51 protein-coding genes, 1 rRNA gene and 1 pseudogene are annotated in these 53,689 nt (G+C 47.9%); 35 read left to right on the top strand and 18 right to left on the bottom strand.

Annotation, left to right across the window (positions count from 1 at the left end):
* A pseudogene (locus BR04_RS14720) lies at positions 1-263 on the bottom strand (hypothetical protein); the annotation flags it as partial.
* Positions 264-467: 204 nt separating this feature from the next.
* On the opposite strand from BR04_RS14720, the gene BR04_RS14715 reads away from it, so the two are divergent.
* The gene (locus BR04_RS14715; RefSeq protein WP_496356785.1) at positions 468-911 is read left to right on the top strand and encodes an Hsp20/alpha crystallin family protein; all 444 of its coding nucleotides are present in this window, start codon (positions 468-470) and stop codon (positions 909-911) included.
* 56 nt (positions 912-967) lie between these two features.
* The gene (gene lon / locus BR04_RS14710) at positions 968-3,388 is read left to right on the top strand and encodes an endopeptidase La (protein ID WP_496356784.1); all 2,421 of its coding nucleotides are present in this window, start codon (positions 968-970) and stop codon (positions 3,386-3,388) included.
* Between the two features lie 58 nt (positions 3,389-3,446).
* On the opposite strand, the gene gyrB is transcribed toward lon, so the two are convergent.
* The 4 genes from gyrB to rdgC all read right to left on the bottom strand — a co-directional run bounded on the left by gyrB (position 3,447) and on the right by rdgC (position 8,534).
* On the bottom strand, positions 3,447-5,873 hold the full coding sequence (gene gyrB / locus BR04_RS14705) for a DNA topoisomerase (ATP-hydrolyzing) subunit B (RefSeq protein WP_496356783.1): 2,427 nt from the start codon (positions 5,871-5,873) through the stop codon (positions 3,447-3,449).
* A 21-nt stretch (positions 5,874-5,894) separates the two neighbouring features.
* Complete coding sequence (dnaN, locus tag BR04_RS14700; RefSeq protein WP_496356782.1) at positions 5,895-7,022, bottom strand: DNA polymerase III subunit beta; 1,128 nt, start codon at positions 7,020-7,022, stop codon at positions 5,895-5,897.
* A gap of 342 nt (positions 7,023-7,364) precedes the next feature.
* On the bottom strand, positions 7,365-7,916 hold the full coding sequence (locus BR04_RS14695) for a hypothetical protein (protein WP_496356781.1): 552 nt from the start codon (positions 7,914-7,916) through the stop codon (positions 7,365-7,367).
* Positions 7,917-7,919: 3 nt separating this feature from the next.
* The gene (rdgC, locus tag BR04_RS14690) at positions 7,920-8,534 is read right to left on the bottom strand and encodes a recombination-associated protein RdgC (RefSeq protein WP_496356780.1); all 615 of its coding nucleotides are present in this window, start codon (positions 8,532-8,534) and stop codon (positions 7,920-7,922) included.
* Positions 8,535-8,677: 143 nt separating this feature from the next.
* Between rdgC and BR04_RS14685 the strand changes: the two genes are divergently transcribed.
* Genes BR04_RS14685 through BR04_RS14675 form a run of 3 tightly spaced genes read left to right on the top strand, consistent with a single transcriptional unit; the run spans position 8,678 to position 13,094 of the window.
* Positions 8,678-9,142, top strand: a complete 465-nt coding sequence (locus BR04_RS14685; RefSeq protein ID WP_496356779.1) for a hypothetical protein — start codon at positions 8,678-8,680, stop codon at positions 9,140-9,142.
* 1 nt (position 9,143) lies between these two features.
* Positions 9,144-12,476, top strand: coding sequence for a UvrD-helicase domain-containing protein (locus tag BR04_RS14680; RefSeq protein WP_496356778.1), 3,333 nt, complete (start codon positions 9,144-9,146; stop codon positions 12,474-12,476).
* Between the two features lie 48 nt (positions 12,477-12,524).
* Entirely contained in the window at positions 12,525-13,094 is a 570-nt protein-coding gene (locus BR04_RS14675; protein WP_496356777.1) for a transglycosylase SLT domain-containing protein, read from the top strand.
* A gap of 45 nt (positions 13,095-13,139) precedes the next feature.
* Here BR04_RS14675 and BR04_RS14670 read toward each other — a convergent pair whose 3' ends face one another.
* Entirely contained in the window at positions 13,140-14,201 is a 1,062-nt protein-coding gene (locus tag BR04_RS14670) for a branched-chain amino acid aminotransferase (protein ID WP_496356776.1), read from the bottom strand.
* A gap of 371 nt (positions 14,202-14,572) precedes the next feature.
* Between BR04_RS14670 and BR04_RS14665 the strand changes: the two genes are divergently transcribed.
* The gene (locus BR04_RS14665; RefSeq protein WP_496356775.1) at positions 14,573-15,382 is read left to right on the top strand and encodes a YkgJ family cysteine cluster protein; all 810 of its coding nucleotides are present in this window, start codon (positions 14,573-14,575) and stop codon (positions 15,380-15,382) included.
* A gap of 87 nt (positions 15,383-15,469) precedes the next feature.
* Here the strand turns inward: BR04_RS14665 and dapA are convergent, their stop codons facing one another.
* Positions 15,470-16,516, bottom strand: coding sequence for a 4-hydroxy-tetrahydrodipicolinate synthase (dapA, locus tag BR04_RS14660; protein WP_496356774.1), 1,047 nt, complete (start codon positions 16,514-16,516; stop codon positions 15,470-15,472).
* Positions 16,517-17,097: 581 nt separating this feature from the next.
* Here dapA and BR04_RS14655 point away from each other — a divergent pair.
* The 6 genes from BR04_RS14655 to BR04_RS14630 all read left to right on the top strand — a co-directional run bounded on the left by BR04_RS14655 (position 17,098) and on the right by BR04_RS14630 (position 23,527).
* Entirely contained in the window at positions 17,098-17,733 is a 636-nt protein-coding gene (locus tag BR04_RS14655) for a tetratricopeptide repeat protein (RefSeq protein WP_496356773.1), read from the top strand.
* 118 nt (positions 17,734-17,851) lie between these two features.
* Entirely contained in the window at positions 17,852-18,979 is a 1,128-nt protein-coding gene (locus BR04_RS14650; RefSeq protein ID WP_496356772.1) for a hypothetical protein, read from the top strand.
* Between the two features lie 281 nt (positions 18,980-19,260).
* Positions 19,261-20,580 (top strand): dissimilatory-type sulfite reductase subunit alpha, encoded by a 1,320-nt coding sequence (gene dsrA / locus BR04_RS14645; RefSeq protein ID WP_496356771.1) that lies wholly within the window; start codon positions 19,261-19,263, stop codon positions 20,578-20,580.
* A gap of 18 nt (positions 20,581-20,598) precedes the next feature.
* Entirely contained in the window at positions 20,599-21,747 is a 1,149-nt protein-coding gene (gene dsrB / locus BR04_RS14640) for a dissimilatory-type sulfite reductase subunit beta (RefSeq protein WP_496356770.1), read from the top strand.
* 77 nt (positions 21,748-21,824) lie between these two features.
* Positions 21,825-22,067, top strand: a complete 243-nt coding sequence (locus BR04_RS14635) for a dissimilatory sulfite reductase D family protein (protein ID WP_496356769.1) — start codon at positions 21,825-21,827, stop codon at positions 22,065-22,067.
* A 41-nt stretch (positions 22,068-22,108) separates the two neighbouring features.
* A complete protein-coding gene (locus BR04_RS14630) occupies positions 22,109-23,527 on the top strand; it encodes a cobyrinic acid a,c-diamide synthase CobB (RefSeq protein ID WP_496356768.1) in 1,419 nt (472 codons plus the stop codon).
* Between the two features lie 130 nt (positions 23,528-23,657).
* On the opposite strand, the gene BR04_RS14625 is transcribed toward BR04_RS14630, so the two are convergent.
* The 4 genes from BR04_RS14625 to sfsA form a co-directional block, all read right to left on the bottom strand.
* The gene (locus BR04_RS14625) at positions 23,658-24,140 is read right to left on the bottom strand and encodes a cytochrome c3 family protein (RefSeq protein WP_496356767.1); all 483 of its coding nucleotides are present in this window, start codon (positions 24,138-24,140) and stop codon (positions 23,658-23,660) included.
* Between the two features lie 62 nt (positions 24,141-24,202).
* Positions 24,203-24,952, bottom strand: coding sequence for a twin-arginine translocase subunit TatC (gene tatC / locus BR04_RS14620; RefSeq protein ID WP_496356766.1), 750 nt, complete (start codon positions 24,950-24,952; stop codon positions 24,203-24,205).
* The gene (locus BR04_RS14615; RefSeq protein ID WP_496356765.1) at positions 24,942-25,178 is read right to left on the bottom strand and encodes a twin-arginine translocase TatA/TatE family subunit; all 237 of its coding nucleotides are present in this window, start codon (positions 25,176-25,178) and stop codon (positions 24,942-24,944) included. Before BR04_RS14615 ends, tatC begins: the two co-directional genes overlap by 11 nt.
* A 120-nt stretch (positions 25,179-25,298) precedes the next feature.
* A complete protein-coding gene (gene sfsA, locus BR04_RS14610) occupies positions 25,299-26,027 on the bottom strand; it encodes a DNA/RNA nuclease SfsA (protein ID WP_496356764.1) in 729 nt (242 codons plus the stop codon).
* An 89-nt stretch (positions 26,028-26,116) separates the two neighbouring features.
* Here sfsA and BR04_RS14605 point away from each other — a divergent pair, with 89 nt between their 5' ends.
* The 4 genes from BR04_RS14605 to BR04_RS14590 all read left to right on the top strand — a co-directional run bounded on the left by BR04_RS14605 (position 26,117) and on the right by BR04_RS14590 (position 28,868).
* On the top strand, positions 26,117-26,572 hold the full coding sequence (locus tag BR04_RS14605) for an NfeD family protein (RefSeq protein WP_496356763.1): 456 nt from the start codon (positions 26,117-26,119) through the stop codon (positions 26,570-26,572).
* 13 nt (positions 26,573-26,585) lie between these two features.
* Positions 26,586-27,569 (top strand): SPFH domain-containing protein, encoded by a 984-nt coding sequence (locus tag BR04_RS14600; protein ID WP_496356762.1) that lies wholly within the window; start codon positions 26,586-26,588, stop codon positions 27,567-27,569.
* A gap of 10 nt (positions 27,570-27,579) precedes the next feature.
* Positions 27,580-28,395 carry a sugar phosphate isomerase/epimerase family protein gene (locus BR04_RS14595; RefSeq protein WP_496356761.1) on the top strand — a complete coding sequence of 272 codons (816 nt, stop codon included), beginning with the start codon at positions 27,580-27,582 and terminating at the stop codon, positions 28,393-28,395.
* 149 nt (positions 28,396-28,544) lie between these two features.
* Positions 28,545-28,868 carry a hypothetical protein gene (locus tag BR04_RS14590; RefSeq protein WP_496356760.1) on the top strand — a complete coding sequence of 108 codons (324 nt, stop codon included), beginning with the start codon at positions 28,545-28,547 and terminating at the stop codon, positions 28,866-28,868.
* 441 nt (positions 28,869-29,309) lie between these two features.
* Here the strand turns inward: BR04_RS14590 and BR04_RS14585 are convergent, their stop codons facing one another.
* Complete coding sequence (locus BR04_RS14585) at positions 29,310-30,944, bottom strand: YcaO-like family protein (RefSeq protein ID WP_496356759.1); 1,635 nt, start codon at positions 30,942-30,944, stop codon at positions 29,310-29,312.
* 66 nt (positions 30,945-31,010) lie between these two features.
* Between BR04_RS14585 and BR04_RS14580 the strand changes: the two genes are divergently transcribed.
* From BR04_RS14580 to BR04_RS14540, 9 genes are all read left to right on the top strand, one after another.
* On the top strand, positions 31,011-31,271 hold the full coding sequence (locus BR04_RS14580; protein ID WP_496356758.1) for a hypothetical protein: 261 nt from the start codon (positions 31,011-31,013) through the stop codon (positions 31,269-31,271).
* A gap of 149 nt (positions 31,272-31,420) precedes the next feature.
* Positions 31,421-32,017 carry an RsbRD N-terminal domain-containing protein gene (locus BR04_RS14575; RefSeq protein WP_496356757.1) on the top strand — a complete coding sequence of 199 codons (597 nt, stop codon included), beginning with the start codon at positions 31,421-31,423 and terminating at the stop codon, positions 32,015-32,017.
* 255 nt (positions 32,018-32,272) lie between these two features.
* Positions 32,273-33,265 (top strand): sulfate reduction electron transfer complex DsrMKJOP subunit DsrM, encoded by a 993-nt coding sequence (gene dsrM, locus BR04_RS14570; RefSeq protein ID WP_496356756.1) that lies wholly within the window; start codon positions 32,273-32,275, stop codon positions 33,263-33,265.
* A gap of 3 nt (positions 33,266-33,268) precedes the next feature.
* Positions 33,269-34,873 carry a sulfate reduction electron transfer complex DsrMKJOP subunit DsrK gene (gene dsrK, locus BR04_RS14565; RefSeq protein ID WP_496356755.1) on the top strand — a complete coding sequence of 535 codons (1,605 nt, stop codon included), beginning with the start codon at positions 33,269-33,271 and terminating at the stop codon, positions 34,871-34,873.
* Between the two features lie 3 nt (positions 34,874-34,876).
* Positions 34,877-35,281 carry a sulfate reduction electron transfer complex DsrMKJOP subunit DsrJ gene (gene dsrJ, locus BR04_RS14560; RefSeq protein WP_496356754.1) on the top strand — a complete coding sequence of 135 codons (405 nt, stop codon included), beginning with the start codon at positions 34,877-34,879 and terminating at the stop codon, positions 35,279-35,281.
* Positions 35,281-36,105: a sulfate reduction electron transfer complex DsrMKJOP subunit DsrO gene (gene dsrO / locus BR04_RS14555; RefSeq protein WP_496356753.1), complete on the top strand. Its 825-nt coding sequence runs from the start codon at positions 35,281-35,283 to the stop codon at positions 36,103-36,105. Before dsrJ ends, dsrO begins: the two co-directional genes overlap by 1 nt.
* Positions 36,106-36,112: 7 nt before the next feature.
* On the top strand, positions 36,113-37,261 hold the full coding sequence (dsrP, locus tag BR04_RS14550; RefSeq protein WP_496356752.1) for a sulfate reduction electron transfer complex DsrMKJOP subunit DsrP: 1,149 nt from the start codon (positions 36,113-36,115) through the stop codon (positions 37,259-37,261).
* Between the two features lie 169 nt (positions 37,262-37,430).
* Complete coding sequence (locus tag BR04_RS14545; RefSeq protein WP_496356751.1) at positions 37,431-37,586, top strand: rubredoxin; 156 nt, start codon at positions 37,431-37,433, stop codon at positions 37,584-37,586.
* Between the two features lie 107 nt (positions 37,587-37,693).
* Positions 37,694-38,122, top strand: coding sequence for an FKBP-type peptidyl-prolyl cis-trans isomerase (locus BR04_RS14540; RefSeq protein WP_496356750.1), 429 nt, complete (start codon positions 37,694-37,696; stop codon positions 38,120-38,122).
* A 79-nt stretch (positions 38,123-38,201) separates the two neighbouring features.
* On the opposite strand, the gene lpxC is transcribed toward BR04_RS14540, so the two are convergent.
* Positions 38,202-39,065, bottom strand: coding sequence for a UDP-3-O-acyl-N-acetylglucosamine deacetylase (gene lpxC / locus BR04_RS14535; protein ID WP_496356749.1), 864 nt, complete (start codon positions 39,063-39,065; stop codon positions 38,202-38,204).
* Between the two features lie 123 nt (positions 39,066-39,188).
* Between lpxC and BR04_RS14530 the strand changes: the two genes are divergently transcribed.
* The 3 genes from BR04_RS14530 to BR04_RS14520 all read left to right on the top strand — a co-directional run bounded on the left by BR04_RS14530 (position 39,189) and on the right by BR04_RS14520 (position 41,658).
* Complete coding sequence (locus BR04_RS14530) at positions 39,189-40,742, top strand: YifB family Mg chelatase-like AAA ATPase (protein WP_496356748.1); 1,554 nt, start codon at positions 39,189-39,191, stop codon at positions 40,740-40,742.
* A gap of 417 nt (positions 40,743-41,159) precedes the next feature.
* Positions 41,160-41,306: a hypothetical protein gene (locus BR04_RS14525; protein WP_496356747.1), complete on the top strand. Its 147-nt coding sequence runs from the start codon at positions 41,160-41,162 to the stop codon at positions 41,304-41,306.
* A gap of 76 nt (positions 41,307-41,382) precedes the next feature.
* On the top strand, positions 41,383-41,658 hold the full coding sequence (locus BR04_RS14520) for a hypothetical protein (RefSeq protein WP_496356746.1): 276 nt from the start codon (positions 41,383-41,385) through the stop codon (positions 41,656-41,658).
* 117 nt (positions 41,659-41,775) lie between these two features.
* On the opposite strand, the gene BR04_RS14515 is transcribed toward BR04_RS14520, so the two are convergent.
* On the bottom strand, positions 41,776-42,723 hold the full coding sequence (locus tag BR04_RS14515) for a universal stress protein (RefSeq protein ID WP_496356745.1): 948 nt from the start codon (positions 42,721-42,723) through the stop codon (positions 41,776-41,778).
* 697 nt (positions 42,724-43,420) lie between these two features.
* On the opposite strand from BR04_RS14515, the gene BR04_RS14510 reads away from it, so the two are divergent.
* Together BR04_RS14510 and feoB are read left to right on the top strand one after the other, a co-directional pair.
* Positions 43,421-43,657 (top strand): FeoA family protein, encoded by a 237-nt coding sequence (locus BR04_RS14510; RefSeq protein WP_496356744.1) that lies wholly within the window; start codon positions 43,421-43,423, stop codon positions 43,655-43,657.
* Positions 43,654-45,801, top strand: a complete 2,148-nt coding sequence (gene feoB / locus BR04_RS14505) for a ferrous iron transport protein B (RefSeq protein WP_496356743.1) — start codon at positions 43,654-43,656, stop codon at positions 45,799-45,801. Before BR04_RS14510 ends, feoB begins: the two co-directional genes overlap by 4 nt.
* 93 nt (positions 45,802-45,894) lie before the next feature.
* On the opposite strand, the gene BR04_RS14500 is transcribed toward feoB, so the two are convergent.
* On the bottom strand, positions 45,895-46,719 hold the full coding sequence (locus BR04_RS14500) for a mechanosensitive ion channel family protein (RefSeq protein WP_496356742.1): 825 nt from the start codon (positions 46,717-46,719) through the stop codon (positions 45,895-45,897).
* A gap of 346 nt (positions 46,720-47,065) precedes the next feature.
* On the opposite strand from BR04_RS14500, the gene BR04_RS14495 reads away from it, so the two are divergent.
* Genes BR04_RS14495 through BR04_RS14480 form a run of 4 tightly spaced genes read left to right on the top strand, consistent with a single transcriptional unit; the run spans position 47,066 to position 50,952 of the window.
* The gene (locus tag BR04_RS14495) at positions 47,066-48,079 is read left to right on the top strand and encodes an ABC transporter substrate-binding protein (protein WP_496356741.1); all 1,014 of its coding nucleotides are present in this window, start codon (positions 47,066-47,068) and stop codon (positions 48,077-48,079) included.
* 54 nt (positions 48,080-48,133) lie between these two features.
* Positions 48,134-48,919, top strand: coding sequence for an ABC transporter permease (locus tag BR04_RS14490; RefSeq protein WP_496356740.1), 786 nt, complete (start codon positions 48,134-48,136; stop codon positions 48,917-48,919).
* Between the two features lie 10 nt (positions 48,920-48,929).
* Positions 48,930-49,736 carry an ABC transporter ATP-binding protein gene (locus BR04_RS14485; protein WP_496356739.1) on the top strand — a complete coding sequence of 269 codons (807 nt, stop codon included), beginning with the start codon at positions 48,930-48,932 and terminating at the stop codon, positions 49,734-49,736.
* Positions 49,737-49,791: 55 nt separating this feature from the next.
* On the top strand, positions 49,792-50,952 hold the full coding sequence (locus tag BR04_RS14480; RefSeq protein WP_496356738.1) for an iron-containing alcohol dehydrogenase: 1,161 nt from the start codon (positions 49,792-49,794) through the stop codon (positions 50,950-50,952).
* Between the two features lie 7 nt (positions 50,953-50,959).
* Here BR04_RS14480 and BR04_RS14475 read toward each other — a convergent pair whose 3' ends face one another.
* From BR04_RS14475 to BR04_RS14465, 3 genes are all read right to left on the bottom strand, one after another.
* Positions 50,960-51,493, bottom strand: coding sequence for a GNAT family N-acetyltransferase (locus BR04_RS14475; RefSeq protein WP_496356737.1), 534 nt, complete (start codon positions 51,491-51,493; stop codon positions 50,960-50,962).
* Positions 51,490-52,092, bottom strand: a complete 603-nt coding sequence (locus tag BR04_RS14470; protein ID WP_496356736.1) for a DsbA family oxidoreductase — start codon at positions 52,090-52,092, stop codon at positions 51,490-51,492. The genes BR04_RS14475 and BR04_RS14470 overlap by 4 nt, the downstream gene beginning before the upstream one ends.
* A 129-nt stretch (positions 52,093-52,221) precedes the next feature.
* Positions 52,222-52,674, bottom strand: coding sequence for a hypothetical protein (locus BR04_RS14465; RefSeq protein ID WP_496356735.1), 453 nt, complete (start codon positions 52,672-52,674; stop codon positions 52,222-52,224).
* A gap of 821 nt (positions 52,675-53,495) precedes the next feature.
* Between BR04_RS14465 and BR04_RS14460 the strand changes: the two genes are divergently transcribed.
* Positions 53,496-53,689 (top strand): 16S ribosomal RNA (locus BR04_RS14460); the annotation flags it as partial.

The following is a 53,689-nucleotide window of genomic DNA, read 5'->3' as shown; positions in this document are numbered from 1 at the left end:
CCCGGGAGTTGCCGCCTGGAGACAGATCGTTTTTTCTTTCGCGATTTGGATGGGGTCTGTCCCGGTTTTCCGGATTGATTTCCTTCGAGGATCGACGGACGGAGCTTCGGCCTCGGGGGCTGCCCCTTCAGTCGGGCAATTTCATCTTTGAGCCGGGAGATTTCTTCCTGCTGATTGTAAATGATCTCGATCAAAAGCATGATCGTGGGGTTTTCGAGATCAGAGGCCGATAGTGATTTGATTATGGCGTCGTGTGTTAACATGCTTCTTGCTTTATCAGATCAGGCTGAGAATGTTTAGCTTCTTTTACCAATGCCCGGACTTTTGGAGTAGTTACCAAACCTTGTAAAAAAATCAAACATTCCTATATTTTTTTAAACTTCCTGGGTGATTTTTAAATAAAGAACCATTTTATCCATCCAGGAAGCTCCTTTCACACGGCTTCAGACTTCATGAAGGAGATTTCCATGAGCTATATTAAAATTCGTTTTGGATCGGAATTTGACCAATCTCACACCTGCGGCAAACCCATTTCCGAACTCTTTGGTGCCATCAATCCTATGTTTTCCATTGGTCAGAGAAGATGGAATCCCCCCATGGATATCTACGAAACCGAAGAAGAAATTATTATTCTTGCTGAAATTTCAGGTGTTGAAAAAGAAAATCTTGAAGTGGAAATCAACAACAAAGCCGTCCGTATTCACGGTATCCGAAACTGCAATATTCCTATAAAAAATGCAACTTATCGACTTGCAGAAATTTTTTACGGCTGTTTTGAGCGTATTCTTTTTTTACCAACACTTATTGATACAGAAAAAGTATCTGCTTCCTATACCAATGGTTTCCTTGAAATTCATCTCATTAAACAATCTCTGGGTCAGGTCTATAAGGTTGAAATAAAAACAGAATAATAATTCAATTATAATGAAAACCCTATTCATCATTTCAATATAGCTGGAGGTGAGCAATGAAAGAGCAGCAGCCATCCCTGGAGTTAAGCCAGGAAATATTACCTGAAAATCTGCCCATTCTACCTCTTCATGATGTTGTCCTTTTTCCAAAAATGGTATTACCCCTTGTGGTTCGTCAAGAACAGTCCATTCGTCTTATTGACGAAGTAATGGGGAAAAATCGTATCGTAGGTTTTATTGCTGTAAAAAAAAATAAGGAGAAAGGACAGCCCTTTACTACACCGGAAGAGCTGTATGATATGGGATGCGGGGCTATCATTCTGAAGATGGCCAAGGGAGAAGACAACCGTGCCCAGCTCCTGGTGCAGGGAATCAGCCGTTTTTCTGTGAACGACTACAGTGATCTGAGTCCCTATCTGATCGCCAATATTTCCCAGATTCAGGAGCCTGATGTAAAATCAAAGGAAATTGATGCGCTGACAAACAATCTGCTGGATCTTTACATTCAGGTTGTTGAACTCTCTCCCGGTCTTCCCCAGGAGATGGGGCAGATGGCAAAAAATATTGAAGAACCGGGTATCCTTGCAGATATGGTAACATCCACCATCAATACCTCCCATGAAGAAAAACAGAAAATTCTGGAAATTGTGGATTTGAAAAAACGACTGCGGGAGGTTACAAAACTTGTCAATTACCAACTGGAAATCCTCAAGATCGGTTCAAAAATCCAGAGCCAGGTCAAGGAGGATATGGGGCAGAAACAAAAAGAATTTTATTTACGTCAACAGCTTAAAGCCATCAGGGACGAGCTGGGAGAAACAGATGAAACCAGTGTAGAAGTAGACGATTACCGTGCCAAAATTGCAGAAAAAGATCTTCCGGACGAAGCCAGAAAAGAAGCTGATCGGGAACTGAAAAGGCTTTCCCGGATGCATCCATCTTCCGCTGAATACAATGTAGTCACTACCTATCTTGACTGGATGGTATCCCTTCCATGGAATAACTCCAGTAAGGATATCATTGATATTAAAAAAGCCCGTAAAATTCTCGATGATGATCACTATGGCCTGGAAAAAGCCAAAAAGAGAATTCTTGAATATCTTGCCGTCCGTAAGTTAAAACCCGACTCCAAAGGCCCCATTCTTTGCCTCTCCGGCCCTCCGGGCACGGGAAAAACCTCCCTGGGACGTTCCATTGCCAGAGCCCTTGGCCGTGAATTTGTTCGTATGGCCCTTGGAGGTGTTCGGGATGAGGCGGAAATACGGGGACACAGACGCACCTATGTAGGTGCTCTTCCGGGAAGAATCGTACAGGCTCTGCGAAGATGTGGTACGGACAACCCCGTCTTTATCCTGGATGAAGTTGACAAGCTTGGAAATGACTTCCGTGGTGATCCTTCCTCAGCACTTCTGGAGGTTCTGGATCCAGAGCAGAATAACAACTTTGTGGATCATTATCTGGATGTCCCCTTCGATCTTTCCAAGATCATGTTTATAACTACAGCAAATGTCCTTCATACCATCCCACCTGCCTTAAGGGATCGTATGGAGGTAATTGAACTCTCTGGCTATACCCTTGATGAAAAAGTAAAAATAGCCAACCGCTATATTATTCCAAGACAGCGGAAAGCTCATGGTATAAGTGCCAATCAAATCGCCTTTACCAATGGATCCGTACGCCACATTATTGAAGATTATACACGGGAAGCCGGACTGAGAAATCTGGAAAGGGAGATTGCCTCCCTGTGCAGAGGGGTTGCCAGTCGCATTGCAGAAGGCCTCGATGAGTATGTAGCCATCAATGTGATGAATATTCCCAAATACCTGGGGCCGAAAAAAATCCATACGGAAGTTAACACCCAGATCAAAGTTCCTGGCGTTGCCGTCGGTCTGGCATGGACACCCTCCGGTGGGGATGTGCTGGTTGTGGAAACCAAGGCAATGAAAGGCAAAGGCCGATTGACCCTTACAGGACAGCTCGGGGATGTGATGAAAGAGTCTGTATCCGCGGCCATGAGTTTTATCCGCTCAGATTCTCCCTCACTAAAAATATCGGAAGATTTTTTTGAAAAACATGATTTGCATATTCATGTCCCCGCAGGCGCTATTCCAAAGGATGGCCCGTCAGCAGGAGTCACCATGCTGACGGCCATTACCTCTCTTGCAACGCAAAGAAAGGTGGTGGAAAACCTGGCCATGACCGGGGAAATTACTTTAAGGGGAGAAGTACTTCCTGTGGGAGGCATCAAGGAAAAGGTTCTGGCTGCGCACAGGGCTGGAATCAAGACCCTTGTCTTGCCAAAGTGGAATGAAAAAGATATAGAAGAAATTCCTAAAAAAGTAAAAAAAGAAATTCAGTTTTACTTTGTCAGCAAAATGCTGGATGTTCTGGAAATTGCCCTGGAACCTGCAAATAAACCTGCTCGGCGCACGCCTCGTAAAAAAGAAGAGGGTGAAACTCTGAATCTATCAGAATAAAATAAGCCCCATACCTCTTGTGGAGATATGGGGCTGAGCTTTAACAGAACATAGGGAGCTACATATCAATCATCGTGACTTCAAGGGCATTGTTCTGAATAAATTCACGTCTGGGTTCAACTTCATCGCCCATCAGAAGAGTAAAAATTTCATCGGCCAGGAGGGCGTCTTCTATTTTAACCTGGAGAAGACGTCTTTTTTCAGGATCCATGGTGGTCTCCCACAACTGATCCGGGTTCATTTCTCCAAGACCTTTATATCTTTGAATATTGATACCTTTTTTGGATTCTTCACTTATTTTTTTATAAAAAGATTTCAGATTATCCGCAAATTCCACAGAAGCGGATTCCTTGGCCTTTATCCTGAACGGAGGTCTGTTAAACGGCTGTAGTTGCTTGTTTAATTCTGCACATCCCTGGTATTCTTGGGAAAAAATAAAGCTTCTTCCTATACGGACAGGTTTTTTCTCCCGAACCGTCGCATAATCTTCTTCAAGGGAGACCTTTCTTTCCGGAGGCGTTACCACAAGTTCAAAAATATCCCTTTCCTCATTCCATGCAAACTGTTCTATTTCATAGCATGAGGCAAGAAGACGATCCCGGATTCTTGTCATGATCTCTTCATTTTTCAGATCATCTTTTTCCTTTATATTTTCTTCCAGAAGAATATCCACAAGCTCAGACTCATAACCACGTCTCCAGAGTCTTTCCTTATTTTTCATAAAAATATCAAGGTTTTTAAGAAATGAATACAAGAGATCTGCATCCATGGCTTCTTCCTCTTCGTGAAGAAAAACATGCTTCAATTCACAGATTCGTTTCAAAAGATAACGGCTGTATTCATTTTCATCTTTCAGATAAATCCCCCCCTTCCCCTTGCCAATGCGGTACAGGGGCGGTTGGGCAATATAAAGATATCCATTGGCAATAATTTCAGGTGTCTGTCTGTAAAAAAATGTAAGAAGGAGGGTTCGGATATGGGAACCATCCACATCAGCATCTGTCATAATGACAATTTTATGGTATCGGATTTTTTCAATATCAAACTCTTCCCTTCCAATACCCGCACCCAGTACCGTAATAATATTTTTGACTTCTTCACTTTTTAAAATTTTATCAAAACGGGCTTTTTCAACATTTAAAATTTTCCCCTTCAAGGGAAGAATGGCCTGAAACCGTCTGTCACGAGCCTGTTTGGCAGATCCTCCTGCAGAATCCCCTTCCACAAGAAAAAGTTCCCTCTCCTTTGGATCCGAATACTGACATTCCGCCAGTTTTCCGGGAAGGGTGGCATCAGCCATTCCCCCCTTACTCCGTGCAAGATCCCTTGCCCGTCTCGCCGCTTCTCTGGCTCTTGCCGCTTCTACGGCCTTGACAATAACTTTTCGTGCAATGGCAGGATTTTCTTCAAAAAACAGGGTCAGTTTTTCATTGACAAGGGATTCCACAAGTCCTTTCACTTCTGAATTCCCAAGCTTGGTTTTGGTCTGTCCTTCAAACTGAGGATTTTTAATACGAATGCTGACAATGGCCGTAAGACCTTCTCGTACATCCTCTCCGGAAATTTTAGTCTGCATGTTTTTCGGAACATGTTCTCCAGAGGCATAGGCGTTCAAGGTACGTGTCAAAGCCCCTTTAAAACCACTTAAATGAAAACCACCCTCTATTGTATTGATATTATTAGCAAAAGAATAAAGTTTTTCATTATAGGAATCATTATATTGAATGGCAACCTCAATCTGTACTTCATTACGGGATCCCTCAATGACAATGGGTTCATGCAGTACAATATGCTGCCTGTTCAAATATTCTACAAAGGACCGGATCCCCCCTTCATAGTAAAATTCATCTCTTTCATCGGATCTTTCATCCTCGATGACAATACGGATTCCTCTGTTCAGAAAAGCCAGTTCACGCATGCGACGGCTCAGGGTCTCATATACAAAACAGTCCGTATTCATTACCGAGGTATCCGGCTTGAAATGAACCTGGGTTCCCGTCTGATCTGTTTCCCCGATAATTGCCAGTTCAGAGGTTTTCTTTCCTTTTGAAAAGGTTTGCTGAAACACAGAACCCTTTTGCCAGATGGTCAGTTCCAGGACATCTGAAAGTGCATTAACAACGGATATCCCGACACCATGAAGTCCTCCTGAAACCTTATAAGTATCATTATCAAATTTTCCACCGGCATGGAGCTTGGTCAAAACCACTTCAGCAGCGGGCACGCCTTCTTTTTCATGAATTTCCGTAGGGATTCCCCGCCCGTTATCCTTAACGGTCACACTGTTATCCGTGTGTATGGTGATCTGTATACGATCACAGTATCCCGCCATCGCCTCATCGATGGAATTATCCACAACCTCATAGACAAGATGATGAAGGCCTTCTATTTCAATATTGCCAATGTACATAGAGGGACGTTTACGGACGGCTTCCAGACCCTCAAGAATTTTTATATTTTTGGCTGTATAGGTATTTTCTGTCATGATAAATTTTTATTCTTTTTTTTAAATTCTTATGGGCATGATCACAGAAATGAAGTGATTTTCGGTAGCTCCCTTGATGACACAGGCACTTTCATGATCCCGTAGATAGATATGGGCCATCTCGTCTTCTATCGAAGCCAGGGCATCCATAAAAAATTTGGGGTTGAAGGCAACTTCAAAAGGTGCTCTGTCAAAGAGAATCTCCAGTTCTTCATGGGATTCCCCCAGGTCAGGATTGGATGTCATCAAAAGAAGTTTATTTTGTTCAAAGGAAAAAATAATGGCCTTGTAGTCATCATCGGAAAGAATGGACATTCTTTTAAGACTCATGAGAAAAGCCTGCCTGTTAAAGAGGATAATATGATCAGGGTTAAATTTCATAATATCCTGATAGCCTGGAAATCCTCCTTCCAGTAAGGTGATGGAAAAAATTTCGCTATCTTTAACCACCACAAAGCGATTGTGATGCGTACCGATTTTTACAGGTGTCACCGTATCTAAAAATTTTAAAAGTTCAGATAAAGCTTTTTTGGGAATCAGAAGGGATTTTTCATCACCACTGAAAGGAAAAAGCTGATCTGATGGCATATCATATTTAATCATTCGTCTGGAATCTGTAGAGACCCCTCTGAGCAGGCAATTTCCGTTATCATCCTTGAAAGATTCTAATAAAACAGCTTGATTATAAATTCTTTTTTCATCAACCAGGGCGGGAATGGAAAGATTTTTTTCAATTAATTTTTTGAAAAGAAAACTGTCCACAGGGATAAATGTATCATGGGTATCTTTACCTATTTCAGGAAAATCATCGGGATTCATTCCGACAATATGAAAAAGTAGCTTTCCTTCTCCAATTTCTATCCATCGGTTTTCAACTTCATGAATCAATATTTTTTCAGAGGGATAGTTTTTGATAATTTCAAAAAATTTTTTAGCGTTGATGCAAACACTGCCCTCGGTATCGATGTCTGCTGGATACAATCCGCTAAAATCCGTTTCAAGATCTGTTGCTTCAATACGGATAGAATCATTGGAATATGTCGTGAGGCGTACTGTAGACGTAATAAAAAGGTTGGTTTTTCTATTTGTCAGCCCCTGTATCTTTCCCAGGACTTCCTGTATTTCTTTTTTTATAAGCCAGCATTTCATTGTTTTCCCCACTGTTTTTTCTTTTTATGGATTTTTCAGGAAAAGCTTTTCTTTTTAGCAGTTTTTCCTTTTTTTTTCAATTTTTGTTTTTGTTCCGATGGTTTAGTGTTTTATTTTTTCTTTTATGGTTTTATCTTTCTTTAAAAATTAAAATCATAATAAGGGACGTATATTTTTGTTGGTAACTTATGTAAGTGTTTTTTTTTATTTGGTTTTAGGCTGTTTGTAAAAAGAGATTTGTTTGTTCATAGTAAGAGGGTTATCTTTTTTCCTTTGGGGATGTTCATAAGAAAGTTTTTGTAAATGGTTTTCGTATGATTTTTGATATTTTGATGTTCATAATCAAACATTATTTTTTGGGGCTAAGGATTCCTTTTTTACCCAGGATCGTATTTGTAAAAGAGTCTCAGACCATTTTTCAGATATACGTAATTTTATGAAATAAAAAAACAGGGCATCTTTCATTTCAAAGGCTTTTTGTATTAAAAATACCTTTTCAATGATGGCACCTTCCAGTTCCTCTTTTTCTGTTACATTGGCCGTTTCTGGTGTTTTTAATCCTGAAAATCCAAGATGTTCACCCTTAAGTGTAAATGTCCATTCATGGTCTCCGGAAATCAGGATCATATGAAGTTCTGTAACCTGGGCTCCTTTTTGCAGAGCCAGCATGGCTTCTTCAAGACCTGCTGCATCTCCCTTGATGGTTAGGGTTTCAATTCGGTCATCTCCATAACGGTTTTGGAGTACTACACGGTTTCCAAGACGGAGATCTCCTATTTCCGGGTGAATCACAGGAAACAGTTCATCCCTGTTTTCGGATATGAACCACAGCCACGTTAAAAATTCATGGCCGATAAAAATATAACGATTGTAGGCAACGGCGATATCCAGCATGATTTACTCCGAAAATCGAACAGGGCTTAGGGTTGTGAAGCGGTCTTTTTCCGCATCGCTCAGAATCTGATTCTGCATGGCAGCGGTATAGGGAAAAATCCGGATGAGGTGGAGACCAAAACTTTTGGAAAAAAGAGTTTCGATTTCTTCATTGGCAGCTTTCTGCGAGGAGAAAACATAGAGTTCATTTTTTTCCATATCCCAGAGAATATCATAAATATTGGGAGTTGCCGGGATGCGGAGCAAAAGTGAGGCTTCAATATCTTCTTTCAAGGCTTTTTTTTCATTTTTGGATAAAAATTCTTTTCCTGTTTCCTGAAGACGTTTTTGGGTTTCTATAATAATTTGTTTTTTCAATATTTTAGATGGTACTGTTTTTTTATCAATACGCAGACAGAAGAGAATAAAATTGCCAAATATGATTGTTTTTTCTGAGAAATCGGATAAATAGTGAGATTCAAAGGGAGTCCAGCCACTGGTGAAAAAGGCGGCAGGATCTTCTATTTCCGGAAAACGGTTTTGTTGTAATTTTTCCCGAATGTATTCAAGGGAAAGGGCAGTATTGTTTCCGTTAACATGGTAGCGGGTAAGGGTATTGGATCTGGAGAGCAGGGCCATGGGACTCCAATTTAGCGGAATAGGGGTTGAATCAAAAAAAAATTCCAGTGTCTCTATCTACCGGGGAAAATCTGCTCAAAATCTATGGATTTCATTAACACGGATCCATCTAAAAAGCGATGTCTTGATAATAAGGATAAAACATGAACATTTTACAGAATCTTGAGCCTGGCAGAGGTTTTGGGAATCTTGTTTTTGGTATGAATGAAACCATGGTGATGGAAAAAATGGGTATCCCTGATTTTCAAGAGGTTTTTGAAGATGCGGCCTTTGGATCCACCAAGGTTTTCTATTATTTTGATCAAGGGGTTTCCCTGTATTTTGATGAGGAGGATGAGTTTCGTCTGGGCTGCCTTGAGGTGGATTCCATGGAATTTTTCCTCTGGAACCAGAAAATTGCCCGTATATCCAAAAAAAAGCTGAAACAGATTTTGGGAGAAAAGGGCATCCTGGATATTGAAGAAGAAAGTGACGAAGATCAGGACGCCTTTATAATTGATAGTTTATCCGCAAGTTTTTATTTTGAATTTGATACCCTGATTTCCGTACAGCTGGGCGTTTTTACGGATGATATGGAAAGGCCTGTCTGGCCAGACAGGAACATTTGATATGCGTTTTATTGCAGATCTGCATATTCATTCCAGATTTTCTATGGCAACGGCCTCCAATCTGGATCTGGAAAATTTGTATCTGTCGGCCCAGGATAAGGGGATTACCCTTATCGCGACAGGAGACTGTACCCATCCGGGCTGGTATGCGGAGCTGGAAAGTAAGCTTGTTCCTGCTGAACCTGGATTTTACGCCCTGCATCCGGAGATACGGTCCCGTCTGGATTCTCAGGTGCCCTCCTCCTGTAGAGGAGAGGTACGCTTTATTCTTTCTTCTGAAATCAGCTGTATTTATAAAAAAGACGGGAGAGTGCGTAAAAATCACAATCTGGTTTATTTCCCGGATCTTTTTGCTGTGAAAAAGTTCAATGAACGCTTGGGGCGTCTGGGAAATATCGTTTCCGACGGCAGGCCGATTTTAGGCCTGGATGCCCGTAATCTTCTGGAACTGGTTCTTGACACCCATGAACAGGGGTTTTTGATTCCTGCCCATATCTGGACCCCCTGGTTTTCTCTTCTGGGTTCCAAGTCCGGTTTTAATCATATTCATGAATGTTTTGAGGATCTGACGGATCATATTTTTGCCGTTGAAACAGGATTGTCGTCGGATCCTGCCATGAACTGGCGGGTTTCTTTTCTGGACAACCTGGCTCTTGTATCCAACTCTGATGCCCACTCACCGGGGAATCTTGGGAGGGAGGCCAATCTTTTTAATACGGATTTTCATTACATGGGCCTGTATGAAGCCCTGAAGAAAAAAAATCCGGAACATTTTCTGGGAACCTATGAGTTTTACCCTGAAGAGGGGAAGTATCACCTGGACGGGCACAGAAAATGTGGTGTTTCCTTTAGCCCGGAAGAATCCCTGCATCTGAATGGACTCTGTCCTGTCTGTAAAAAACCCCTGACTCTGGGAGTTTTGTACAGGGTCTGTGAACTGGCAGATAAGGAGACAGGAGAGATCTCAACAGAGGGTCTTTCAGATACAGAAAACCGCATACCCTTTCATAGTCTCGTTCCTCTGAAGGAAATTTTATCTGAAATTTTGGGAACGGGCGTTAAGACTAAAAAAGTATCCGGTGTTTATGAACAGCTTTTAAACAGACTCGGGCCGGAATTGTTTATTTTGCAGGATGCGGAAAGGGATACCCTGAAAGCCTCGGGAATTCCTCTTCTGGATGAGGCCATCTTCCGCGTACGGGAAAATCGGATTCATCTTGAGGGGGGCTATGATGGGGATTACGGGAAGGTTTTTATTTTTTCCGAGGATGAAAAAAGGGCCTTGTTTCCCCAGAAAAGTCTTTTTACGCTTAAGTCCGCTACACCTGAAATGGATACCCAAAAACATGTTTCACCTGTGACGGTGAAGTCCATGTCCGTTATCCGCATGATCCCATCGGAAAAAAAGTCCCTTCTGAAACCTGTGGATAAAAACTCTGAGTCTGCTCTTTTTTTGGGGTTAAATCCGGAGCAGTGGGCTGCGGTATCGTATATGGAGGGCCCTTCACTGATTGTGGCAGGCCCTGGTACGGGAAAAACCAGGACTCTGACGGCAAAAATGGCATGGATGTTGAAAGAAAAAAAGATCCGTAAAGAGGGGATACTGGCCATTACGTTTACACGTAAAGCCGCAGAAGAAATGGGAAACAGACTTTCGGTTTTTTGTGGGGAAAATATACCTGAAAAAATTTTCACTTTTCATGGACTGGGATACAGGATTCTCTGTGAAGCGGGAAGACCTCCCGTCATTCCGGATGCTCCGTTACAGAAAATTATTCTCAGGACAGCCCTGACGCGAAGTCAGTCCAGTCTTTCCATCCGAACAGCACAGGAAGTGATTTCCCGGACAAAACGATCTCTGGCATCCGGAGCATCCCTTCCCCAGGAGATCGCCAGATTGCTGGAACATTATGAAGAGGCCCTTTGTCATGCCGGATGTATGGATTTTGATGATCTGGTGATCCGGAGTATCCAGTGTTTTCAGGAAAATCCAGATTTTCATCGTACATTTAAAGAACAAATAGAGGCTGTTTTTATTGACGAGTACCAGGATCTGGATGCTGCCCAATACCATTTGTTACGGCTTTTGACAGAAGATACCCATCTGATTACCGCCATTGGGGATCCCTATCAGTCCATTTATGGTTTCAGAGGAGGGAGTCCTGTCTTTTTTGAAACCTTTACCCGGGACTGGCCCGAAACCAGAACTTTTTGTCTGACCCGCAACTACCGTTCAACGGAAAATATTTTGCAAGCTGCATGGGAGCTTTTGTTAAGGGATAAAAAAAGTAAAGCAGATCCTGCATTCAGGGTCTTTTCCCAGATTCCAGGTCAGGCCATTGTATTGAAAACCTGTGTCAGTGAAAAAGAGGAAGCAGAATGGATTGCAGATTGCATACAAAAAAAAGTGGGGGGTACAGGCCATCACGCCATTTACGCGGGAAAGGATGAGGATGACGGGCCACGCTGGGGGTTTTCCGATATAGGGGTTCTGATAAGAACCCGACGGCAGGCTCGGATTCTGGAGCAGGTCTTTTTGAAAAAAGGAATTCCTTTTCACTCTGCTTCAGAAAAATCTTTACAGGAGAATCCGCAGGCGGAAGCACTGATGGCAGGATTTCGCATCTGTTGTGGTCTGGCAAGGGTTTCGGATCTTCTTTTTTATCCCTTTGGTCGAGAATTTGATGAGAATTTTGTCAGAAAATTATGGGATGAAAATCCCTGGCTTTCCTTTCATGTAGAAAAGTATGAGGCGTTACAGTTTATTCGGGAGATACAACAGAAAATCGGTAAAATACTTGCCCAGTCAGGAGATGCTCGGGACTGCCTTAAGGCCATGCTCGCTTTCTGGAATCCCTTTGAAGGAGAAAAGCCTGCGGTAGGTGTTCCAGAAAATTTAATTGAAGATCTGTTTTTACCTCTGGCCCAGGGAAAATCTCCGGAAGATTTCATACTGAGTCTTCAAATGGATCGTTCTGCGGATTTTTTAGATTTTAAGGCGGAAAAGGTTCGTATTCTGACCCTTCATGCCTCTAAGGGGCTGGAGTTTCCTGTTCTTTTTATGGCAGGATGTGAGGATGGTTTTTTACCTTACAGAGGAAGGACGAATTTTCAGAGTGGTGAAGAAGCTGAGGAAAGGCGGCTTTTTTATGTAGGACTGACCCGTGCAGGTTCTCAGCTTTTTTTAAGCTGGGCTCAAAAAAGAAGTCTTTTTGGTATGTACGAAGTTCGCTCCCTTTCTCCTTTTGTGGAAGAATTAAGGATCATGCTGGAAGCATCTGTTGGAAAAATCCCCAAAAAAAGTAAAAAAGAGGGGCAGATGTGTCTTTTTTAATTGATTTCAGATTTTTTTTGTTTTGTGCTGGAAAAGGAGGGCAGAAAAATGATTTCAAGAAAGGTCTTTTTTTTCTTTCTGCTTCTTCTCCTGCCTCTTTCATCCTTTGCAGACATTTATATGTATGTGGATGAAAAGGGGATTGTACGTTTTACGGATACGCCGACATCATCACAGTACAGGTTGTTTTTTAAGGAAAAAAGAGACAAAAAAAGGCTTTCTTTGGGAAGCGGCTCTTCTTATGACCAGACCATCCGTATAGCAGCGGATTATCATGGTCTGGATCCCCTTTTGGTAAAGGCCGTAATACGTGTAGAATCCGCCTTTAATCCCAAGGCTGTATCTTCAAAAGGGGCCAAGGGACTCATGCAGCTTATGCCGGACACCCTCCAGGATCTCGGTGTGACAGATCCCTTTCATCCAAGGGAAAACATCATGGCCGGAACCCGGTATTTACGCATGATGCTGGATCGTTTTGACGGAGAAGTCCGCCTTGCCCTTGCGGCATACAATGCCGGCCCTTCCACAGTCCGGCGTTACGGAGACGTGCCGCCTTTTCCGGAAACGCAGAATTATATCCGCAGGGTTTTTGCTTATTGGGAAGAGTATAAGATGTAGTTTTCCACCCGGAGAGCGATGGATCTCTCCGGGTGGAAGAAAGAATCAGATTTTTTCTGTCCAGTGGAAAATATCTTCTTTTTCCCCATACTGGATTCCGGTGATTTCATCAAAGAGCATTGAAGATACAGGGCCTGCTTTGCCACCATTCAAGGTCAGGATGGTTTCTCCATAGCGTATGGTACCTACGGGAGAAATCACTGCGGCTGTTCCGGAACCAAAAGCTTCACTGAGAAGGCCTTTTTCATGGGCTTCACAGACCTCCTCCATGGAGATTCTTTTTTCAGATACACTGAGGCCCTTGTGTCTTGCCATCTGAATGACCGTATCCCGGGTGACGCCGGAAAGAATGCTGCCATTAAGTGCGGGAGTGACAATGGTATTGTTGATGACAAAGAAAATGTTCATGGAACCGACTTCTTCCACATAACGATGCTCTTTACCATCCAGCCAGAGTACCTGAGTGTAGCCTTCCTTCTGGGCCTGTTCCGAGGCATAAAGACTGGCAGCATAATTACCTGCTGTTTTGGCTTCTCCGACACCTCCCGGAACAGCACGGACATAGTCCCGGGTTACCCATATCTTTACAGGATTGAAACCTTCAGGATAATAGGCACCCACAGGGCAGAGAATAACAAAGAAGCGGTAGCTTCGGGATGCCCGGATTCCCAGAAAAGGATCCGTTGCAATGATGGTTGGCCGGATGTAAAGAGAAGTACCCCGTGTGGAGGGAACCCAGTCCTTTTCGATGCGGATGAATTCCTTTAAACTTTCCATGGCAAGGTTTTCGTCGATTTCAGGAATACACATACGTCTGGCAGATCGGTTCAGGCGTTTGAAATTGTCCCTTGCTCTGAAAAGCTGGATGCTTTGATCCTTGCAGTGATAGGCTTTAAGACCTTCAAAAATAGCCTGACCATAATGCAGTACGGTTGTGGAAGGGGGGAGTGAAAAATTACCGTAAGGAACTATACGGGTATCCTTCCATCCTGTGTCAGGGGTGTAATCCATGAGAAGCATGTGATCCGTAAACTGGGTACCAAAACTTAAATTTTTATCTTCCGGTTTTTTTTTGGGGGTCTCAGTAAGGGTACAGGGGATATTCATGATGTTTTCTCCAGGTAAGCACAGCTTTTGAAAGCGTTTCAAGAAGGATGAGAGTTACAGTATCATCGGAGGGGCTGCTCCGACAACCGCAGACCATGGGGTTGCCAGGGAATGGAACACGCGGTTGGTATTTTTTGAATCGATACAAAATTTTTTCCAGAAGAGGGCATTAATGGAATTGTTTTACCATCATGTATGAATGGTTTTTGACCACATTTTCTATATACGTATTTTTTCAGTCTGGAATCAAGATACAGTCTGAAAAAGTTTTTTTCTTATAGGGTCTTGTGATCAGCGTCTGCTGGCGTTGGTTTTAAATAGCAATAAAATCCAGTATCATGTTCAGGTACCCATACCAAGGAGTGTTGTTTATGGATCAGGAGTTTCGCAATCAGGCCGTTCCTGTACAGCTTACACGGGAAAGCCGTTTTTGTTTTCGTTGTCATCCGGGTGTTTCCTGTTTTACGGATTGCTGCCGTAAGATCAATATCATGCTGACTCCCTATGATATTCTCCGTATGAAAAATCGGCTGGGTATTTCATCGGATGAATTTCTTGCCATCTATACGGAACCCCAGATACTGGAAAAGACAGGACTTCCTGTTCCAGTCATGCGGCTTCTTGATGATGAAAAACAGTCCTGTCCTTTTGTCCGGGATGGGGAGGGGTGCCTTATCTACGCGGATAGGCCCAGTGCCTGTCGGTATTATCCCATTGGGATGGCTACCCGTAGCCATGTGGAAGAAACGGGGGATGATTTTTTCTTTATGATCAATGAAGATCGCTGCAAGGGGCATCAGGAAGATCAGGAATGGACAGTTGCGGATTGGCGTATGGATCAGGGGGTGGATCTCCAGGATCATATCAATGAAGGCTGGACGGATCTTGTTGTCAGGAAAAAAAGTTTTGGAATGACCATGGACATGACCGAAAAGAGTCGGAAACTCTTTTTTACGGTGTGTTACAATATTGATGGATTCAAGCGTTTTGTTTTTGATTCAGATTTTTTGAAAATGCATATGATTGATCCGGGTCTTGTGGAGCAGATCCGCAAAGATGAAGTTGCGCTCCTTCAGTTTGGTTTTGACTGGTTGCGAGCCATTTTGTTTAAACTGGATCCGGAAGAGCGCTTCAAGCCCAGGGAAGATGCTGCGGGTATACGGAAAAAAGATACGATGTAGTGTTTTTGGTTTTCAGAAGAGGTTGGGTATAAAAAAGGTTCCCGGTATCGGGAACCTTTTTTATGAGACAGCGGTTTTGGCTATGATTTAAAAGAGATCATAGGCTCCAGTATAGAAAAGACCTTCCCAGCAGGCAGAATCCTTCAGTCTTGCATCAATATCGATATCAAAAAAATCTCCTATCGCCCCAAAAACTTTGGGATTCTTTTCGTGGACTTCCCTTGCTGTGGTCAGCACAAAGTCAAAGCCCTTAGGACTCATTTTTCCAAGCGGTCGGCGGCATGGCCCGGAGGGCATTCCCAAAAGCTGCATCAGGGTTTTCAGGGCGAGGGGGTTACGGGCGCGGCAGGGAACGGAACCATAGGGGGTTTCTTCCTGTGTTGTAACCGTGACCAAACGGAAAAGGGGTTCAATATCCAGAAGAATTTTTCTGGCGTCTTCTTTTTTGCTTTCGCTTAGACAAAGGGTCATTTCAGTGACAAAGGCGGGGGCAATATTGGATGCTACGGAAATAATTCCAGATGCGCCAATGGCAGGATCCTCCATCATGGGGAGGGTCATGGCATCGTCTCCGGAAAAAATCATGAAGTCTTTTCCGCAGCATTCCCGTGTACGCCGCATATTTTCAAGATTACCTGTGGCTTCTTTTACACAGCGGATATTTTTGTATTTTTTATGCAGAATAGCCAGATCTTCGGGAAACATCTGGGCACCTGTCCGTCCCGGAATAATATAAGGAATGATATCCATGTCAGGGAGGGCTTCGGCCACAGGAGCAATATATTCCCTCCGGATTTCCAGGGAACTGGGACCGTTGTAATACGGATCCACAAGGAGCAGGGCATCCACACCGCAGTTTGCCGCATGACGGGAAGCGTTCAGGGATTCTGTGGTATTGTTGCTGCCTGCACCCGCGATGCAAAGGGCTTTTCCTTTGCATTTTGCGGCAACCATTTCGATAACATGGTTATGCTCTTCCCAGTTGAGGGTCGGGCTTTCTCCTGTGGTACCCACGGCAAGAATACCGGTTACTCCGGAATGTATCTGAAAATCCACAAGACTCTCAAGTCCTTCATAATCCACGGTATTATCGAGCATGGGGGTGATCAGCGCGGTGTAGCATCCTGTGCGCATGTAAAACTCCTTTTCATCGCAGTACGCCAAAATAGATCACTGGCATGAATTTATTTTATATTTGTCTGTAGTTTCAGTTTTTTATTCTTGGATAAAGGGTCGGATACCTGAGCCTGTCCGCCTATCATATCTTTTGCTTTTTTACAAGTTGTAACCCGTTGGGAGTACAATAATGATAAATTTTCTTGACTTTGGCTAACAGGCCATACTAACGAAATTTTTACAGATATTCTGGTGTGATAGGCACTGTCAGTGGATACCGGAAACAGCTGTCATTGCCCTTTGGTTTTATTCGTGTTTATATGGGCCACAGTTTCAGTGGTGGTTGAATTCTTTTTGCTTCTCATTATTCGGTTTTACAGAGTTGTAAAGAAAATTTTTTCCAAGAGACATTGTTGGAATTTGATTTTTCAGCGTTGAAGGCTTGGGCATAGGAATGGACAAGGAATATGAAATTAAACGGATGTAGGCCCATCGTTTAAGATCCAGGCCATCTGTCAGGTGAAAAAGATTTTCTGTCCGACTGTAAAAATGAGGCTGCGGTACAATTCTTTAACAAAATAAAAACTAAGGGTGACCTAATGGAGATGACAAAGGCACAGACTGCCGATGAATATATTGCCAGGCAAAGAATGGCTCTGGCTTCCAATGCAGAGTGTGGTGCAACCCATTATAATCTTGCTGTAGCCCTGATGGGCCAGAAAAAATATGAGGAAGCGGAATCCCATCTGCATGAAGCCATCTCATGCAGCCCGAACCTGGCGGAAGCTTTTGTGCAGCTTGGTGGAATCTGTCTGCAACGCGGTGATGTGGAAGGCTGCCTGCATTATAACAAGCGTTCTATAAAAGCCCGTGCCGGTTTTGCTCCAGGATATGCCAATATCGGTTTCCTTGAACTTCAAAACGGGAATGTGGACGAATCCATTAAAAATCTTCAAAAGGCTATCGTTTTTAATTCAAGGCATATACAGGCTTACACCACACTGGCGACTGCGTTTCTGATGAAGGGGCTTGTGGACGAATCCATTGAAACCTGCCTGAAGGCCATTGAAGTGCAACCGGATTTTCCTATCAGTTACAATAATCTTGCTGTGGCGTATCTTGAAAAGCAAGAATACGCAAAAGCCCTTGAAAATGCGGAGAAGGCGGAATCTTTTGGTTATCCTGTAGCTGAAGGACTCAAAAAAGAACTGGAAATCCACTGTAAAAGAACCTGATTTTTACAATGGTATCAGTTCTATGAAATAGGAGAGGGGGCGGAGATCAATCTGCCCCTGTTTTTTTGGGAAAAGAGTTTCCCGCAATGCTCCATTCACACACATTTATGGAATTTTCATGCCCACATATCACTATGGTATTTCCGGCGTTGCCTACAGTCTTTCTTTGGAAAATCCTCTTTTTACCCATCCGTTACCGCAAAACAGGCATTTTCAGGTATCCGGGAAAAGCATGGAATGTGGTGTGTTTCTGGAAGGTGTTGGCCGTTTTCTTGATGCGCACTGTGATCGCTTGGCTTCCATATATGGGGAGGAGATAGATTCTGTTCAGGTTGTGCTTGAAAAACATGGGGCTTTTTACCACCCCTGTCGGGTGGTAGTGAACGGACATCAGGGAGCCCCCCTTGTGGTAAATGGTGCAGTCACGGAGACTGCTGTGAAGACCCTGCAGGGGGAGGTGGCGGCTTTGCAGGTTTTATGGAATAAGGGACTTCGGGATATTCCCCATGTTTATTTTTCAGCGGAAACAAGGCTTTCCGGTGAGCAGAGGGCCTCTTTTTTTGTCGCTCCTTGGTTTGAAGGTTTTTGTGAGTTTCACTGGTCAAAGGTGGAAACTGTTCCGCAGATTCTTATTTGGAAGGATGGGGGAGAGCGCTGTATTCTCGACAAAAAAGAAGTGGAAGCCCTTTTTTACAAAATAGCGGTGATCCTTACCCGTGCTTATGATGTGGATCACTTTACCCAGATTTTCCCTTGGCACCATGCTGCCGGTGATTTTGTCGTTTTTCGGGAAAACGGAGAGATTGATGTCCGCCTGATTACCGTACGTCAGTATGGAAATCTTTATTCTCTTGATCCCCATTCCGCAGATTTAAGAGACAAGCTGGATGGTCTTCTTTATTTTTTCTGGAATATGCTGCTGCGTATGCGTCTTGATAGACTGGATGGTGTTGGAGAACTTTTTTTTGCTCCTGACGATATTGTTTTTCCATCCATTTCCGGGTTTTTGAAAGGCCTTACCGAAAAAGCGGATACGCGGGAAGATATTGCCATGCTGGTACAGGCCTTTCCAGAAATCATCAGAGCTATGGGAAGGGAGGGGGTTTTGGATGCGACTAGAGAAGTGATTGAGGCATACAATTCAAACGCACCGGAACTTCCAATAATTTATGAAAATCTGAAAGCACATTCAGATCTGGTTTTTCAATTTTTTTCGGACAGAAAAGAAGCTTCTGAGTGCTTTTGAGAATGAGATACACAATATGAAGAAGTAAAAAAAACATCAAACGCCAGATAGAGGGTTTAGCCTTGATATTTTGATAAATAACATTTGTTGCTTTTTTTAAAAAAGCCCTTTTTTATTGACAATGAAGCCATCACGTCCTATATGATCCATCTTTGAATAGACAGAATATATCGTTGTTTGAAAGTTAAGAGAAACATTTGCTTAATCATGTTTCATATTTATGGTGAGTTCCCCCCTGGCCAAACGCCAGGATTGTAAATCTTTCACATGGAGGTAAGGCAATGGCAAAACACGAAACTCCGTTGTTGGACCAGCTGGAGTCTGGCCCTTGGCCGAGCTTCGTCTCCGACATGAAGCTTGAAGCTGAGGTTCGTGCCAAGAACGAGGCGGGCATTGAATTTCAGATTCCGGTAGATGTCGTTGATGACCTGCTGGGTGTTCTGGAACTTTCTTATGTACACGGTCGGACCCACTGGAAACACGGGGGTATCGTTGGTGTATTCGGTTATGGTGGTGGGGTTATCGGTCGTTATTGCGATCAGCCGGAAATGTTCCCCGGCGTTGCCCATTTCCATACCGTCCGCGTGGCACAGCCTTCTGGTAAATATTACAAAGCCGATTATCTGCGTCAGCTCATGGATATCTGGCAGATGCGCGGTTCCGGTATGACCAACATGCACGGTTCCACAGGCGACATTGTTTTCCTGGGTACCCGTACGGAGCAGCTGGAAGAAATTTTCTATGAACTGACCCACAATCTCAACACAGACCTTGGTGGCTCCGGCTCCAACCTGCGTACGCCTGCAGACTGCATCGGTTCTTCCCGTTGCGAATTTGCCTGCTACGACACCAACGCCCTGTGTCATTTCCTCACCAATCAGTATCAGGACGAACTTCACCGTCCCGCCTTCCCCTACAAGTTCAAGTTCAAGTTTGACGGTTGCCCCAATGGTTGCGTTGCCTCCATTGCCCGTTCTGACATGAGCTTTATCGGTACCTGGAAGGACGATATCCGCATTGATCAGGAAGCAGTTCAGGCGTATATCGGCGGTGAGATTGCTCCCAACGGTGGTGCTTTCAAAGGCCGTGACTGGGGTGCCTTCGATATTCAGAAGGAAGTGATTGGTCTTTGCCCCACCCAGTGTATGTGGATGGAAGGCAAGGAGCTGAAAATAGATAATAAAGAGTGCAATCGCTGCATGCACTGCATCAACGCCATGCCCCGCGCCCTGCGTATTGGTCAGGAGACCGGTCTTTCCATCCTTGTCGGTGCCAAGGCTCCCATCCTGGATGGTCAGCAGATGGGTTCCCTCCTGGTTCCCTTTGTTGAAGTCAATCCCGAAGATGACTACTCCGCAGTTACGGAAGTCATTGAGTCCATTTGGGATTGGTGGATGGAAGAAGGCAAGAACCGTGAGCGCCTTGGTGAACTTATCCGTCGTGCTGGTTTCCAGAAAATGCTGGAAGTTACCGGTATTGCGGCCGATCCCCGCCACGTCAGCGAACCCCGCAGCAACCCCTATATCTTCTGGAGAGAAGACGAAGTACCCGGTGGCTGGGAGCGTGACGTCAAAGAATTCAGAAAACATCACAAGCGCTAAGAAGGGGAGGGTTATTCCATGGCTTTTGTATCCTCTGGCTACAATCCGAATGCTCCGCTGGAAAATCGGATTACCGATATCGGTCCGCGGCACTTTGAAGAATTTTATCCCCCGGTCATCAAGGCCAACAAGGGGAAATGGCTGTATCATGAAATCCTTGAACCCGGTGTTCTGGTACACGTTGCCGAAAGCGGTGATGAAGTGTATACGGTTCGCTGCGGTGGTGCCCGTCTCATGTCCGGTACCCTGATCCGGGAGATCTGTGACATTGCAGACAAACACTGCGATGGCTATCTGCGTTTCACCACCCGTAATAACATCGAGTTCATGGTGGATTCCAAGGATAAGGTTGAAGCTCTCAAGGCTGACCTGAAAGACCGCAAGTTTGCCGGCGGTTCCTTCAAATTCCCCATCGGTGGTACGGGCGCAGGGATTTCCAATATTGTTCATACCCAGGGCTGGATTCACTGCCATACCCCTGCCACGGATGCTTCCGGTACCGTGAAGGCGACCATGGATGAAATTTTCAGTGATTTCCAGGATATGCGTCTTCCTGCCAAACTGCGTATCGCCATGGCCTGCTGCCTGAACATGTGCGGTGCCGTTCACTGCTCTGACATCGCCATCCTCGGTTACCACAGAAAACCGCCGATGATCGACCACGAGTATCTGGACAAGCAGTGTGAAATTCCCCTGGCCATTGCTTCCTGCCCCACGGCGGCCATCAAGCCTGCGAAGCATGAGCTTCCCGACGGCACCAAGGTGAATACCGTTGCCGTTAACAACGAGCGTTGCATGTACTGCGGGAACTGCTACACGATGTGTCCTTCTCTGCCTCTGGCAGACACTGAAGGGGACGGTATCGTTCTTATGGTGGGTGGTAAGATTTCCAACCGTATCAACCCCCCCAAATTCTCCAAGGTTGTTGTGGCCTTCATTGAAAACGAAATTCCCCGCTGGCCAACAATGACCAGCACAATCCGCCGTATCGTAGAAGCCTATGCCAAGGACGCCAGAAAATACGAGCGTATGGGCGACTGGGCGGAACGTATTGGCTGGGAGCGTTTCTTTGAGAAGTGTGAGATTGAGTTTACGCACCACCTGATCGATGATTTCCGCGATCATGCATACTACACCTGGCGGCAGAGCACCCAGTTCAAGTTTTAAGAACTGAGTTTTTGGCTTGAAAGGCGGCCGGTACCTTTAAGGTGCCGGCCCAAACTTTTTTCGAATGGAGGCGTACCATGGCTCTTCCGGACAATGCAAAAGAGATGGTTTTGGAGTATATTGAAAGCAAATCCAAATCCAAATCCAAGTTTTACCTGAAAGATTTTTACACAATTTTTCCCGAAGAAGGCCCCCGGACCGTGAAGAACTTCATCAACAAAATGGTGGGTGAAGGCATTCTCGAATACTGGTCCTCCGGTTCTTCCACCATGATCGGCCTGAAAGGTGCTGGCAAGCAGGCTGGCGCTGAAGGCGAATAACCGTAAAAATTATCTGCTTTCTGAACGGAGCACCAGGTTTCATGCGCTATGATATCCCCCGCGTTGCGGTTGCCGCCCTAAGGGGAGGGTCGGGCAAAACCATCCTTTCCATCGGTCTTGCAGCCGCCTGGAGTCAGACGGGCAAAGTGGTTGCTCCTTTTAAGAAAGGTCCGGATTATATTGATGCCGGCTGGCTGGCTTTTGCCACCGGTCGGCATTGCTATAATCTGGATACCTATCTTTGTGACCCCCATGTGGTTCGCAGGTCTTTTTTTCGGTATGCCCAGGGTTCGGATATTGCTCTGATTGAAGGCAATCGGGGACTTTATGATGGTATTGATCTGGAAGGAAATACCTCCACAGCGGATATTGCCAAGCTGGTAGATGCCCCTGTCCTTCTTTGTCTTGATGTCACCAAAAGTACCCGTACCATGGCTGCCCTGGTTCTGGGGTGCCTTCATTTTGACCCGGATGTCCGGATCTGTGGCGTTATTCTGAACCGTGTGGCAGGTACCCGTCATGCGGGGATTCTGACAAAGGCCATCGAATATCATACCGGTGTTCCTGTTCTGGGAGCCATTCCCAAGCTCAGGGAGCAGGATTTTCCGGAACGGCATATGGGCCTTGTTCCCAGTCAGGAACATGGATGGGCCTCCCACTCCATCCGCACGGCAGCTGCTGTGGTGAAGGAACATGTGGATCTGGAGCGTCTTTTCAGCCTGTCGCAACCGACCGCAGTTTCTCCCCCATATGAAGGGAAAGCCGATTCCGATTCTGTTTTGGAAAAGTCCGGACACGTTGTAAAAATCGGTTTTCTCCGGGATGCGGCCTTTCAGTTTTATTATCCCGAAAATCTTGAAGCCCTTGAAGAAGCCGGGGCTGTTCTGGTTCCCATCAACAGTCTGGAAGATACAAAACTTCCGGAGATTGATGCACTGTACATAGGGGGAGGTTTTCCGGAAACCCATGCCGCAGCACTGGTTGGAAACTCTGGATTGCGGGAAGATATCCGCAGGGCAGCCCATGGTGGGCTTCCGATTTATGCGGAGTGCGGGGGGCTGATGTACCTTGGTGAGGCCCTGGTTTTGGATGGCAGCACCTATCCCATGTGTGGTGTTTTTCCTGTACGTTTTGGCTTTAGCGAAAAACCCCAAGGCCATGGTTATGTGCGTGTAAAGGTTACGGGAGAGAATCCTTTTTTCCCCCAGGGGCTTTCTCTTCGGGGGCATGAGTTTCGGTATTCCCGTGTGGAGTTTATAGAAGAAAACGTGCCTTCCGCCTTTTCCATGAACAGGGGGGTGGGGATTGCAAAGGGGCAGGATGGTCTGGTTTTTCGCAATACCTTAGCAGCATATACCCACATTCATGCCATGGGGACACCGGAATGGGCACCTGCCATGGTAGCCCGTGCTCGTGCTTTTCGCTCTTCCCGGAAAGATCTTTCTGACAGTCTGCTGTAAGCAGGTCGACAGTCCAACAAAAAAGGCAGAACACATTTTTCAGTGTCCTGCCTTTTAGGGTCTACACGATCTGATCCCCCTTTTTCCCCTTTTTCCCCTCAGAATCGTGTCAAGGTTTTATCGCTTACCGTCACTTATCTTCTTTTGCATGACACTGGTTGCACATTACAGGCGTCCGGCTACGATCTCCCGTCTTTTTATTGACGTCCCTGTGACAGCCGATGCAGTTTTCATGAATGGCTTCGGCATGATAGGCAAGGCGTTCCTGCTTGGAGAGCTTGGGAGTTCCCTTTCCCTTGGGCCGTTCACCCGGAATGCTGTGACATGCTGCGCAGGATTGTACGGAATCTCCCATCTTAAGATCCAGAGCCTGTCCCTTATCGTCATGATGACAGTCACCGCAGGAAAGACCGTAGTCTTCGGTGTGTTTTTTGTGGGTGAAAGAGACAATGGAGCGCTGATGACTTTCATAGATGGGATTTTTCATTTCTACCACATCGCTGACGCTGGTTTTTCCAGGGCCAGAAGCAGCCAGTGCCAGGGCTGTTGTGCAGAGCAGAACAGCAGATCCGAGAAGCGTTTTGATAAAACCTTTTTGTCCTTGTGGATTCATAAAGAACCTCCATTGTGGGGTGGGAAAAACAGGAAGAAACTGGCGGGGGGGCCAGCCTTTTCCTAGGATAAACCAGTATCCGGATCGGAGGGATCCAGGTTCTTTTTATGAAAGGCGCGTGCTCCGAGAATACTGATTTCGTAGAGCAGTACAAGGGGAATGGCCATCATGATCTGGGTGATGACATCCGGTGGCGTCAGGATTGCTGCAAGAGTAAAAAAGATAAGAAGGGCATATTTTCTGTTTTTTGCCAGAAATACCGGGGTAACAAGCCCCATTTTTGCCATACCCGTCAGGACAAGGGGCATTTCAAAGACAAGACCAAAGGCCAAAAGCATCTTACTGGCAAAGGCAAGGTACTCCTTCATGGAGGGAAGGGCCTGGATGGATTCTGTGGCAAAGCCCAGGAAAAAACGAAAGCCCCAGGGAAAAACAACGAAATAAGCAAACAGGGCACCGCTGATAAAAAATACACCGGAAAGAAAGATAATGGGAACAAGCAGTTTTTTTTCTTTTTGATAAAGCCCGGGAGAGACAAAGAGCCAGAACTCTGTAAGAAGATAAGGGAATGCAAGAAAAAAGCCACCTAAAAGGGCAACTTTCAGGTAAGTGAAAAAGGCTTCGGGCAGACCGGTAAAGATAAGGGTTCCTGTTCCCATGGCTTCCTGAAGGGGAGCCACAAGAATCAAAAAAAGTACTTCTTTGAATCCGTAACAGAGCAGAAAACCAATGGCAATGGCAATCAGGCAGCGGATCAGTCGTTTGCGGAGCTCTGTCAGGTGATCCATGAGGGAGAGGGAGTCATCCTGCATGGCGATCTTCTTTATTCTTTGTTTCTTCCGGAGCCTTGAGATTTTTAGATGCCTCCGGAGTGCTGGTTTCTGCGTTCAGAGCCTCTTTAAAATCTTTGGAAGCGGTTTTGAATTCGCCAAAGGCTTTTCCCAGGGAGCGGGCAAGATCCGGCAGTTTTTTGGGGCCGATGACAATCAGTGCCAAGGCCAGGATGAGAAGTATTTCCGGCATGCCCATACCAAACATAAAGCCTCCCTTTTTCATAAAAAAATACGGCCTTTGCCGCATTTATTCTGCGCATACATCTAGCTTTTCCCGACTTTTCTGTCAAGGAAAGGCCAGATTCCATTCGGGAAAAAGGGAGCTTCAGGTCTGATCTTTTCCTGGATAAACCGGTAAGGCCCCATGGATACGGATACCTTCCAGATCCATGCGGACATCATAGCAAATAATTTCAACACCTTTGATATGGGCTTCCCGTAAGGAACGGCTATAGGCAGCATCTATTTCCTCTGCGGGTCGGAAGCCCCTGGCATCCTCCCGTTGTACCAGAAAGAACACCACAGCCCTGTTTCCCTTTTCCACCAGCAAAGCCAGTTCTTCCATATGTTTTTTTCCCCGTGAGGTTATGGCATCGGGAAAGGCGGCAAGGCCTTCAAAAATTTGGGTGCAGTTTTTGATTTCCACAAAGCAGTCTTTTTTTTCAGACCCGGAAAGGCGGATATCCATGCGGGCATTTTGGGTGGAGACTTCCCTTTCGAGTTTTTCATAACCTGAAAGTTCAGGAATCTGTCCGGCTTTGATGGCAAGGGAGACAAGGGTATTGGGGATCTGGGTATGTACCCCCACAAGACTTTCTTCCATTTGGATCAGATACCAGGTATGGGCCAGTTTTCTTTTCGGGCCTGGCTGAAAGGCTACCCAGACAGGCCGTCCTGGTGTACTGCAATGGGTCATGGCCCCGGAATTGGCGCAGTGTGCGGTTATGGTTTCACCATTTTCCAGCAGAATATCCGCAAGAAAGCGCTTGTAGCGTCGCAGGAGGGTTCCCTGGATCAGGGGAGGCCAGAGGATGAGATTTTTTGTGGCAGGCATGATGAGACTTTCCGGTATAGGGGCTTCATGGTAAAGTTTGTTTTCTGATTTTTAATACGATAGCGGATCATAAAGAGCAAGGAGGGGAGATGGCTGCATTTGAACCCTGGCATTTATGGGTGCTTCTGGGGATAGCCCTGGTATTGGGGGAGATGTTTACTCCGGCTTTTTTCCTGGCCTGTTTCGGTGCTGGTGCCTTTGCCGTTGCCCTTGTTTCTCTTCTGGGAGTCGGGCTGATTTCTCAGCTTTTTATCTTTTCTCTTACCAGTTTTGTTTTTGTGTTTACCATCCGTCCCCTGCTTTTGCGTTTTTCTTCAGAAAAAGCAAAAAAGGTGCGCACGGGTGTTCATGCCCTTACGGGAGAAAAAGCTCTGGTCCTGGAAGCCTTTGGTGGTGCTGTCAGTCATGGACGGGTAAAGGTTCGTGGAGAAGTATGGCGGGCAAGGGGAGGGGACGGGGCTTTTTTTTCCGAGGGGGATCTTGTGGTCATAGAATCCGTCAGTGGCGTTACCCTTGTGGTGCGTGCTGTCCATCAAACTCAATAAGGAGAAATATCCTATGGAACCTTTGCTGATCATTGTCGGTCTCCTGGCGTTTTTTGTCGTTGTCTTTGCCATTAAGGGACTCAAGATTATCCAGCAGGCAGAAACCATGATAGTGGAACGTCTGGGTCGTTTTAACCGGGTGCTGGACAGTGGTATCAACATCCTCTGGCCCTTTCTGGATCAGCCCCGTCAGATTCACTGGCGTTATGTCACCCAGGATGCTTCCGGAGAAAGACGTGTGACTATCACCAAGCTGACGGATCGCATTGATCTCCGGGAGACGGTTTATGATTTTCCAAGGCAAAATGTGATTACCAAAGACAACGTGACCATGGAAATTGATGCTCTCTTGTATTTTCAGGTCACCGATGCCATCCGGGCTGTGTATGAGGTGGCCAACCTGCCCCAGGCCATTGAAAAACTTACCCAGACCACCCTTCGAAACGTGGTGGGAGAAATGGATTTTGATGAATGTCTGGCTTCCCGTGAAATTATCAACACCAAACTGCGTAGTATCCTTGATGATGCGACGGACAAGTGGGGAGTCAAGGTGACCCGTGTGGAACTTCAGGATATCACTCCTCCTGCGGAAGTGCAGGAAGCCATGGAAAAGCAGATGCGGGCAGAAAGGGACAGAAGAGCGGCGATTCTCAAGGCGGAAGGAGAAAAGCGAGCTGCCATTCTGGAAGCGGAAGGAGAAAAGGAAGCGGCCATTAACCGGGCCGAAGGGGAAAAAAGGGCCACCATTCTTGAGGCTGAGGGGGAGGCTGAGGCCCGGTATAAAATCGCATCTGCCGAAGCCATGGCCATCATGAAGCTTGTGGAAGCTTTCAGGGACAGGCCCGGAGATCCGGCCACCTATCTCATTGCCGTGCGTTACATTGAGGCCTTGAAGGAAATGGCTGAAGGCAAGGAAAACAAGATTATCTATCTCCCGTATGAGGCCAGTAACTTCCTGGGTTCTCTGGGGGGAATACGGGACATGTTCAAAGGATAGGGGAAACGTCGTGAACGTATCAGAGATTATCGCTATACCCGAAAAAATCCGGGGGAAGATACAGGTCAACCTGCCCTTTCGGATGCGGGATCTTTATATGGAAAGTTTTCTTGCCCTGGGCTTGAATCCGGAAATCGGCATTGATGCCGAAACATTGGACACTGTGGGGATGGAAGATTTCAAGGCCGTTGCCAGGGCTTTTCAAAAGAAAGGGCGACGCATCACCCTGCACGGGCCTTTCATGGATCTTTCCCCCGGTTCACCGGATGCTGCTATTCGAAGGGTTTCCATGGAAAGAATGCAGCAGTTTCTGGACGTGCTTCCCATATTTGAACCTGTTTCCGTGGTGTGTCATGGCGGGTGGGAAAGCCGTCGTTATGACTGGATTCAGGATGACTGGTATGCACGATCTGCGGTTTTCTGGCGGGAAGTGGGAAGAGGCGTGCGGAAAAGACGTGCCCAGCTTTTTCTGGAGAATGTGTACGAGGAGAAACCTGAAGATCTGTTGAAACTTCTGGAAAATCTTCGTTCTGAAGAAGTTGGCTTCTGTCTGGATACCGGGCATACCCAAGCCTTTGGAAGCACCCCTCTTTCCCGTTGGATTGCCGTTCTGGGTGACTTTATTGGTGAAATTCATCTTCATGACAATGATGGGAAACGTGATGCCCACTTGCCGCCAGGTCAGGGAAAAATTGATTTTTCAGCTTTAAAAAGAAGGTTATATCAAAAAACAGCGCTTCCCATTCTTACCCTGGAGCCCCATGAAGAAACAGCCTTTTTTCCTTCCCTGAACTGGATCGCCAGGGAACTGGGAGAGTTGTTCTGATTTTTTTTGAGGATTCATGGTGAGAAAATGCTCTGATACGGGTCAACAGGTATCAGGAGGACTCTCGGTGTCAGGCAGTGGCAAAGGCGTGACACCGAGTAGCAGCACATGAATTGAGGTCTGGGTACAGGAAGGGCCATTTTTTAACGATGCTGTCTGTCGTTTTTATGGCCAGCCTGATCCCGGCCTTTTTTTGTGTGATCGGTATCCGGTTTACCCCAAATCCTTTAATTGTTTTCGGAAAATCCAAGAAAAACAACAGCAATGATTTTTTAACAAGGGGATGCATTTTCAGGAAAGAGATAGAACTATTTTCTTCGGCTTTCTTGGCATGTGCATATCCTGTTGAAAAACAGATTCTCTTGAATCTGCCTTCGGGTAGAGGGATATATTTTTTGTTAAATGAGAGTTTAACCCAAGTTCGTCAAAATAGTGACCATACTCCTGAAGGCTTAGGCTCTGTTGACATTTGATCAGATAGCAAGCCAGTTCAGATAGTTAGCAATAGTCTAGCTCGACCACACAAATAAACATAACTTATTGCAATCAATGACTATTAATGAAATTTAAAAAACGAAATGTCAACAGAGCCTAGTTTAAACGGCTGAAAAGTGAATATGTAGTACCCATAAAAAATCACTTCGTTTGATTTTATTGGGTTTTCAGAAAAAAAATGACGAACTTGGGTTAAAAAGAAAGCAAGCTCGTTTTTTGGGAGATGCTTTGTTCAAAACATATCGATAATATCCCTGTTATCAAGGAAACCTCCTCATACCGCAGGAGCTTCTATGGCTGAGATCTTAACGGACAAAAAACTGTTCATTATTTTGTGGGTTATGAACAGTGAGGCTGAACAGAATTTTCCCCAAGCCTTTTGGATGCTTTTTTGAACTGTTTCCGTTGAAAAAAGTGCTTCAGGTATTTTTGTTGAAAAGGTGTTGGTAACGAGTGAAAAGTCTTTGGTTAATGGTTGAAAACCTGTCGAAATCTCCCAGAATTTCAAGACCCGGTATTATACTTCGAACCACGGGAATTCGGAGATCTGTTCTTGTGAGGGGGACATGAATGGGGCTGTATCCATTGGCAAGGAGGCAGTGTTCAATGCGTTTCAGGTCTGCCGCTGGATTGTCTGTTGAAAAGTCTGGAAGATTTTCCAGATTCCGCAGAGGCATCCGGGAGTCGGGTTTTTGGCTTGGAGGACCGGGTAAGGGCCAGGGAGTTTCCGTGAGTGCGGAGAGCAGGGCTTTTTTGCCACAAAGATGGGCACCCGTCCCCCGGATTACCTCCCCCCCTTTCCCCACGACAAGGCAACGATAGGCCGGAATACCAAATTCCGTGGTGATGTCTTCAAAAAAAGGATAAATACTCTCCTGTTCATAACATTGCAGAAGGGCATGCACTTCCGGGGTGCTGGAGTGAATTCTGAAGCAGTTTTTTGGAGTATGGGGCATGGTGGCTTCCGCATCCCTTTCCAGTACCTCCAGAAGAGCGGCAAGGCGTGCGCCTTCTTCGGAAGCGCCTGCAGCCAGTCCAGTGGATCCCAGGGCTGTGAACAGTTGAGATTCGGGCAGGTTTGCAAAGAGAAGAACACACTGCACAGGCACAAGACAGTTTTCTGTACCTGAGGATGTTATCCGTTCTCCGGGCATCCACCAGAGGGCGGTATCCGGCATGGGAGCTTCCAGGAGGAGAGTATTGGGGTTCAGGGCGGCAATTCCCTTTTTTTTAAGTTCTGAGAGGGAGGCTTTCTGAATGGGGGTTTTTCTGAGGCGTAGGGAAATTTCTCCGGAATGGACTCCGCCAAAGGCGGTGATCCTTTCAGCGGCTTCCATAAGACAGGCAACCCGGGCCTGTTCCAGGGAAAGGCCCCTGCCGTAACTGGTCTGTGTACCCGTAAGGCGATGCGTGTATCCTGGAACGGAGACTTCCCGGTCAAGATCCCATTCCCGCAAAAGGGCGATAGGGCTCAGTGAGGCTTTATGGCGTTTTTCTGAACCAATAGGGATATTTTGATCGTTCATGCGTTCCATGGCAGCATAAAAAACGTCCATGGGACTGGGAAGAGGAGGACAGGGTATGGAAAGGATGGGGATTTTTTCAATGGGAACAGGCATCTCAGGGAGTTTGGGGCCGGTAAGTAACGTTTTGTGCAGTTCTTGAATTTCTTTATGTTCTGGAATATGGAGATTGAAAATATTCTTGTGAAGGATCTGGATCCATCTGTGTTTTTCCGGATCCATAGGGATACGCATGTAAGCCAGGGGGGATTGACCCTCGGCTGCGGATGTTTCGGGAGAATCCGGTATTCCTGCGGCTTTTCGGGCTTCTTTCAGGGCATAAAGGAAAAAATCAGACGTGCTGATGCGGGATTGCTTATTTGCCTCTTCATCCAGAATTTTTTCGAGAAGAAAAGACCGTAAAAATACGTCTTCAGGATGGGCTGTACATAAAAGAAGCAGATCCGGAAGCGAGGGTTCGGGCTGGGGGACAGGACGGAAATATCCTGTGGCACTGTGTGTCTTTTTGTGCATCATTGAAAAATGAATCATTTTAAAGTCCTTTTTTTATGTGCTTAATTATTATTTTAGATATATTTCCGAAGAATGAAGGTCTGAATGACGGACATTTTATTTTTTGATGGCAGCAGAGGGAATTCCGTTTTTTATGGGCATATCATTTCGGGCTTTTTTCGAAAAGCGAATCCTTTTTTCTGTGTTCTTGGTGTACAGGAAGCTGAGTTTTTAGATGGGGTCTCCGCTATAAGGGCTTCTGTTGGGGGGGAAACATTGATTTTTTTGGAAAATACGAACGGAAGGGAAGGAGCCTTTTCTTTTTTTCAATATGTAGTGGGTTTTGTCATAAAAAATCTTTTATGATGTGTTTTGTATCCGTTTGGGGATAACTCCTTATTTTTGTTTTATTCTTGACATATAAAGGATGCTTCGAGTATAAGTCGCCATTCTATGATGAGTCATTCAGGAACTGCTTGCTGGAAACTGAGTATCAGGGTTAAGGATAGATAAACATGAATTTCAAAGCCTTGCTGGGGCATTGCAGTGACAGGATTGCAGAGCGCTGGCTGGATCTTGTGGTGAAAACCTATCCCGCAAAAAGAAGCCAGTCTTTCTTTTTAAATGAAAAGGATCCCTTTGCCAATCCTGTGGGCCATACCTTGAGAACCTCTCTTTTTGAGGTCATGGAAGGCTTGATTGAGGGCCTTGGGGAGGATGTTCTCGAAGCCCGTCTGGATCCCATCATTCGTATCCGTGCCGTTCAGGAGTTTACGGCAAAGGAAGCCCTTACCTTTATTTTTTATCTTAAGGATCTTGCACGGGAAGCCGTGAAGGCAAGCGGGGCAGGAGACACGGATTCTGCTCTTTTTTATGCGTTTGATAAACGTGTAGATGATCTTGCCATCCTGGGGTTCACTCTCTATATGCGTTGTCGGGAGCAGATATGGTCTTTCAAGTCCCGGCATGTCATGGAAAGAAGCATCAATCTGCTGGAAAAGGCAGATATGCTTAAGGAAGTGGAATCCCTCGGTGTGGATATTCTTCCCCAGCGTCTTTATCGGAAAATACAGCGGGATGCCGCAGCGAAGAAAGAAACTATCATCCAGTAGCAAGGGGATGAAAAACGCCAGTGTATGCAAAAAAAGCTGTGGGTATAAGGCATCTGTAAAAATCCGGAGACGGGTGGGTAAGGGACGTAGCCCCCACGATCCGGGTTGTTGCAGAGAGTCATGTCTATAGGGTTTAAGGGCAGCACAAGTCTGGTTGCGGAGGATCAGCGCCAGAACTGTGGTGTCGGCAGAATCAATTTTGGACCGGAGGCGACTCCGGATCGGTGCTTTTTGCCGAAGAGAGAGGTAGTGTCCATGAATCAACACCTGCTTTATTCCCTTGCGGCGGTAGTGGTTCTCGGTTTCATCGGCTATGTCGGTGGAAGCGGACTTCCCTATTTTTTTGGGGTGGTCATACCCTATGCCGCCATGCTGCTGTTTTTTGCAGGGTTTGCCATGCGGATGCTGGGCTGGGTGAAATCCCCGGTTCCCTTCCGCATTCCGACCACCTGCGGGCAGCAGCAATCCTTTTCCTGGATCCAGCACTCCAAGTACGATAACCCCTCGGATACCAAGGGCGTTTTTGTTCGCATGCTGCTGGAAATTTTCCTGTTCCGTTCTCTGTTCCGCAACACGCGAAACGAGATCCGGGAAGGAAAAATCACCTATAACCTGGAAATCTGGCTCTGGCTTTTTGGCCTTGTTTTCCACTACAGCTTTCTGGTTGTGCTGGTAAGGCATCTGCGTTTTTTCCTGGAGCCTCTGCCTGCCGTTCTGAAGGTTGTAGAAACCCTGGACGGTATTCTGCAGATCGGCCTTCCGGGCATCATGCTTTCCGGCTTCATGCTGCTGGGTGCGGCCCTGTTCCTGTTTGCACGCCGTCTTCTTGTGCCTCAGGTGCATTACATTTCCCTCATGGCGGACTATTTCCCCCTGCTGCTCATTGCGGCCATTGCAGGTACGGGAATTTCTCTGCGCTACTTTACCAAGGTGGATATTTTCACCGTGAAGCAGATGACCATGAGCCTTGCCACCTTCAGTCCCGTGGTTCCTGAAGGCGTTGGGGGGCTTTTCTATGCCCACCTGTTTATGGTCTGTGTGCTGTTTGCTTATTTCCCCTTCTCGAAACTTATGCACTCCGGTGGTATTTTCTTAAGTCCCACACGGAACCTGGCCAACAACAGCCGGGCCGTGCGTCATATCAACCCCTGGAATCCCAAGCTGAAGTTCGTGACCTATGCGGATTATGAGGACGAATTCAGAGAGAAGATGATCGAGGCCGGTCTGCCGGTGGAAAAGAAGGAGTAAACCATGGTCGATATTCCCAAAGCGGATGAGCTGCTCCAGATCGACAGGACGCCGGCCAAGGAGTTCTGGATGGATGTGCCGCCGGATCTGTCTGAAGGCCGATTCTGTTATCCGGCAAAACCCAAGAATCTGGAATATTTAGGGCTTCCCAATGCCCGTGAGTGGAGTCCTTCGGATGAGGACTGGAAACTGCCCGCAGACTGGCAGAAAATTGTCCATGAAGGTTTCAAGGAGAGACTGGACAAGTACCGCTCCCTGAAGGTGTTCATGGATATCTGTGTCCGCTGCGGTGCCTGTGCGGACAAGTGTCATTTTTACATCGGTTCCGGTGATCCCAAAAACATGCCCGTCCTGCGTGCGGAACTGCTGCGCTCCATTTACCGCAATGACTTCACCATGGCGGGAAAGATCCTTGGCCGTATGGCCGGTGCCAGAAAACTGACGCCCCAGGTGATCAAGGAGTGGTTCAGTTATTTCTATCAGTGCACGGAATGCCGTCGTTGTTCCGTATACTGTCCCTACGGCATTGACACGGCAGAAATCACCATGATGGGCCGTGAGCTTCTGAACCTTCTGGGTCTGAACATCAACTGGATCAAGGAGCCTGTAGCCAACTGCTCCCGTACCGGTAACCACCTCGGCATCCAGCCCCAGAACATGGTGGAGATCATCGATTTCTTCTGTGATGACATTGAAGAGATCACCGGGGTTCGGCCGAACCCCACCTTTAACCGGAAAGGCGCTGAAGTCCTTTTCATCACGCCTTCCGGTGACGCCTTCGCAGATCCCGGAACCTATACCTATATGGGGTATCTGATGCTGTTTGAGGCCATTGGTCTCGATTATACCATCAGCACCTATGCCTCTGAGGGCGGGAATTTCGGTCTCTTCACCTCCGCAGACATGATGAAGAAGATCAATGCCAAAATGTACCATGAAGCCGAACGTCTGGGCGTGAAGTGGATTCTTGGGGGCGAATGCGGTCACATGTGGCGCGTGATCAACCAGTACATGGATACCATGAACGGTCCGGCCAACTTCCTTGAGGTACCGAGGTCTCCGATTACGGGGACGGTGTTCAAGAATGCCGCTTCCACCAAGATGGTGCATATCGCGGAATTCACCGCAGACCTCATCCGTCATGGCAAGCTGAACCTGAAGCCCAGTCGGAACGATCATCTGAAGGTGACCTACCACGATTCCTGCAACCCGGCGAGGGCCATGGGGCTTCTGGATGAACCCCGTTATGTCCTGAAAAATGTGTGTAACAATTTCTATGAAATGCCCGAAAACACCATTCGGGAACAGACCTTCTGCTGCGGCTCCGGATCTGGTCTCAACACCGAAGAAATCATGGAAATCCGCATGCGTGGCGGCCTGCCCCGTGCCAATGCCGTGAAGCATGTCCATGACAAATACGGCGTGAACATGCTCTCCTGTGTCTGCGCCATTGACCGTGCGGTGCTGCCTCCGCTGATGGATTACTGGGTTCCGGGTGTTTCGGTTACGGGCTTGCATGAACTGGTCGGTAACGCCCTGGTTCTCGATGGGGAACATGAAAGGGAAACCAACCTTCGTTTTGAACCCTTAGAAAATGCGGAGGGGTAGCAGATGAATGACAAAATCAAAGTCCTTGTGGGACTTCTTGTTTTTGCCGCGCTCATTGCGGCCCCGTTCTGGCTGAATGCCGGAAAGCCCTCCGGCCCTGCGCCGGAAGTGGTGATTGCGGATGCGGCCAAAAAGGCGGGAACCTGTGTGGAATCCAAGGAGTGGATGGCCGCCAATCACATGATTCTTCTCGATACCTGGCGGGATACGGTGGTACGTGAAGGCAAGCGGATCTATGTGAATGAAAACGGAAAGGAATTCAATATGAGCCTTTCTTCCGGAGAAAATTCCTGCCTGGGATGTCATACCTCTACCGCAGAATTCTGTGACCGTTGCCACAATTATGCCGGGGTGGATACGCCTTATTGCTGGGATTGCCACATCGACCCGACAAAGGAGAACAAGTGATGAAGGAAAGCAGACGCAAGTTTCTGAAGATCGCCGGTGTATCGGCCATCGGTATCGGAACGGGTTCTGTGCTGAATGCCTTTGCTTCTTCGGCTCCGAAGGTGGAAGAGGCTGTGGCGGATACAGCCGTCGAAGTCGCAGATCCCAAGTTTAAAAAAAGGCCGGAATCCCTGAGAGCAGGGCACTGGGGCATGGTCATTGATACCCGTAAGATTGACGAGGCAATGGCCGCCAGGATTCAGGAGGTGTGCCATAAGATCCACAACGTACCGAGCTTTGAAGGCCGTCCGGATCTGAAAAAGCAGGAGTTGAAGTGGGTCTGGGCTTCGGAGTACAAGCATGTGTTTCCCATGCAGGAAAACCATTATCTTTCCGATAAGCTGAAAAAAGCCCCTATTCTGGCTCTGTGCAACCACTGTGAAAATCCTCCCTGTGTACAGGCCTGCCCCACCAAGGCTACCTTTCAGCGGGAAGACGGTATTGTTCTGATGGATTTTCACCGCTGCATCGGTTGTCGTTTCTGCATGGCTGCCTGTCCTTATGGTTCACGAAGCTTCAATTTCCGGGATCCCAAGCCCTATATCGCAGAGATGGATCCCATGTTCCCCCACCGCATGAAGGGCGTTGTGGAAAAATGCAACTTCTGTGCGGAGCGCCTTGCCAGAGGGCAGGCTCCTGCTTGTGTGGAAGTCTCCAAGGGGGCCATCGTTTTTGGAGATCTGACGGATCCCAACTCCGATGTCCGTAAGGCTCTGAAGGCCAACACCACCATCCGACGGAAGCCGAGCCTCGGCACCGGCCCTTCCGTCTACTACATTGTGTGAGGTGACCATGCTGGAAAAAGCGATCAAAGGAAGCAGCAAGTACTGGATATGGATCGCCTCCCTTCTGCTTGTCATCGGGGTGGCGCTGTTGTGCTGGATGAAGCAGCTTGACTATGGTCTGGGCATTACCGGCATGAGCCGGGACGTGACCTGGGGCTTCTATATTGCCCAGTTTACCTTTCTTGTGGGGGTTGCCGCAGGGGGGGTGATGCTGGTACTTCCCTATTATCTTCATGATTACAAGGCCTTTGGCAGAATCACCGTTCTCGGTGAGTTCCTGGCCATCGCCTCCATCGTTATGTGTCTGCTTTTTATCATTGCAGACATGGGCTTTCCCTCACGTCTTCTCAACGTGATCTGGCATGCCAGTCCGGATTCCATGCTTTTCTGGGACATGATTGTTCTGAACGGCTATCTTTTTCTGAACATCCTTGTGGGCTGGAACGTACTGGAAGCGGAGCGCAACGGCGTACATGCCAAAAAGTGGGTAAAAATTCTGGCTCTTATCTCCATCCCCTGGGCCTTCGGCATCCATACCGTTACGGCCTACCTGTACTGTGGTCTGCCTGGAAGGGGTTTCTGGCTTTCCGCCATCATTGCTCCCCGCTTCCTGGCCTCCGCCTTTGCGGCAGGACCGGCCTTCCTCATTATCCTGGCCACCATTGTGAAAAAGACCACCAACTTTGATCCGGGCGAAAAGGCGCTGAGAACGCTTTCCAAGATTGTCTGCTATGCCCTGATTGCTAACGTGTTCTTCTTCCTCTGTGAAGTCTTTGTGGTCTTCTACAGCCAGAATCCGGAGCACATGGATCACTTTGCCTATCTCTTCTGGGGGAAAGGCAACCTTGTGCCTTTTATGTGGACTTCCATGATTCTCATGGTGACGGGGATTGTGCTGCTGCTTATTCCCAAAATCAGAAACAACCTCTCCCTTCTGCCCTGGATCTGCGGTATTGTCTTTATCGGTACCTGGCTGGACAAGGGACTTGGTTTCGTGACGGGCGGTTTTGTTCCCAACCCCCTGCATGAATATACCGAGTATGCCCCTACAGCCCTGGAGCTTGTCATCAGCCTTGGGGTTTTTGCTGCAGGTTTTCTGGTTCTGACCCTGCTTTTCAAGATGGTGGTAGGGGTTAAGGAGGAAGTGGGGGCTTGACTCTTTTACCTGAGCAGACCCTTTTTCCAATTTTGATTTAGAGATTTATGTGAATTTAAAAGAGAGAACCGTTCTTATTCTGGCGGTTCTCTCTTTTTATTTTCGGTTCGCTTGTATCAGGCTTTATCCTGTGCCAGAATAGGCAAAAACTCACATAAAGGAGGATGAAATGGATAAATATGAGTGTCCCTGTGGCTATGTGTATGATCCTGAAAAAGGGGATCCTGACAATGGTATTCCTGCTGGTACAGCCTTTGAGGATCTTCCTGATGATTGGCTTTGCCCTGTCTGCGATTCTGAAAAAGAGTTTTTTGAAAAGGTATAACAGGTTCTTTTCTGTGTCTTTGCGATGCAGGGAAAAAAGGAAGGGAGGCATCCGGTTGGCCCCTCCCTTTTTTTATATTATTCGGGTCGACTGGAAATGGATTTTCAATGCGTAAGGCGGAAAAAGGCGATCGGGTTCAGGTGCATTATACGGGAAAATTTCCGGAAGGAGAGATTTTTGACTCTTCCGAAGGTCGGGAACCCTTGAGTTTTGAGCTGGGGAGTGGGCAGATGATTCCGGGTTTTGATGCTGCTGTCCTTGGGATGACACAGGGAGAGAAAAAACAGGTTACCCTGAATCCGGAGGAGGCCTATGGTTCCCATAATCCTGAGCTGGTTGCAGTCTATGAAAAAAGTCTTTTTCCGGAAGGCATGGAACTTCAGGAAGGGATGATTCTGGAGAGCCGTATGCCCGATGGTATGGTGATTCCCATCCGCATTACAGCTATTGAAGGGGAGAATGTTACTGTGGATGCCAATTTTCCCATGGCAGGAAAAACCCTTGTCTTTGATCTTGAGCTGGTGAGCATCGCTTAGGATATTTTTTTGAAGAAGGTTATGGCAGGAAGGAGCCGGATGGGTTTGACCGTCCGGCTCTCTATGTTTACAGCAAAAGTCAGGGGGTCAGGGTTTCCCAGCAGTTCCGGTTGTTGAAAAATTCTGTGATGAATCGGTGGTTAAAGAGGTGCCCTGACTTTACGGTTTTGATATGTCCCCGTATGGGCATACCGATGAGGGAAAAATCACCGATACAGTCGAGCAGTTTATGCCGGACAAACTCATCACTGAATCGAAGCCCCTCTTCATTCACAATGGTATTGCCATCCACGACTACAGCACTTTCCAGAGAGCCTCCCCGACCCAGCCCCAGCTGTTTCATGAAAGCCACTTCGTGGAGAAAACCAAAGGTGCGGGCAGGGGCAATCTCTTTTGCAAAACGATCTTCATCAAGGTCGATACTCATGGTCTGACGGCCGATCACAGGTGTCGGGAATTCGATGGTGCAGGTGATGCGGAAACTTTCATCGGGATAGACCCCTACAAATTTATCGCCGTCAGCAATTTCAATGGGTCGTGTTACCACAAAAAGGGATCGGGGTGCGGACTGGGACAGAATACCTGCCTGCTGGATTTTTTCGGCAAAGACAGCGGCACTGCCATCCATGATGGGCATTTCATAGTTGTCCAGTTCCACACGGGCATTGTCGATACCCATACCGGCAAAGGTGGCCATGAGGTGTTCTATCGTGGAAACGATCACACCGTTTTCACCGATCACCGTTGCCAGGCTGGTATCCACAACCCTGCTGAAAAGAGCGGGAATCCCCTGGGTTCCTGGCAGATCTGTTCTGAAAAAACGGATTCCATGATTTTCCGGTGCGGGTTTCAGGGTCAGGGTTGCGTTTTTACCGGAGTGAACCCCCACACCTGAACAGAAGATAGGCGTTGCAAGGGTTTGTTGTCGGGTTCGGATGGGCATATACATTCCATACTTTCTGTCTTTGTCGCTTGCCTCTGTTTGCAAGTCGGGGTATTAAAGCACAAATTATTGATGAAAATCCATGTTTTTTATGTTTCACAGAAAAAAAGGAGAGGCAGGACTATGCTTGCCAGGAGTTGCTGCGCTGCCGTGGTTGGCGTGGATGCCATACCTGTAACTGTAGAAGTGGATGTGGGAAGGGGACTTCCCGTATTTCAGATTGTAGGCCTTCCGGAGACAGCGGTTCGGGAAAGCCGGGATCGGATCCGTACGGCTCTTCGTAATGGAGGTTATGGTTTTCCTAAGGGACGCATCACAGTGAATCTTTCTCCAGCGGATATCCGCAAGGAGGGCACGGGTTTTGATCTGGCCATTGCACTGGGGATTCTGGCGGCTTCGGGTCTTTTGCCCCGTGAGGCCGTGGCATCTCATCTGGCCCTGGGAGAATTGTCCCTGGATGGAAGGCTCAATCCTGTACGTGGAGCCCTTGCAGCCTCTGTCCTTGCGAATCCGGTTCATATACAGGGAATTCTGGTCGCTCCGGCCAATGCGGCAGAGGCTGCTGCATCAGGCCGGATACCCGCCTATGGCGTTGAAAGTCTGGGGGCTGCGGCGGATCATCTTTCTGGAAGGCATTGCCTTGAACCACGCCATCCTGTGGATTTTTCCCGCCTTGCAGACAGGGCTGAAAAGGATGCGGATTTAAAGGATGTGGCAGGTCAGGAACATGCCAAACGGGCATTGGAGGTGGCGGCTGCAGGTCGGCACAATCTTCTGATGACAGGCCCGCCAGGGTCGGGAAAAACCATGCTGGCCAGGAGATTACCGGGAATTCTGCCTCCCCTTCTTTTTGAAGAAGCCCTTGAGACAAGCCGGATTTATTCGGCGGCAGGACTTCTCGATTCCCGCACAGGGCTTGTGGTGAAAAGACCCTTCCGTGCACCCCACCATACCATCAGTGATGCAGGTCTCATTGGGGGAGGCTCTCACCCCAGGCCGGGTGAGGTGAGCCTGGCCCATCAAGGTGTTCTTTTTCTTGATGAATTTCCGGAATTTCGTAAAGGGCTTCTGGAGATGCTACGCCAGCCCCTGGAAGACCGTGTGCTGACCGTTTCCCGGGCTTCAGGTTCCGTAAGCTTTCCCGCATCCATCATGCTCGTGGCTGCCATGAATCCCTGTCCCTGCGGGTATGCCAGTGATCCGGAAGGCAGGTGTCGCTGTGCCTCAGTGGCAGTTGAACGTTATCGGTCAAGAATTTCCGGTCCTCTGATGGATCGTATGGATATCCAGATAGAGGTACCCTCTTTGGCCTATGTTGATATCCGACGGGCAGGCGAAGGGGAGTCTTCTGCCAAAGTGAGGGAACGGGTAATGATGGCTCAGGAACGTCAGAAGAAGCGTTTTACCGGAAGGGGTTTTTCTTCCAATGCGGCTATGGATGCCGCAGGGATCAGAGAATTCTGTAAAACGGATTCTCAGGGAGAAGCGTTGCTGGCCCAGGCAGCTGCTTCCTTACGCTTGTCTGCCCGGGGTGTTGCCCGTGTATTGAAGATTGCCAGAACAATAGCAGATCTTGATGCATCTCAAGGGCTTAACGCTTATCATCTGGCGGAAGCCGTACAGTACCGGAGGTTTTCTCCTGAAGCAGGAGGTTTGTCTGGGGAAAATTCCCGGTAAAATGATAGGATCTCCCTATGGACACAAAACAGTGTTTATGGAAAAAAGGATGGAACTTCTTCGGAATGGAGCGTTCCTCCACACGCTCCGGGAGAAAATCACCCGGATTCCCCCCCGCCTTCCGGATGTGAAATCTCCTTTTCCGCCCCCCTAAATCCAGTTTTTTCCGCGTTATCCTCTTCCAGTTTTGCGGAAAAGAGTTCTGGATTTCCCCTATCCTGAAGGGCAGGTTTGGCATGCCGCAGCAAGGTGTGTGCCAGACCTGTCCTTTTTTTTGGGGGTAAAAAAGACGCAACTCTCCAATTTTTTATTGATTTTTCTCCAATGACCTGCTAGCAATTCAAACACAATTCACATAAACCAAGGGTCGCATACGGGGGTGCGGCGCACAACAACCAGGACGTGGAGGGTAAAAAAATGCTGGCACGAAGAAGTATGGAAGAGGAGGCGCAGGTTAAGGAAGTACAGGAGCGGGAAAATGAATGTTTTTGGAATTGGCTGGAATGTACGGAAAGGGCCATTGGTGAAGCCCTGGAAGACAGCAAGAAAAGACGGGTGAACTGACGCATATTGCAGGTTCTGAAGGTTTTCGGTATATTCTATGGCCTTGTGCGAGCATTACAATACCGGAGACATGGACGTGATATTTTACAGGTATTCGGCAATACAGTGTACCGACAGTACAGTTTTTCTGTTTATGGATAATGAAATAGAAGTACCGACCATGGGAAATTGTTCCTGGTTGCGGCAGTTTGATTCTGGAGGACGCAATGATGCTTTTCTCTTTGCCGTTCATTGGACACTGGTGAAGGTCAGTGAGGTTTTTATTTCCTCTGACGGTAAGAAAAAAATCCGTCTTCTTTATATCCGGGATCCTAAAGATAAAACACGTCCATATAAAGGTCGTTTTTGGTAACTTTCAGAGAAGGAAATATACGTATTTTTAAAGGAAATTTGTTTTTTGATGAAAAGAAATCCGGAAATCCCTGAAAAGCCAGAACGCTTTCGGATTCCGGATTCTTTTTTTGATCTCTCAGCTGATAATCCAGACAGCCTGCTCCCGCGCCATTTCAACCAGTTTTTCACCGACCCTTCCGATAAAAAAATCCTGCACGCGGGAAATCCCCCTTCTTCCCACAAAAAGTGTCCCCCATTGTTCCTTTTCAGCTGTATCCAGCAATCCTAGAGAGCGGCTCATGTATCCCTCAATGATGCGGGCATCCGTATTTTTAGGTGAGACTCCTTTTTCTGAAAGGATTTGCAGCGCCCTTTGCATGGCCGTGTCTATTTTATTTTTTCTTATTTTTTCCTGGGTCACCATGGGGCTGTTTGGATCCATGCTTGCAGGGTAGGGATAAAAATCTCCGGCAATGGGGTTGATGGAGCGGACAACATGCCGGATATGGATGTGTTTGTCCGTGTTGGCAAAGAGGGAGGCCGTAAGACGAATGCAGCTTCTCGAGCCGTGGGAATCATCAAATCCGATAAGGATATGTTTGGTTTCCGGTGCCCCTCCCACGAGAACCAGGGGAATGTGATGGATGCGGGAGATGAGTTTTCGGGCTACACTTCCAATGGGAAGCCTGGAAAAATTGGAAAAACCGGTACGCCCCACAAAAAGGGCTGCATATCCATCCATGCTTTCAGAAACAATATCCCGTGTAACCCCTGTTTTTCTTCTCTGAATTTTAATGCTGACATTCTCCTGAGGGAAACCAGCATCCCAAAAAGTTTTTCTTGCTGTTTCAAGACTGTTGATGAAACGCTTATTCTGCCGATCCGCCCATTCCGCCATACTTTCTTTCCGTATGCTACTGGTTTCAGAATCTGAATTCATATCCCAGAAGGTTTCCGGAGCATCACATTCCACAAGAAAGAGAACCACTCTGGATTTTTCCTTGGGCAGAACGGCAGCTGCATAGTGTGCAGCTGCCATGGAGGGATCAGAGCTGTCCATGGCAACAAGATATTTTTTTTCCATACATCCCCCTTGCATTTGAGGTTTAACAGGTACGGGCAGTCTTTCCCATAAAAAATCGGGCTTTTTATGGAGAGATCTGGTTGCTACCGTAAGGCTCTATGCATGTCATATGCCACAGAGAAGAATTGTGGAGGAAAGGTGAAAAAAAGAAATATAACAAGGACAAACGTGATGGAGGCATCGTTATTTTTTTAAATAATGAAGGATAAGGATGTCGGTATTTTTTCCAGCCTGTAAAGCAGGGAGGGCATGAGTATCTCATTTTTGAAAGGGTCGGGGAAATTATCCCGGTATTTTTTTTAATCATGGGAAAGAAAGGCCTGATAAGCGTTTTTTCTGTGGCAGGCAGCATGTCTGTTTGGGATACGCAGAGCCTTGGGTCTTTTTTCGAGCGTGTGTTTGTTGTGATGCGCTGGAGCCTGTATATGCAGACGCGTTAGTATTCAGGGTATAAAATTCTGATATAAAAGTAAAAACGGATCTGTCTTTTTTGCTGGGTTTTATGGTGATTTTTTAGAAAACACCTGGTTTTCAGGGTGAAAAAGAGAGCTCTATAAAAAATTTTGTTTAGCGAAAAAGATATTGACACATCAGCAGTGAGCGCATAAAAAAAGCGAAGATTTTGGGAAGCAAAATTTTTTTTTATAAATACACTGGAGTTTTCCAGTAATAAAGAAGTCGAGGGAGGTTTTCTAAGATGTCTGTAAAACCCCTGCGCGCCATGCGCGTCAATGAAACAGCCATTATCCATCAGGTGCGTGCGGAAGGAGATCTGGGCCGCAGAATCCGGGATATGGGGCTGGTTCCGGGAACGGAAGTGAAGGTTACGGGCAGGGCTCCTCTGGAGGATCCCGTTGCCCTGCGCCTGAGAGATTTCACCCTTACCCTGAGAAACAACGAGGCAGACTGGATCAGTGTGGAGGTGTCCTCATGAGTACGGTTGTGATCGCCCTGGGAGGCAATCCCAATGCGGGAAAAACCACCCTGTTCAATGCCCTTACCGGAGCCAGACAGCGCGTGGGCAATTATCCTGGTGTGACTGTGGAAAAGCGGGAAGGAGATGTGCTCTATGGAGAAGCCCGTATCCGGGTAGTTGATCTTCCGGGAACCTATTCTCTCACGTCCTGGTCCGATGAGGAGCGTGTGGCCCGGGATGTCTTGGTACAGGAGCGTCCCTCCGCAGTGATTGATGTGGTGGATGCCACCAACCTGGATCGCAATCTTTACCTTGCGGTGCAGTTCATGGAACTGGGTGTTCCTCTGGTACTGGCCCTCAACATGATGGATGAAGTGCGTAAAAGCGGGCGCACCATCCATACGGCAAAACTTTCCGAACTTCTTGGGGTTCCTGTGGTGGAAACCGTGGCCCGGAAGGGAGAGGGTAAGGTCGCCCTTGTGGAGGCTGCGGTGGGGCTTTCTGAAACCCGTAAAGGGAAGTGGCAGCCTATCCAGATTTCCTATGGCCCGGATATTGATCCTGTGGTGGAGCGCATGACGGATCTCCTGGAGGAGGACGGGCATCTGACCCTGCGTTATCCGGCACGCTGGCTGGCCATCAAGTATATTGAAGGAGATCCTGAAGTCCGCAGAATCTGTGAGGAGGACGAGACTCTGGGGCGCAGACTGCGGGATATGACAGATCGGCTGACGGCTCATTGCCGCAGTGTATTGGAAACCCATCCCGAATCCATTATTGCGGATTATCGCTATGGCTTTATCACCTCCCTCACCCGACAGGTGGTGCAGCGTGGGGAAGAAACCCTGGAAACCCGGATAAGGGTTTCCGATGCCATGGACAGGGTGCTGACGCATAAGGTGGGGGGGCCTTTGATCATGCTGGGGGTCTTTTACCTGCTTTTTGAACTCACCTTTGCCATCGGTGAAATTCCCATGGGATGGGTGGAGGCCTTTTTCGGGCTTCTGGGGGATACGGTTTCCGCCATTCTGCCCGAAGGTCTGCTCCAGTCTCTCCTGGTTTCCGGTATTATTGACGGTGTGGGGGCTGTGATGGGGTTTGTGCCCCTCATCCTGATCATGTTCCTTCTGGTCACTTTTCTTGAGGATGCGGGATATATGGCCCGTATGGCCTATATGCTGGATCGGATTTTTCGTATTTTTGGTCTGCACGGGGCTTCGGTCATGCCCTTTGTGGTCTCCGGCGGCATTCCTGGGGGCTGTGCCGTTCCCGGTGTCATGGCTGCAAGAACCTTGAAAAGCCCCAATGAGCGTCTGGCAACTCTGCTGACGGCACCTTTTATGAGCTGTGGAGCCAAAGTACCGGTTTTTCTTTTGCTCAGCGCGGCCTTTTTTGGCTCCTATGCGGCCCAGGCCATGTTCTGGATTACCCTTATTTCCTGGTGCATGGCGCTTTTTGTGGCAAGGATACTGCGTTCCACGGTTATTCGGGGTGAAGCCACTCCCTTTGTCATGGAGCTGCCACCCTATCGTATGCCCACCCTTCAGGGGGTTTTTCTCCATACCTGGGAGCGGGCCTGGCAGTATATCAAAAAAGCCGGTACCGTGATCCTCGCCATTGCCATTCTCATCTGGGCGGGTATGACCTTTCCCGGACTTCCTGAGAAGGATGCGGAGCGTTTTGAGGCCCAGCGAATGGCAGTATCCGAGCTGGTCGATGCGGAAGAACAGCTTGCCGTCATAGACAATGCCGAAGGCCAGGCAGCCCTGAGACATTCCCTGGCAGGTCGTATCGGAATCCTCCTTGAGCCTTTGTCGCAGCTGGCAGGTTTTGACTGGCGTACCAATATTGCCCTGATCGGTGGCTTTGCTGCTAAGGAGGTGATTGTGGCCACCCTGGGTACGGCCTATTCCATGGGGGAGGTGGATCCTGAGGAAAGCGAAGGTCTTGCGGATCGTCTCGCCTCCGATCCTTCCTGGACTGTGGCTACGGCCATGGCCCTGATTGCCTTTGTCATGCTCTACAGCCCCTGTTTTGTCACGGTGGTGGCCATTGCCCGGGAGTCGAGCTGGAAATGGGCGGCCTTCAGCATGGGGTTTAACACGGTGCTGGCTTTTATGCTTTCTGTTCTTGTGTTCCAGGTGGTTTCCAGAATGCTCTGATATTCAGAATTGTTAGGGATGTAAAAAAGGGAGGAGCCGGGTATGGCTTCTCCCTTTTTGCATGACTTTTCTCTTGCGTGGCAGGTGCTGGCTTCAGGGGGCTTCAGCCTTATAGAGATGGACATCCTGCTGGGGGAAAGGAATGGAAATCCCTTCAGCATCAAAACGTTTTTTCATGGCTTCATTCAGATCAAAAAGAACCGGCCAGTAGTCGCTGCTTTTCACCCAGGGGCGTACGGAAAAATTCACGCTGCTGTCTCCCAGAGAAGACAGGGCGATGAGGGGGGTGGGGTCTGCCAGGATGCGGGGGTCGGTTTTCAGTACCTCCTGGATAACCCTTTTCACTTTATCGATATCATCCCCGTAACTGACACCAAAGACCATATCCACCCGTCGGGTTCCGGTGACGGAATAATTGACAATATTGTCACCTGTGAGTTTGGAATTGGGCACAATAACTTTTTTGTTGTCCGGTGTGGTGAGTTCTGTCGTAAAGATGCCGATATCCTGAACCGTCCCTGCCGTTCCCCCACCTTCAATGTATTCTCCTACCCGAAAAGGCCGGAAAACGATCATGAGTACCCCTGCGGCAAAATTGGAAAGGGAACCCTGTAAAGCCAGACCCACGGCCAGACCTGCGGCGCCGAGTACGGCGATGAAGGAGGCCGTCTGTACCCCAAGTTTACCCAGGGCCGCAATGACGACAAAGGTTAAGATACCAAAATAGGCCACGCTGGTGAGAAAGCCTGAGAGGGTGGGATCCACTTTGGATTTATCCATGGCTTTTTTCATTACCTTGCGGATGGCACTTGCCACCATGCGACCAATAATGAAAATGGCAAGGGCCGCAAGAACCCTCAGGCCGTAAAGAGCCAGAAAAGACTGAATCTGAACGATGATTGCATCAACGGATGGCATGGTATTCTCCTTTTGACTGGTTTTGAACATGTTCTGATCCATAGAAAAATCTATGAAAATTTTATGAACACTCTCTGATTATTTGCAAGTGTTTTTTAGTCAGGAAGAACATGCACATGCTGTTTGATTGCAGATTCTGTCGGTGGTGAATTTATGCTTGTTGAAAACAAGGGCTTTATAAACATATTTAAAACAAGGTTCTCCCCTATTTCTCTTTGTTGTTCAAAACGACCGGTGAAATCAAAAGTTTTGTCTTCTTTTCAGAGGGGATATGAACCGGACTTGCCCGACGGCATAAGGTATGCCAAAACAGGAGAGGCTATAAATTTCTATCCTGGGAGACATCATGGCAACCATGGACAGACGGCAGTTTCTTAAATGGAGTGCAGGTATCCTGGTAGCAGGGGGACTGGGCCTTGGTCTTCCTGGCTGTGAAAGGCCAGGAGAGAAGGGGGGGCGGGTTTCCCTCCGCCTTGGCTATCTTCCCATTACAGACCACCTGACCCTCATTGCCCATGCCTGCTATACGTTTCAGTCTTTGAACCTGGTTCCCGTAAAATACGGATCCTGGCCGGAGCTGGCCGAAGCCCTGCGTGCGGGGGCTGTGGATGCCGCTTTTCTCCTCACGCCTTTGGGACTGACCCTCCGGCGGCAGGGGGCAGCGGTACGGGCTGTGCTTCTTGGACATCGAAATGGCAGCGTTCTGACCGTCTCTTCCAGGGCCGGCTTTGGGGATATTTTGGGGCTGAGGGGAAAAAATATCGCCATTCCAAGTCGCTTTTCCACCCACTACCTGCTTTTACGCCGTCTTCTTTCGGATCGGGGGATGGAAGCGGGAGCAATCCGCTATACGGACATGGCTCCGCCTGAAATGGTGCAGGCTCTGGCCACAGGGCGCATTGACGGGTTTATTGTGGCGGAGCCCTTTGGTGCCCAGGCCGAAATCCTTGATGTCGGAAGGGTGATGATCCTCTCTAAGGACATCTGGAAGGATCATATCTGCTGCGTACTGAATATCCGGGAGCCGTTTATGGAGAAATATCCGGAAGCGGTGCAGGATCTGGTCAGTGGTCTTGTGGATACCGGGCGTTTCATTGAGGCAAAAAGACAGGAGGCTGCTGTCCTGTCCCTCCCCTATCTGGGACAGGCCCGGGAGGTTATGGATTTTGTTTTGAATACGCCAAAAGATCGGGTCACCTATGGGGATCTTTTCCCTGCTCAGGTGGATTTTCATGAGACCCTTGAGGATATGCGGCGTTTTGCTGTCTGGGATGGAGCCGTTCTGGATCTGGGAACTTATCTGGAGCCTTCCTTTGCCCGGAAGGCGTATGAAAATCTTGCAGGTACCCCCCGGGTGTGAAAACAGGCGGGTTTATCCAGAACAGAGACTGAGCGATGCCGACGGGGGGCTAAGGTGAGATCACAAAGGGGGATCCCCATATTTCCGGGTGAAGGTTTTGTACTGCCTTTTCTTTTCCTGCTGCTTTTTCTGGGGATCTGGCATGTGCTGGCCCGAAGTTATGCCAATCCCCACCTCATGCCGGGGCCGGAACGGGTGTGGCAGGCATTCTTGGAGATTTTCCATCAGGGGAATCTCGGAGAACATATCCGGGCCAGCCTTTTCCGTATGCTGACGGGGTATGGCGTGGCAGCCCTCATTGCCATCCCATCCGGACTGATTCTTGGCTGGTACAGTCGTTTGTATCGGGCTTTGGATCCTTTTGTTCAGCTTGTGAGACCCATTTCTCCCGTGGCCTGGTTTCCACTGGCCGTACTCTGGTTCAACATCGGCGACATGCCCGCCATCTTTATCATTTTCATGGCGTCTTTTTTTCCTGTCTTTTTGTCCACCCTTACAGGAGTACACGGTGTTTCTCCCTTATACCTTAAGGTGGCCCGTAATTTCGGGGCATCCGATGTGTCCATTCTTTATGGGGTTGTGCTGCCTGCGGTTTTTCCCCGAATTGTCGTGGGACTTCACATCGCCCTGGGGGTGGGCTGGATCCATGTGGTGGCTGGAGAGATGCTGGGGGCTCAGTCCGGTCTCGGCTATCTCATCATTGACGCAAGGAATTTTCTGCGTACAGATAAGGTGATGGTGGGCATGGTGCTGGTGGGATTTTTGGGGCTGGTGCTGGACAGGCTCATTTCCTGGATGGAAAAAAAGATCAGGGCCGGATGGGGCGGTGGTCAGATATGAGAGGGATCCTTTGAAGTCACACCCCGGAGAATCGACCTCCCAGGAAATCAAGATCCGTATCCGAAGTGTGGAGAGAACTTTTTACAATTCCGAGGCAGGGGATAACCAGGCCCTTAATCCCGTGGATCTGGATATCCGGGAAGGAGAATTTCTCTGTCTTTTGGGGCCCAATGGCTGCGGCAAGACCACTCTTTTGCATCTTATGGCTGGATTTGATGCTCCCAGCAGGGGAAAGATTGAGATGGCTGGCAGGGAAGTGCTGGAGCCAGGCCCCCATTGCGTGATGATTTTTCAGAATTATGGGCTTTTCCCATGGAGGACGGTACAGGACAATGCGGCCTATGGCCTGGAAGTGAGGGGCATGGGGAAAAAGGCCCGCAGGGACAGGGCCATGGCCGTTTTACAGATGGTGGGGCTGGAGCATGCGGCATCCCGTTATCCCCATACCCTTTCCGGAGGGATGCAGCAGCGGGTGGCCATTGCACGTGCCCTTGCCGTGAACCCGGCTGTGCTGCTCATGGATGAACCCTTTGCCGCTCTGGATGCCATCACGCGATCCGGGATGCAGCGGGAGCTTTTGCGTATCTGGCAGGAAAGCAGATGCACCATTGTTTTTGTCACCCATGATCTGGATGAAGCCCTGCATCTGGCGGATCGCGTGGCCATCATGACTGCCCATCCGGGAAGTATCCGGGAAATTATATCCATCGGAATCCCAAGGCCAAGGCACATGGCGGATCCGGTTTATCTGGCTTCCAGAGAAAGAATCCAGAGGGCCATGGGGCTGGTTTTACCGTCATCACAGCTTCCAGATTAAAGACATAAGGGCGCTTGCCCCCCGCAAGCAGGCATCCCCAGAGGAAGGAGAACAGATGAAATCCTTTTCATATTGCAATCCCGTTCACATTGTTTTTGGCAAGGGTCAGATTGCAGCACTGGATCGGCTGATCCCGGAGGACGCTTTCGTACTGGTTCTCATGGGGGGGGGCTCTGTGAAGAAAAACGGGGTGTATGATCAGGTGAGCCAGGCCCTGAAATCCCGGAGACGGGAGGATTTCTGGGGAATAGAGGCCAACCCCGATTACGATACCTGCATGAAGGCTGTGGAACGTATCCGCAGTGAAAAAATGGATTTTGTTCTTGCCGTGGGCGGAGGGTCTGTGGTGGATGCGGCAAAGTTCATTGTGGCGGCAGCCTGCCATGGGGGGGGCGATCCCTGGGAGATTGTAACGGGCAAGGCAAAGGTGACCGCTGCCCTGCCCTTTGGTGCCGTGCTGACCCTGGCGGCGACGGGATCGGAGATGAACGCAGGATCCGTCATTTCAAGGCGATCCATGGGAGCGAAGCTCCCTTTTGCATCGGAGAAGGTCTTTCCGAAGTTTTCCGTTCTGGATCCGGAAACCACCTATTCCCTACCGGCCCATATGGGTGCCTGCGGTGTGGTGGATGCCTATGTGCATGTGCTGGAACAGTATCTTTCCCATGCCCTGCCGGTGCCTTTGCAGGACAGACAGGCTGAGGCGATTCTGCTCACCCTTCTGGAGGAAGGCCCCAGGATGCTGGAAAATCCGAAGGATTATGGTATCAGGGCCACGATCATGTGGTGTGCCACCCAGGCTTTGAATGGGCTGATCGGCTGCGGTGTACCCCAGGACTGGGCCACCCACATGATTGGTCATGAGCTGACGGCCGCTTTTGGTCTGGCCCATGCCGAGTCCCTGGCCCTGGTGCTTCCTGCCCTCCTGCGGGAGCGGCGGGAGAAAAAAGAAGCCAAGCTTGTGCAGTATGGCAGGCGGGTAATGGCACAGGCGGATGCGGAGGATGTGGCGGAAGCTGCGATCCATACAACGGAAGTTTTTTTCAGGAAGATGGGTCTCGGCACCCGGCTTCCGGATTATGGTATTTTGCCGGAAGCGGCTTTTATGTTGAGTGATATTCTGGATAACCGGGGATTATGTCTGGGAGAAGATCGGGCTGTAGACGGAGCCATGATCCGGAATATTCTGGCACGGGCAGCGGAACCCTGGGCATAGCGGGGTTTCAGCGGTAGCAGATGTAGCGGTTGATGGCGGGTTTGAGGGGATCTGAAGCGATGCGTTCAAACCCGCAGTTTTCAAGAATACGGGCGGAGGCGAGGTTCCCCCGGGCCACCCTTGCCCGGAGAAAATGAATTTCCGGATGATTAAAGGCCCAGTGCATCAGAGCCTTGGCGGCTTCTGTGGCAAGACCCTGGCCCCTCCATCGTTCCAGTAGGGCGTAGCCTATTTCCACGCCGCCCTGGGCATCCGGAGGTTCCATAAAACCACAGCTTAAAATCAGAATATTGGTCAGAGGTCTGCGGAGGATACCATACCAGAGATACCAGCCGATTTTATCCGTGTTCAGGAGAAGCTGTTCCCGCAGCCAGGGTTTTAAGGGAATGAGGCTGGGGGGAGGCCAGGCTTCGGGCACCTCAGCCTGTAAAAACCGGGAAAAGCGGATGCGGGATGCCTTTTCAATGTCAAGGATTTCCCGGTTTATGGCGACAAGCTGTAGTCTGGATGTCTGAATCTGGGTAATCGCAGGAGGAGTCACAGGGACATTGCCCGTTTCAGGATGTACATCATTTTTTCCTTTGAAGGAAGACCGACAAAGGGAAGCATCCCCGGTACCACAAAGGTAGGCACCATGCGAATGTTGCGTTCTGCAGCTTCGATGGCGGCGGTACGCAGGCGGGATTCAAACAGGCCACTGTCTATGGCTTTGTCCATGGCTGCGGGATTCAGATTCTGTGAGCGGGCAATTTTTCTCAGTACTTCAGGGTCTCCGATATTTTCATTGTTTTCAAAAAGGGCATAAAAAATTTTTTTGTGAAAAGAATCAAAGCATCCGTTGTCCCGCGCAAATTCTGCGGCCTGTATGGCGCGTCCGGAGTTCACCAGCTTATCATTTCCACAGAAGGAAATTCCGTAGGGTTCTCCCTTGCGAGCCATTTTATGAAAAAAGGCCTGAATCTCCAGACCTGGGTATTTTTCCTGGAAAGAAATACCCGAAGCCGGGATTTCCGGATGCAGTTCCAGAGGAATCCATAAGGGGGAAAGGGGCATCCCCCTTGTCAGGGTTTCCACCATGGCTTTGGCGAGGTAGCAGTAGGGACAGGAAAAATCCGAAAAAATGCGAAGGGAAGCCAGCATGCTGTCTCCTTTGTGGGGTGTATGCAGATTTTGATGACGGAGCATCATTTTTTTCTGTGTTATGGCAAGTCGTTAAACGAGGACTGCCATTTGGAATAAAGATGTTTTCCAATTTGTTTTCCGTTTTTTTCAGATTCCTGCTTCCTGGTTTTTGCGGAGGGCGAAAAAACCGGTAAGCAGAACCATGAGATTGACGGCATAGCCAATCATAGAGGAGCACAGCAGAATCAGAAGATTAAGGACGGAAAGAAGTATCCAGGAAAGCCCTTGGGCCGTTTGGGTTTCCAGAAGAGCCACGTCAAAGGGAATCAGTGCTGCTCTGGGAAAGACAATGATGAAAAATAAAAGATCCACAAAGGCAAGGATAAGGGCTGCACGGATGGCCCAGGTTTTACGATTCCAAACTGCCCGCCAGAGGATGAGAAAGGGCAGGGTGGTAAGAATATGTTTGATACCGAGTACCGGTTCTTCGATGAGGGGATTGGCAAAGAGCCAGAAGACGGCTTTTAAAAGCAGAAGCAGGCCCAGCAGCCAGAGGGATGCGGGATATTCGGGATACAGACGAACTTGTGCAGGTTTCACGGAAGACTCCTTCATGTTTTGGACATCCATACCAGGGGGATTTTTGTGTATTCCGGAGACTGTGAAAGGGTGATACCTAAAGGTACCCGCCTGAATTTCCGGGGAACGCGCTGATGATTTTGGAAATATAGAAAAGCCCTGTGCGTATGTAAAGCCTTTGCATATCCGGAACTGCATATCGTTTTTTTTCATGGATGTTTTCAATCATGGAAAGCGGGTTTGATCAGAAAAAGAAGGGGGCCATAAAAGGCTGGTGCGGCAGAATTCCGGATGCTGATCTGACAGGAAACCCCCTCAAAGCCAAAGTCCTCGATACCAGGGATGAATCATGGATCTCTGAAAAAAAGGAAGGAGATCTTTCTTCACAGGCTGAAAACCGCAGGATGATTGTCTGCGGATATGGATATAAATTCCGTTTTTGCTCTCATCATATGGGAAGGGCCCTGTACTCTGGTTTCTTGTGGCCTATTCTGTGGGGCAGAAAAGAATGTCGTTTTTTGTCTTATATAATGATGAAGCCCATCCTTTCCGAAAGGTAAGGAAAAATGGGTGGCTGGTGCCGGAGAAACCAGTTGTTTTTTGGGGTTCAGAGGGGGGATGGTTCAAGTGTGTTTTTAATACCAGAATAAAGGCTTTGTTTTAAGGAGGTTAAGAAAAATATAAAATTGGGTGAAAAAAGGTGTTGACACCCTTGGGTCAAATGGGTAGTTTGCGCCTCGTTGCTTACGGCGGCGGATCGAAAAAATCGATCTTTGAAAATCAGGCAGTGAAAGAATAAGAACATACCCCTGAGTAATCCTCTTAGGAGGAAGTACAGAGATTCAACGGAGAGTTTGATCCTGGCTCAGAATGAACGCTGGCGGCGTGCTTAACACATGCAAGTCGAACGAGAAAGTTCCCTTCGGGGGATAAGTAAAGTGGCGCACGGGTGAGTAACGCGTGGATAATCTACCCTTGAATTCGGAATAACATCGCGAAAGCGGTGCTAATACCGGATGATGTTGTGTTTTCTTCG

Source organism: Desulfobotulus sapovorans DSM 2055, from assembly GCF_059569355.1.
The sequence above is the reverse complement of the archived record's forward strand: the minus strand, read 5'-3'. Positions and strand labels throughout refer to the sequence as shown.

Coding starts and splice junctions, on each gene's coding strand:
- BR04_RS14715 (WP_496356785.1), top strand. CDS start 468: ATGAGCTATATTAAAATTCGTTTTGGATCGGAATTTGACCAATCTCAC.
- lon (WP_496356784.1), top strand. CDS start 968: ATGAAAGAGCAGCAGCCATCCCTGGAGTTAAGCCAGGAAATATTACCT.
- gyrB (WP_496356783.1), bottom strand. CDS start 5,873: ATGACAGAAAATACCTATACAGCCAAAAATATAAAAATTCTTGAGGGT.
- dnaN (WP_496356782.1), bottom strand. CDS start 7,022: ATGAAATGCTGGCTTATAAAAAAAGAAATACAGGAAGTCCTGGGAAAG.
- BR04_RS14695 (WP_496356781.1), bottom strand. CDS start 7,916: ATGCTGGATATCGCCGTTGCCTACAATCGTTATATTTTTATCGGCCAT.
- rdgC (WP_496356780.1), bottom strand. CDS start 8,534: ATGGCCCTGCTCTCCAGATCCAATACCCTTACCCGCTACCATGTTAAC.
- BR04_RS14685 (WP_496356779.1), top strand. CDS start 8,678: ATGAACATTTTACAGAATCTTGAGCCTGGCAGAGGTTTTGGGAATCTT.
- BR04_RS14680 (WP_496356778.1), top strand. CDS start 9,144: ATGCGTTTTATTGCAGATCTGCATATTCATTCCAGATTTTCTATGGCA.
- BR04_RS14675 (WP_496356777.1), top strand. CDS start 12,525: ATGATTTCAAGAAAGGTCTTTTTTTTCTTTCTGCTTCTTCTCCTGCCT.
- BR04_RS14670 (WP_496356776.1), bottom strand. CDS start 14,201: ATGAATATCCCCTGTACCCTTACTGAGACCCCCAAAAAAAAACCGGAA.
- BR04_RS14665 (WP_496356775.1), top strand. CDS start 14,573: ATGGATCAGGAGTTTCGCAATCAGGCCGTTCCTGTACAGCTTACACGG.
- dapA (WP_496356774.1), bottom strand. CDS start 16,516: ATGCGCACAGGATGCTACACCGCGCTGATCACCCCCATGCTCGATAAT.
- BR04_RS14655 (WP_496356773.1), top strand. CDS start 17,098: ATGGAGATGACAAAGGCACAGACTGCCGATGAATATATTGCCAGGCAA.
- BR04_RS14650 (WP_496356772.1), top strand. CDS start 17,852: ATGCCCACATATCACTATGGTATTTCCGGCGTTGCCTACAGTCTTTCT.
- dsrA (WP_496356771.1), top strand. CDS start 19,261: ATGGCAAAACACGAAACTCCGTTGTTGGACCAGCTGGAGTCTGGCCCT.
- dsrB (WP_496356770.1), top strand. CDS start 20,599: ATGGCTTTTGTATCCTCTGGCTACAATCCGAATGCTCCGCTGGAAAAT.
- BR04_RS14635 (WP_496356769.1), top strand. CDS start 21,825: ATGGCTCTTCCGGACAATGCAAAAGAGATGGTTTTGGAGTATATTGAA.
- BR04_RS14630 (WP_496356768.1), top strand. CDS start 22,109: ATGCGCTATGATATCCCCCGCGTTGCGGTTGCCGCCCTAAGGGGAGGG.
- BR04_RS14625 (WP_496356767.1), bottom strand. CDS start 24,140: ATGAATCCACAAGGACAAAAAGGTTTTATCAAAACGCTTCTCGGATCT.
- tatC (WP_496356766.1), bottom strand. CDS start 24,952: ATGCAGGATGACTCCCTCTCCCTCATGGATCACCTGACAGAGCTCCGC.
- BR04_RS14615 (WP_496356765.1), bottom strand. CDS start 25,178: ATGTTTGGTATGGGCATGCCGGAAATACTTCTCATCCTGGCCTTGGCA.
- sfsA (WP_496356764.1), bottom strand. CDS start 26,027: ATGCCTGCCACAAAAAATCTCATCCTCTGGCCTCCCCTGATCCAGGGA.
- BR04_RS14605 (WP_496356763.1), top strand. CDS start 26,117: ATGGCTGCATTTGAACCCTGGCATTTATGGGTGCTTCTGGGGATAGCC.
- BR04_RS14600 (WP_496356762.1), top strand. CDS start 26,586: ATGGAACCTTTGCTGATCATTGTCGGTCTCCTGGCGTTTTTTGTCGTT.
- BR04_RS14590 (WP_496356760.1), top strand. CDS start 28,545: ATGCTGTCTGTCGTTTTTATGGCCAGCCTGATCCCGGCCTTTTTTTGT.
- BR04_RS14585 (WP_496356759.1), bottom strand. CDS start 30,944: ATGATTCATTTTTCAATGATGCACAAAAAGACACACAGTGCCACAGGA.
- BR04_RS14580 (WP_496356758.1), top strand. CDS start 31,011: ATGACGGACATTTTATTTTTTGATGGCAGCAGAGGGAATTCCGTTTTT.
- BR04_RS14575 (WP_496356757.1), top strand. CDS start 31,421: ATGAATTTCAAAGCCTTGCTGGGGCATTGCAGTGACAGGATTGCAGAG.
- dsrM (WP_496356756.1), top strand. CDS start 32,273: ATGAATCAACACCTGCTTTATTCCCTTGCGGCGGTAGTGGTTCTCGGT.
- dsrK (WP_496356755.1), top strand. CDS start 33,269: ATGGTCGATATTCCCAAAGCGGATGAGCTGCTCCAGATCGACAGGACG.
- dsrJ (WP_496356754.1), top strand. CDS start 34,877: ATGAATGACAAAATCAAAGTCCTTGTGGGACTTCTTGTTTTTGCCGCG.
- dsrO (WP_496356753.1), top strand. CDS start 35,281: ATGAAGGAAAGCAGACGCAAGTTTCTGAAGATCGCCGGTGTATCGGCC.
- dsrP (WP_496356752.1), top strand. CDS start 36,113: ATGCTGGAAAAAGCGATCAAAGGAAGCAGCAAGTACTGGATATGGATC.
- BR04_RS14545 (WP_496356751.1), top strand. CDS start 37,431: ATGGATAAATATGAGTGTCCCTGTGGCTATGTGTATGATCCTGAAAAA.
- BR04_RS14540 (WP_496356750.1), top strand. CDS start 37,694: ATGCGTAAGGCGGAAAAAGGCGATCGGGTTCAGGTGCATTATACGGGA.
- lpxC (WP_496356749.1), bottom strand. CDS start 39,065: ATGCCCATCCGAACCCGACAACAAACCCTTGCAACGCCTATCTTCTGT.
- BR04_RS14530 (WP_496356748.1), top strand. CDS start 39,189: ATGCTTGCCAGGAGTTGCTGCGCTGCCGTGGTTGGCGTGGATGCCATA.
- BR04_RS14525 (WP_496356747.1), top strand. CDS start 41,160: ATGCTGGCACGAAGAAGTATGGAAGAGGAGGCGCAGGTTAAGGAAGTA.
- BR04_RS14515 (WP_496356745.1), bottom strand. CDS start 42,723: ATGGAAAAAAAATATCTTGTTGCCATGGACAGCTCTGATCCCTCCATG.
- BR04_RS14510 (WP_496356744.1), top strand. CDS start 43,421: ATGTCTGTAAAACCCCTGCGCGCCATGCGCGTCAATGAAACAGCCATT.
- feoB (WP_496356743.1), top strand. CDS start 43,654: ATGAGTACGGTTGTGATCGCCCTGGGAGGCAATCCCAATGCGGGAAAA.
- BR04_RS14500 (WP_496356742.1), bottom strand. CDS start 46,719: ATGCCATCCGTTGATGCAATCATCGTTCAGATTCAGTCTTTTCTGGCT.
- BR04_RS14495 (WP_496356741.1), top strand. CDS start 47,066: ATGGCAACCATGGACAGACGGCAGTTTCTTAAATGGAGTGCAGGTATC.
- BR04_RS14480 (WP_496356738.1), top strand. CDS start 49,792: ATGAAATCCTTTTCATATTGCAATCCCGTTCACATTGTTTTTGGCAAG.
- BR04_RS14470 (WP_496356736.1), bottom strand. CDS start 52,092: ATGCTGGCTTCCCTTCGCATTTTTTCGGATTTTTCCTGTCCCTACTGC.